At 71.7% G+C, this 56,011-nt stretch carries 50 protein-coding genes (2 of these 50 cut by a window edge); 21 read left to right on the plus strand and 29 right to left on the minus strand.

Annotated elements, in window-relative coordinates; genetic code table 11:
- The 7 genes from DEO23_RS02205 to DEO23_RS02235 all read right to left on the minus strand — a co-directional run.
- Nucleotides 1-519, minus strand: partial view of a carbohydrate ABC transporter permease gene (locus tag DEO23_RS02205; RefSeq protein WP_109274350.1) — the 5' portion only. Its footprint begins 384 nt before the window's first position; the window shows 519 of its 903 coding nt (coding positions 1-519); the start codon lies at nt 517-519; the stop codon falls past the left edge of the window.
- Nucleotide 520: 1 nt separating this feature from the next.
- On the minus strand, nt 521-1,450 hold the full coding sequence (locus tag DEO23_RS02210; protein WP_240613169.1) for a carbohydrate ABC transporter permease: 930 nt from the start codon (nt 1,448-1,450) through the stop codon (nt 521-523).
- A complete protein-coding gene (locus tag DEO23_RS02215; RefSeq protein WP_165831698.1) occupies nt 1,447-2,805 on the minus strand; it encodes an ABC transporter substrate-binding protein in 1,359 nt (452 codons plus the stop codon). The genes DEO23_RS02210 and DEO23_RS02215 overlap by 4 nt, the downstream gene beginning before the upstream one ends.
- Nucleotides 2,806-3,121: 316 nt before the next feature.
- The gene (locus tag DEO23_RS02220) at nt 3,122-4,306 is read right to left on the minus strand and encodes a DUF4185 domain-containing protein (protein ID WP_109274352.1); all 1,185 of its coding nucleotides are present in this window, start codon (nt 4,304-4,306) and stop codon (nt 3,122-3,124) included.
- 89 nt (nt 4,307-4,395) lie between these two features.
- Nucleotides 4,396-5,301 (minus strand): carbohydrate ABC transporter permease, encoded by a 906-nt coding sequence (locus DEO23_RS02225; RefSeq protein ID WP_109274353.1) that lies wholly within the window; start codon nt 5,299-5,301, stop codon nt 4,396-4,398.
- On the minus strand, nt 5,291-6,187 hold the full coding sequence (locus tag DEO23_RS02230; RefSeq protein ID WP_109274354.1) for a carbohydrate ABC transporter permease: 897 nt from the start codon (nt 6,185-6,187) through the stop codon (nt 5,291-5,293). Before DEO23_RS02230 ends, DEO23_RS02225 begins: the two co-directional genes overlap by 11 nt.
- A complete protein-coding gene (locus DEO23_RS02235; protein ID WP_165831699.1) occupies nt 6,184-7,551 on the minus strand; it encodes an ABC transporter substrate-binding protein in 1,368 nt (455 codons plus the stop codon). The genes DEO23_RS02230 and DEO23_RS02235 overlap by 4 nt, the downstream gene beginning before the upstream one ends.
- Nucleotides 7,552-7,945: 394 nt before the next feature.
- On the opposite strand from DEO23_RS02235, the gene DEO23_RS02240 reads away from it, so the two are divergent.
- From DEO23_RS02240 to DEO23_RS02250, 3 genes are all read left to right on the plus strand, one after another.
- Entirely contained in the window at nt 7,946-9,115 is a 1,170-nt protein-coding gene (locus tag DEO23_RS02240) for a glycoside hydrolase family 172 protein (RefSeq protein WP_109274356.1), read from the plus strand.
- 84 nt (nt 9,116-9,199) lie between these two features.
- Nucleotides 9,200-10,873 carry a fucose isomerase gene (locus DEO23_RS02245; protein ID WP_109274357.1) on the plus strand — a complete coding sequence of 558 codons (1,674 nt, stop codon included), beginning with the start codon at nt 9,200-9,202 and terminating at the stop codon, nt 10,871-10,873.
- Between the two features lie 100 nt (nt 10,874-10,973).
- On the plus strand, nt 10,974-11,981 hold the full coding sequence (locus DEO23_RS02250; protein ID WP_109274358.1) for a LacI family DNA-binding transcriptional regulator: 1,008 nt from the start codon (nt 10,974-10,976) through the stop codon (nt 11,979-11,981).
- 12 nt (nt 11,982-11,993) lie between these two features.
- Here the strand turns inward: DEO23_RS02250 and DEO23_RS02255 are convergent, their stop codons facing one another.
- On the minus strand, nt 11,994-12,926 hold the full coding sequence (locus DEO23_RS02255; protein ID WP_109274359.1) for an SDR family oxidoreductase: 933 nt from the start codon (nt 12,924-12,926) through the stop codon (nt 11,994-11,996).
- 534 nt (nt 12,927-13,460) lie between these two features.
- Between DEO23_RS02255 and DEO23_RS02260 the strand changes: the two genes are divergently transcribed.
- Entirely contained in the window at nt 13,461-14,363 is a 903-nt protein-coding gene (locus DEO23_RS02260; protein WP_109274360.1) for an aldo/keto reductase, read from the plus strand.
- A gap of 33 nt (nt 14,364-14,396) precedes the next feature.
- Here DEO23_RS02260 and DEO23_RS02265 read toward each other — a convergent pair whose 3' ends face one another.
- The 8 genes from DEO23_RS02265 to DEO23_RS02300 all read right to left on the minus strand — a co-directional run bounded on the left by DEO23_RS02265 (nt 14,397) and on the right by DEO23_RS02300 (nt 26,476).
- Nucleotides 14,397-15,065: a nucleoside/nucleotide kinase family protein gene (locus tag DEO23_RS02265; RefSeq protein WP_109274361.1), complete on the minus strand. Its 669-nt coding sequence runs from the start codon at nt 15,063-15,065 to the stop codon at nt 14,397-14,399.
- Complete coding sequence (locus DEO23_RS02270; protein WP_109274362.1) at nt 15,058-18,381, minus strand: UvrD-helicase domain-containing protein; 3,324 nt, start codon at nt 18,379-18,381, stop codon at nt 15,058-15,060. The genes DEO23_RS02265 and DEO23_RS02270 overlap by 8 nt, the downstream gene beginning before the upstream one ends.
- Nucleotides 18,381-21,278 (minus strand): PD-(D/E)XK nuclease family protein, encoded by a 2,898-nt coding sequence (locus DEO23_RS02275; RefSeq protein WP_109274363.1) that lies wholly within the window; start codon nt 21,276-21,278, stop codon nt 18,381-18,383. The genes DEO23_RS02270 and DEO23_RS02275 overlap by 1 nt, the downstream gene beginning before the upstream one ends.
- A 93-nt stretch (nt 21,279-21,371) precedes the next feature.
- Nucleotides 21,372-22,901 carry an arylsulfatase gene (locus tag DEO23_RS02280; RefSeq protein ID WP_109274364.1) on the minus strand — a complete coding sequence of 510 codons (1,530 nt, stop codon included), beginning with the start codon at nt 22,899-22,901 and terminating at the stop codon, nt 21,372-21,374.
- A gap of 101 nt (nt 22,902-23,002) precedes the next feature.
- Nucleotides 23,003-24,142 (minus strand): SPFH domain-containing protein, encoded by a 1,140-nt coding sequence (locus tag DEO23_RS02285; protein ID WP_109274365.1) that lies wholly within the window; start codon nt 24,140-24,142, stop codon nt 23,003-23,005.
- 68 nt (nt 24,143-24,210) lie between these two features.
- Nucleotides 24,211-24,747 carry a glutathione peroxidase gene (locus DEO23_RS02290; RefSeq protein WP_109274366.1) on the minus strand — a complete coding sequence of 179 codons (537 nt, stop codon included), beginning with the start codon at nt 24,745-24,747 and terminating at the stop codon, nt 24,211-24,213.
- Nucleotides 24,748-24,947: 200 nt separating this feature from the next.
- Nucleotides 24,948-25,859 (minus strand): PfkB family carbohydrate kinase, encoded by a 912-nt coding sequence (locus tag DEO23_RS02295; protein ID WP_109274367.1) that lies wholly within the window; start codon nt 25,857-25,859, stop codon nt 24,948-24,950.
- A gap of 47 nt (nt 25,860-25,906) precedes the next feature.
- Entirely contained in the window at nt 25,907-26,476 is a 570-nt protein-coding gene (locus tag DEO23_RS02300; RefSeq protein ID WP_109274368.1) for a hypothetical protein, read from the minus strand.
- 89 nt (nt 26,477-26,565) lie between these two features.
- Between DEO23_RS02300 and DEO23_RS02305 the strand changes: the two genes are divergently transcribed.
- Nucleotides 26,566-28,536 (plus strand): penicillin-binding transpeptidase domain-containing protein, encoded by a 1,971-nt coding sequence (locus DEO23_RS02305; RefSeq protein WP_109274369.1) that lies wholly within the window; start codon nt 26,566-26,568, stop codon nt 28,534-28,536.
- Here DEO23_RS02305 and DEO23_RS02310 read toward each other — a convergent pair.
- The 5 genes from DEO23_RS02310 to DEO23_RS02330 all read right to left on the minus strand — a co-directional run bounded on the left by DEO23_RS02310 (nt 28,470) and on the right by DEO23_RS02330 (nt 33,751).
- Nucleotides 28,470-29,492, minus strand: a complete 1,023-nt coding sequence (locus tag DEO23_RS02310; RefSeq protein ID WP_109274370.1) for a PP2C family protein-serine/threonine phosphatase — start codon at nt 29,490-29,492, stop codon at nt 28,470-28,472. The genes DEO23_RS02305 and DEO23_RS02310 overlap by 67 nt on opposite strands.
- On the minus strand, nt 29,470-29,718 hold the full coding sequence (locus DEO23_RS02315) for a MerR family transcriptional regulator (protein ID WP_109274371.1): 249 nt from the start codon (nt 29,716-29,718) through the stop codon (nt 29,470-29,472). Before DEO23_RS02315 ends, DEO23_RS02310 begins: the two co-directional genes overlap by 23 nt.
- Before the next feature lie 112 nt (nt 29,719-29,830).
- Nucleotides 29,831-30,637, minus strand: coding sequence for an SDR family NAD(P)-dependent oxidoreductase (locus tag DEO23_RS02320; RefSeq protein ID WP_109274372.1), 807 nt, complete (start codon nt 30,635-30,637; stop codon nt 29,831-29,833).
- Between the two features lie 51 nt (nt 30,638-30,688).
- Nucleotides 30,689-31,510: an HAD hydrolase family protein gene (locus DEO23_RS02325; protein ID WP_109274373.1), complete on the minus strand. Its 822-nt coding sequence runs from the start codon at nt 31,508-31,510 to the stop codon at nt 30,689-30,691.
- Between the two features lie 87 nt (nt 31,511-31,597).
- On the minus strand, nt 31,598-33,751 hold the full coding sequence (locus DEO23_RS02330) for an NADPH-dependent 2,4-dienoyl-CoA reductase (RefSeq protein ID WP_109274374.1): 2,154 nt from the start codon (nt 33,749-33,751) through the stop codon (nt 31,598-31,600).
- A gap of 140 nt (nt 33,752-33,891) precedes the next feature.
- Here DEO23_RS02330 and DEO23_RS02335 point away from each other — a divergent pair, with 140 nt between their 5' ends.
- Complete coding sequence (locus DEO23_RS02335; RefSeq protein WP_109274375.1) at nt 33,892-34,932, plus strand: GNAT family N-acetyltransferase; 1,041 nt, start codon at nt 33,892-33,894, stop codon at nt 34,930-34,932.
- Nucleotides 34,933-34,958: 26 nt separating this feature from the next.
- The gene (locus DEO23_RS02340; RefSeq protein WP_165831700.1) at nt 34,959-35,618 is read left to right on the plus strand and encodes a YdcF family protein; all 660 of its coding nucleotides are present in this window, start codon (nt 34,959-34,961) and stop codon (nt 35,616-35,618) included.
- Nucleotides 35,619-35,628: 10 nt separating this feature from the next.
- On the opposite strand, the gene DEO23_RS02345 is transcribed toward DEO23_RS02340, so the two are convergent.
- The gene (locus DEO23_RS02345) at nt 35,629-36,459 is read right to left on the minus strand and encodes a phosphotransferase (RefSeq protein WP_109274377.1); all 831 of its coding nucleotides are present in this window, start codon (nt 36,457-36,459) and stop codon (nt 35,629-35,631) included.
- A 141-nt stretch (nt 36,460-36,600) separates the two neighbouring features.
- Between DEO23_RS02345 and DEO23_RS02350 the strand changes: the two genes are divergently transcribed.
- Nucleotides 36,601-37,089, plus strand: a complete 489-nt coding sequence (locus DEO23_RS02350) for a DnaJ family domain-containing protein (RefSeq protein ID WP_109274378.1) — start codon at nt 36,601-36,603, stop codon at nt 37,087-37,089.
- Nucleotides 37,090-37,128: 39 nt separating this feature from the next.
- Entirely contained in the window at nt 37,129-37,941 is an 813-nt protein-coding gene (locus tag DEO23_RS02355) for an HAD family hydrolase (protein ID WP_109274379.1), read from the plus strand.
- A 25-nt stretch (nt 37,942-37,966) separates the two neighbouring features.
- Here the strand turns inward: DEO23_RS02355 and DEO23_RS02360 are convergent, their stop codons facing one another.
- Both DEO23_RS02360 and DEO23_RS02365 read right to left on the minus strand, forming a co-directional pair.
- Nucleotides 37,967-38,839 (minus strand): maleylpyruvate isomerase N-terminal domain-containing protein, encoded by an 873-nt coding sequence (locus tag DEO23_RS02360; RefSeq protein ID WP_109274380.1) that lies wholly within the window; start codon nt 38,837-38,839, stop codon nt 37,967-37,969.
- 72 nt (nt 38,840-38,911) lie between these two features.
- Nucleotides 38,912-40,273, minus strand: coding sequence for a glycoside hydrolase family 15 protein (locus tag DEO23_RS02365; RefSeq protein ID WP_109274381.1), 1,362 nt, complete (start codon nt 40,271-40,273; stop codon nt 38,912-38,914).
- 94 nt (nt 40,274-40,367) lie between these two features.
- Between DEO23_RS02365 and DEO23_RS02370 the strand changes: the two genes are divergently transcribed.
- Both DEO23_RS02370 and DEO23_RS02375 read left to right on the plus strand, forming a co-directional pair.
- Complete coding sequence (locus DEO23_RS02370) at nt 40,368-41,075, plus strand: class I SAM-dependent methyltransferase (protein ID WP_205678818.1); 708 nt, start codon at nt 40,368-40,370, stop codon at nt 41,073-41,075.
- A gap of 10 nt (nt 41,076-41,085) precedes the next feature.
- A complete protein-coding gene (locus tag DEO23_RS02375) occupies nt 41,086-41,511 on the plus strand; it encodes a DoxX family protein (RefSeq protein WP_420808007.1) in 426 nt (141 codons plus the stop codon).
- A 4-nt stretch (nt 41,512-41,515) separates the two neighbouring features.
- Here DEO23_RS02375 and DEO23_RS02380 read toward each other — a convergent pair whose 3' ends face one another.
- Entirely contained in the window at nt 41,516-43,042 is a 1,527-nt protein-coding gene (locus DEO23_RS02380; RefSeq protein WP_109274382.1) for an MFS transporter, read from the minus strand.
- A gap of 126 nt (nt 43,043-43,168) precedes the next feature.
- Between DEO23_RS02380 and DEO23_RS02385 the strand changes: the two genes are divergently transcribed.
- Genes DEO23_RS02385 through DEO23_RS02395 form a run of 3 tightly spaced genes read left to right on the plus strand, consistent with a single transcriptional unit; the run spans nt 43,169 to nt 44,664 of the window.
- Nucleotides 43,169-43,714 carry a TetR/AcrR family transcriptional regulator gene (locus DEO23_RS02385; RefSeq protein WP_109274383.1) on the plus strand — a complete coding sequence of 182 codons (546 nt, stop codon included), beginning with the start codon at nt 43,169-43,171 and terminating at the stop codon, nt 43,712-43,714.
- On the plus strand, nt 43,711-44,244 hold the full coding sequence (locus DEO23_RS02390; protein ID WP_133249823.1) for a hypothetical protein: 534 nt from the start codon (nt 43,711-43,713) through the stop codon (nt 44,242-44,244). The genes DEO23_RS02385 and DEO23_RS02390 overlap by 4 nt, the downstream gene beginning before the upstream one ends.
- Before the next feature lie 12 nt (nt 44,245-44,256).
- Nucleotides 44,257-44,664, plus strand: coding sequence for a hypothetical protein (locus DEO23_RS02395; RefSeq protein WP_109274385.1), 408 nt, complete (start codon nt 44,257-44,259; stop codon nt 44,662-44,664).
- A gap of 37 nt (nt 44,665-44,701) precedes the next feature.
- Here the strand turns inward: DEO23_RS02395 and DEO23_RS02400 are convergent, their stop codons facing one another.
- Nucleotides 44,702-45,565: a PHP domain-containing protein gene (locus tag DEO23_RS02400; RefSeq protein ID WP_109274386.1), complete on the minus strand. Its 864-nt coding sequence runs from the start codon at nt 45,563-45,565 to the stop codon at nt 44,702-44,704.
- Between the two features lie 95 nt (nt 45,566-45,660).
- Nucleotides 45,661-46,605: a serine protein kinase RIO gene (locus tag DEO23_RS02405; protein WP_165831701.1), complete on the minus strand. Its 945-nt coding sequence runs from the start codon at nt 46,603-46,605 to the stop codon at nt 45,661-45,663.
- Between the two features lie 348 nt (nt 46,606-46,953).
- Here DEO23_RS02405 and DEO23_RS02410 point away from each other — a divergent pair, with 348 nt between their 5' ends.
- The 5 genes from DEO23_RS02410 to DEO23_RS02430 all read left to right on the plus strand — a co-directional run bounded on the left by DEO23_RS02410 (nt 46,954) and on the right by DEO23_RS02430 (nt 53,189).
- Entirely contained in the window at nt 46,954-48,243 is a 1,290-nt protein-coding gene (locus DEO23_RS02410) for an ABC transporter substrate-binding protein (RefSeq protein WP_109274387.1), read from the plus strand.
- Nucleotides 48,233-49,153 carry a carbohydrate ABC transporter permease gene (locus DEO23_RS02415; protein WP_109274388.1) on the plus strand — a complete coding sequence of 307 codons (921 nt, stop codon included), beginning with the start codon at nt 48,233-48,235 and terminating at the stop codon, nt 49,151-49,153. The genes DEO23_RS02410 and DEO23_RS02415 overlap by 11 nt, the downstream gene beginning before the upstream one ends.
- Nucleotides 49,146-50,006 (plus strand): carbohydrate ABC transporter permease, encoded by an 861-nt coding sequence (locus DEO23_RS02420; protein WP_109274389.1) that lies wholly within the window; start codon nt 49,146-49,148, stop codon nt 50,004-50,006. Before DEO23_RS02415 ends, DEO23_RS02420 begins: the two co-directional genes overlap by 8 nt.
- A 104-nt stretch (nt 50,007-50,110) precedes the next feature.
- Nucleotides 50,111-52,174, plus strand: a complete 2,064-nt coding sequence (locus DEO23_RS02425; protein WP_109274390.1) for a GxGYxYP domain-containing protein — start codon at nt 50,111-50,113, stop codon at nt 52,172-52,174.
- Nucleotides 52,175-52,223: 49 nt separating this feature from the next.
- Nucleotides 52,224-53,189: an amidohydrolase family protein gene (locus DEO23_RS02430; protein ID WP_109274391.1), complete on the plus strand. Its 966-nt coding sequence runs from the start codon at nt 52,224-52,226 to the stop codon at nt 53,187-53,189.
- Nucleotides 53,190-53,217: 28 nt separating this feature from the next.
- Here the strand turns inward: DEO23_RS02430 and DEO23_RS02435 are convergent, their stop codons facing one another.
- Entirely contained in the window at nt 53,218-53,811 is a 594-nt protein-coding gene (locus DEO23_RS02435; RefSeq protein ID WP_109274392.1) for a cysteine hydrolase family protein, read from the minus strand.
- A gap of 55 nt (nt 53,812-53,866) precedes the next feature.
- Here DEO23_RS02435 and DEO23_RS02440 point away from each other — a divergent pair, with 55 nt between their 5' ends.
- A complete protein-coding gene (locus DEO23_RS02440) occupies nt 53,867-54,334 on the plus strand; it encodes a MarR family winged helix-turn-helix transcriptional regulator (RefSeq protein ID WP_109274393.1) in 468 nt (155 codons plus the stop codon).
- Complete coding sequence (locus DEO23_RS02445) at nt 54,331-55,725, plus strand: MFS transporter (protein WP_205678820.1); 1,395 nt, start codon at nt 54,331-54,333, stop codon at nt 55,723-55,725. The genes DEO23_RS02440 and DEO23_RS02445 overlap by 4 nt, the downstream gene beginning before the upstream one ends.
- Nucleotides 55,726-55,730: 5 nt before the next feature.
- On the opposite strand, the gene DEO23_RS02450 is transcribed toward DEO23_RS02445, so the two are convergent.
- A protein-coding gene (locus tag DEO23_RS02450) for a hypothetical protein (protein ID WP_109274395.1) crosses the window boundary here: on the minus strand, nt 55,731-56,011 show its 3' portion. The gene runs 187 nt beyond the window's last position; 281 of the gene's 468 nt are visible here — the last part of the coding sequence; its start codon lies off the right edge, out of view; the stop codon is at nt 55,731-55,733.

The raw sequence follows: 56,011 nt of genomic DNA on the forward strand, positions 1-56,011 counted from the left end.
CATGCCCGGCAGGATCAGCACCGCGAGGGTGTCCAGCATGTAGAGCTTCGTGACCACGATGAAGCTGGTCAGCAGGATCGTCATGCCCGGGATGAACATTGTCATCAGCACCAGCGGCCACACGATCCGCTTGCCCACGAACTCCAGCCTCGCGAAGGCGTACGCCGCCATCGAGTTGATGACGATCGAGCCGGTGGTGAAGATGACCGCCCCGAAGCCGGTGAGCGCGAGGGTGCGCACGAAGGACGGGTCGCTGAGGATCTGGACGTAGTTCTGGACCTCCCACACGTCGGGGAAGAACTGGAACGGGGTGCGGATCACCTCGGTGCGCAGCTTGAACCCGGAGATCACCATCCACGCCAGCGGGAACAGCGCGAGCAGCACGATGACGGCGCCGGCGAGCGTCTTCAGCGCGAGCAGCGCCAGGCGCGAGGGCGTCAGCTTCTTGCGCCGACGAGCGGGCAGGGCGGTCTCGGTGGTCGTCGGCGCGAGGACGGGAGCGGCCTGGGTGATCGCCATGTCAGTCCACCAGCTTCTCGGAGTTGACGATCCGGAAGATCACCGAGGAGATCGAGCCCAGCACCGCGAACAGCAGCATCGCCGCCGCGATCGAGTAGCCGACGTAGGTGTCCTTCCGGAAGTGGTTGAAGATGAAGAGGTTGGGCAGCTCGGTCGCGTGCTGGGGTCCGCCCGCCGTCATCACCAGCGGCAGCTCGTACTGCTGGATCGAGGCGACGAAACCGGTGACCAGCAGGAACAGCAGCACGTTCTTGATCTGGGGGACGGTGATGTACCGCGTGCGCTGCCACCACGAGGCGCCCTCGAGCTCGGCCGCCTCGTAGAAGCTCTGCGGGACGTCCAGCAGCGCCGCGATCATGATCAGCGTCGAGATCCCGAGCCCCAGCCAGACGGCCGGCAGCGCGATCGCCCCGAGCGCCCAGCGCGGGTCCCCGAGCCAGGCCTGATTGGGCAGGCCGACCACGTTGATCAGCGCGTTGAGGATCCCGCCGGAGTAGTCGTAGATCATCACGAAGGTGATCGAGGCGATCACCCCGGAGATCACCGAGGGGATGTAGATGCTGATCTTCAGCAGCGTCGAGACGCGCCGGGAGACGGAGACGGCGAGCGAGGCGATCAGGAACGAGAGCACGAGCGAGACCGGGACCGTCATCACCACGAAGACGAGCCCGCGGCCGATCGCCTGCCAGAACCTGTCGTCCCCGAGCACGTCGGCGTAGTTCTTCACGCCCACGAACTGCGAGGGCGTGTAGAAGCTCCAGTCGAAGAAGCTCAGGTAGATCGCCTGGATCGCCGGCCAGACGACGAACGTCCCCAGCAGCACGAGCACGGGCGCCAGCATGATGTAGGCCATCAGGGAGTCCCGCCGCCGCGCCGACGAGCGCACGGGACGCGCGTCCGGCGCGGCCGCCGCCTCCCGGAGCGCGCTCACTTGCTCTCCATCTCCTTGTGCGCCTTCGCGAGATCCTCGCGATCGATGACCTTCTGGATCTCGGTGTTCGCCTTCTTCAGGGCGTCCTTCGGGCTCGCCTCACCGGTCATCCCCGACTGGATCGCATCACCCAGCGCCGCGTTGATGTCGAAGGGGTACTGGGACTCGGGGACGCAGAACGGCACGATGTCCTCGAAGACCACCGAGGACCAGGGGGCGTCCTTCGACTTCGGGTCCTTGTTCACCACGTCGGTGACCTTCTGGCGAGCGGGAGCCTTGGTGAACTGGGTGTCCACGAAGAAGGGCTTCAGGACCTCGGGATCACCGCCCAGGGCCCAGGTGAAGAACGTCGCGGTGGCCTCGGGCTCCTTCGACTTCGCGTCGATCAGCCACTTCATGTTGCCGATCGTCGAGATCGACGTCTCGAGGTCGCCGTCGTTCTGGACCCACGGCGCCATGCCGGTGGTCTTGACCTTGTCGGGGTAGTCGGCGGCGATCTCCGACATCGCCCAGGACCCCTGGGAGAGCATCGCGACCTTGCCCTCGCCCAGGGGCTGCGCCGAGTTGCCGGCGCCGAGCGGCTGACGCGGCATCCACTTGTTCTCCTGCAGGGTCTTGTAGAAGCCGATGAGGTCCTCGTACTTGGGGTCCATCGCATCGGCCTTCGACCAGTCGTCGGAGACCGGGAGGTGGCCGGCGACGTGCTGCTGCGCGGCCACGGTCGTCCAGCCGAAGGTGTCCGGGTCGCCGGCGGTGCCCACGCAGAACTGGCCGTTCTTCAACAGCGGGGCGATCTTCTCGCAGGCCTGGAACATCTCGTGCCAGGTGGTCGGCGGCTTCTCCGGGTCCAGGCCCGCCTTCTCGAACAGGTCCTTGTCCCACAGCAGGGTGACCTGGGGCTCGAGCAGGAGGGGGAAGCCGAACCACTTCCCCTGGTACTGCGAGACCTCCTTGGCCTGGTCGGTGATCTCGTCGAAGACCTTCGCTTCGATCAGGTCGTCGAGCGGTTTGAGGAGCCCGGTGCGGGCGTCGGTGTCCAGACGTCCCGACTTGATGTACATGTCGGGGGCGTTGCCCGCGGCCTGTGCGGCCTTGAGCTTCTGGTCCCAGGCGTCCGCCGGGACCACGGTGTAGTTGACGAACACGTCCTCCTGGGCGTCGTTGAAGTCCTCGACGACCTTCTTGTACCAGGCGTTCTCCGGGGTGGTGAACACCGATCCCCAGAACTCGACGTTGGTGCGGCTCTTGGCCCGTGAGTCCTCGGCCTTCTGTCCGGGCGTGCCGCTGCCGCACGCCGCGAGGGATGCGGCCGTGAGCCCGGCGGCCGCGGTGGTGAGGAGAGTCCTTCTGCGCATCGGATGCTTCTTCCTCGGTGCGTCGCTGCACCGTGTCCCCGACCCCGCCATGTCCGCTGTGTCGGAGTCCCCACGCTGGGATCCGGCGGCACCTGCGGCGTTCTCCCGGATGGGAGAAATCGTTTACGCAGAGTGTAGGAAGGGGGTGCGGGGTCGTCAACACCGTGCGCGACGGGTCGGATGCCCCGTGCGGGAGTCCGGTCCCGGGTATGACGCCGGGGATCAGCGCAGACGCGACCCAGGCGGCGGTCGGAAGCGGCCGACCGCCGCCGGTAATCGTTTCCTCATCGTGACCTGCCGACGTCGGCGCCGAGGGTCAGAACGCCCCGTCGGCACGCACCAGCATCGAGCGATAAGGGTGCTGCGTCGCGGTGTTCCACTGGCTGACCACGAGGTGCATGCTCTGCGGGGTGGAACCGGGCACCTGGTACGCGCCGTAGAGCTGGGCGATCCGGTCGGGTCCCTCGTTCCCCCAGTCGGCACCGTGCACGAGCGTCGTGCGGGGAGCGTCGTGCAGATTCGCCGTCGGCCCGTCGGCGAGCAGCGCCTCGATCGTGTAATGGCCGGCGTCGAACCAGGTCAGCAGCCAGGAGCCGTCCTCCATCACCCGCCAGCACATCTCGCCGAAGGCGCCGTCGAGAACCGGTGTCAGGGTGTCGCCCCAGGCCCATTCATCAGCGGGGATGCCCCAATACTCGTAGGCATCGGGATCGAGGATCTTCTCCACCGGGACCCGCAGCAGATAGACGGGCTTGTTGCGCTGGAAGCCGGTGGCGAGTGCGTAGACGTGTCCGTCCTCGGGATGCAAGGCCCAGGTGGCGAGCTGGACGTTGCCTTCTTTGTGGTTACCGGCGAACAGTGGCGTGGCCTCCCAGGTGGCCCCGGAATCGTGCGAGGTCCAGATCTCGGTGCCCGAGACGTCGCCGAGCGACTCGTTGCGCATCACCCACAGGTGCATGGTGTCGCCGAGGGTGATCACGTCCGCCGGCAGCACGGTGTACTTGCCGCCGACGTGGTCGTAGGGAGCGAGCTGCTCCGCCCGCTCACCGCCCACGGCACCGGTCCACTCGATGGTCTCCGTGGGCTGCACGTCTTCCGCGTAGAGACCCGTGGGGGAGCGCCAGTCGTTCTCGGGGGCGTTGACGCCGTCCTCGTCGATGTAGGAGTCGCCGAACACGTAGAGGACCCGGCCGTCCGGGGTGCGCGCCGGGATCCCGAGGTCGGTGCGCTCCATCTGGAACCGCGTCGTGATCCCGCGCCCGGTGATCGGGCCGAGGTTCTCGACCGAGGGCTCCGCGGCCGGCGCCGGGGAGGTCGGTGTGGGGGTGGCCGGCGCGGGGGTGGTCGGTGCTGGCGAGGCAGGGGGCGCGGCCTCGGCCCCCGGGGCCCCTGTTGCGGAGAGGCCTGCCGCGGTGAGTCCCGCTCCGGCGGCGGCTCCCCAGCGCAGGAAGCCCGAGCGGCTGAGGTTCTCGGTGCTGTGTCCGGCATCGTCGTCGATCATCGGAATGCTCCTCGGGGTGTTCGTCGTGCTGCTCATCGGATGGACAGGAACACGCGGAGCGGCCGGCGACCGCGCCGAGCGGGACGGACCTACTTCAGGCCGGACGTCTTGATCGAGGCGACGATCTGCTTCTGGAAGACGAAGAAGATACCTAGGGTCGGGAGGGCGGCGACCGTCGCGGCGGCCAGGATGTAGTTCCAGTCGGCGGCGTACTGCTGCTGGAAGGACTGGATGCCGAGCTGGACCACGCGCAGGTTCGGATCGGAGGTCACGGTCATCGGCCACACGAAGGAGTTCCAGTTGGCCAGGAAGAAGAACACCGCGAGGGCGGAGAGGATCGGCCGCGACAGCGGCAGCACGATCGACCAGTAGATCTTCCAGTAGCTCGCGCCGTCCACGAGCGCCGCCTCCTCGAGCTCGTCGGGCAGGGAGACGTAGAACTGGCGCAGCAGGAAGATGCCGAAGGCGTTGAAGATCGCCGGCACGATCAGGCCCGCGTAGCTGTCCACCATGCCCAGTGTGCGCACGATGATGAAGGTCGGGATGATCGTCACCGGGGCGCTGACCAGCATCGTCGCGAAGATCGCGAGGAAGATCTTCTCGCGCCCCGGGAAGCGGAGCCGGGCGAGGGCGTAGGCGGCCATGGAGTGGAACCACAGCGCGAGCACGGTCACGGCGGCGGAGACGAAGAAGCTGTTGAACAGGTAGCGCGCGAAGGGCACCTGGGAGAACACGTAGACGTAGTTCTCCAGGGTGAAGGTCTTCGGGATCAGCTGCGGGGAGTTGACCTCCTCCGGCGTCTTGAAGGAGCCCAGCACCATCCACAGCAGCGGGAAGACCGTGGCCAGCGCCAGGACGAGGCCGACGGCGAACAGCAGCCAGGCGGTGCGGGAGCGCCGCTTGCGGGGACGGACCGGCGAGGTGCGGGAGCGCGGGGAGGAAGGATCCGCGGGCGCCCTGCCCGGGGCGGACGTGGTGGTGGCATCAGTCGTCATTCGAGAACCGACCTCCTCGGGTGGCCAGGAACATCGCAGCGGAGAAGATCAGCAGGAAGAGGACGAGCACGGAGCCGACGGCCGCCGCGTAGCCCAGGTCGCCGAACAGGAAGGCCTGCTGGTAGATGTAGAAGATCAGCAGCGAGGTCGAGTTCGCGGGACCGCCGCTGGTCAGCACGAAGATCATGTCGAGGCCGCCGGTGACCACCGCGACCATCGAGGTCAGCAGCACGAAGAAGTTCGTCGGCGCGAGCAGGGGCATGGTGATGCGGCGGAACCGCTGCCGGGCGCTCGCCCCGTCGATCCGGGCGGCCTCGTAGTACTCGGTGGGGATGTCCTGCAGGCCGGCCAGGAAGATGATCATGTAGTAGCCCATCTGCAGCCAGATGGTCACGGCGATCACGGTGCCGAGGGCGAGCTTCGGGTCGCCCAGGAACGAGAGCCCGTCGATCCCGATCTTCGAGAGCAGCGTCGCGATCACGCCCGTGCGGTCGGTCAGCATGAACTGCCAGACCATCGAGACCACGACGATGCTGATCACGTAGGGCAGGAACAGGGCCGAGCGGATCACGCCCACCGCCGGGAACTTCTGCTGCACCAGCAGGGCGAGCCCGAGGCCCACCACGAAGATCAGCGGCACCAGGACCACCAGGTAGATCAGCGTGACCTTCGCGCTGCTCCAGAACTGCGGGTCCTTGACCATGCGCACGTAGTTGTCCAGGCCGATGAAGTCGAAGTTGCCGAAGCCGTCGATCCAGAAGAAGCCCAGCACGACCGAGAGCAGCATCGGGATCGCGACGAACACGGTCAGGCCGATCGCGTCGGGTGCGAGGAAGAACAGGGCGGCGCGCCGCTCCCGTCGCTCCCGTGAGGTGATGGCACTCATACCAGGGAGCCTCCTTCGTAGGTCTCGAGATAGCTCTCGATGGTCTGCTGGGCGCGGGACGCCTCCGCAGCGGGGTCGCCGCCGGCGAGCTCGACGGATTGCAGCGCGTCGGAGACCGCCTTGTAGACCACCGGGGGGAACCGCGGTTCGCCACGACCGGTCGGCAGGATCTCCTCGTGGAAGATCTTCTGGTGCTCCTCGTCGTAGGAGCCCTCGGCCTGCATCTTCTGGTCCACGGACTTCCGGGCGGGCATGTTGCCCTTGGCCGGCCCGTTCCACACCGCGCAGTGGTCGATGCACTCGCGGTCCATCGACCCCAGCGACTGCACGACGAAGCGGGCCGCCGCCTCGGGGTCCTTCCCGCGCGCGTTCACGCACCAGGCCCAGCCGCCCAGGATCGTGCTGGATTCCTTGCCCTTCGGCGCCGGCAGCGGCATCACCCCAAACTTCTTGTCGGGCGCGTTGTCCGTCAGGCTCATGACGTCCCAGACGCCGGTCTCCCAGAAGGCGGCGTACCCCGAGCTGAAGGCGGAGACGATGTCGCCGTTGGCCGGTCTCGTGCGGGGCGTGGCGCCGCTCGCGACCGCCCTGCCCCACAGGTCCAGCGCGGCGCGCGGGCCGTCGGCGTCGAAGACGGGCTTCTGGGTCTTGGGGTCGATGACGTCGCCGCCGGTCTGCCACACCCATGGGTAGAAGGTGAAGTTCTGGTAGTACCCGGGGTCGACGTCGAGCACCAGACCGGTGGTGGTCCCGGAGCTCAGCGAGGCGGCCATCTCGAGCAGATCGTCCCAGTCCTTCGGGAGGTCGCCCTCGGCGATGCCCTTCTTCTCGAGCAGGTCGGGGTCGTAGAACAGGGCCAGAGGCTCCTGCTCCATGGGCAGGCCGAAGATCTTGTCGCCGTCGCGCCGGGTGGTCAGCGCATCGGGGTAGAAGTCGTCGATCGCGTCCTGCTCCATGTAGGGCGAGAGGTCCAGGAGCACGCCGCCGTTGGCGTAGCGCAGGTAGTCCCCGGGGGAGATCAGGAAGATGTCGGGGCCGTCGCCCGAGGCGAAGGCGACCGGCATGCGCTGGTTCATCTGGTCGCTGGTCATGTAGACCGACGAGACCTCGTGCTCGCCGGCGCCGTTCCAACGGTCGATCGCCTTCTGGAACCAGTCCGACTGGGCGACCAGGTTCGGATCCTGCTGCGGGGCCGGGTGGTAGAAGTTCCAGAACGTCAGCGGGCCGTCCTTCGCGCCGCTGCCGCACGAGGACAGCAGCGGCACCGAGGCGGCCGCCGCCGCGGCCCCGGCGAGCAGGGTGCGGCGCGTGGGCGACGGGGATGTTCCCCGGGGTCGACGGGACGGATGGGGGCGTGGGGGCACTGGTTCCTCCTCGAACCGTGATGCAGTGCAGGCCGCGATGCGTGCCGTGCGGCGTTCGGCGCCGTTCGGCGCGGGTCTCCCGGGGCCGGCGCTGGGCCCGGCGTCGGGCCGTCGGCCAGGAAACGATTACTGGCAACCGTAGAGAGGGGGATCGAGCGTGTCAATCGGATCGGACGGCACCCGGTCGCCTTTCTCCGGAACGGGCGGGAGGACCTGCGGCGACCGATTCCGCGCGCTCGGTTGACCGTCCGTGTCACGCTCCGTAGAGTCCGAGTAAACGTTTTTCGCCCGGTCATCGTCGACGGCATCCGTGGACGGTCGTCCGTGCGCAGGGACCACCACCCCGGCCCGGGTCGAGACCGGCAGCCGGACCGTTCACGAAGGAGTGACCATCGTGCCCCAGACCCTCTCGTCCTCGTCGGCGGCGTCGGCCCCGCAGGCGGCCCCGGGAGCCGCCGGGCTCGCCCGCCTGCGCCCCGTGCTCACCCGCTCCATCAGCCCCGAGAACTTCGACGGCTCGGCGGGCGGCGGCGCCCGGGCGAGCGAGGGGACCGGTGCCGCGAGCGCCCGCGACCTCGGGGTGGGCTGGAAGGTCTCCCCGAGCGTGGACGTGAAGGCAGGGGAGACCTTCGACCTCGCCGACATCGACGGAGCCGGCGTGATCACGCACATCTGGATCACCACCCACACCGACAACTGGCGCACCCTCGTGCTGCGCGCCTACTGGGACGGCAGCGACGAACCCGCTGTCGAGGTCCCCTACGGCGACTTCTTCTGCAGCGGCTGGAGCACTTTCAGCCAGGTCGACTCCCAGATGATCGCGGCGAACCCGCACGGCGGCTTCAACTCCTACTGGCCGATGCCGTTCCGGGACGGCGCCCGGCTGACCATCGAGAACACCTCGGGTGTGGACGCCCGCGTCTACTACCAGGTGACCTACGAGGTGGGCGGCGACCACAGCGAGGACGGCTACTTCCACGCCCAGTGGCGGCGCTCTAACCCGCTGGCGGACCGCACCCCGCACGTGCTGCTCGAGGGCATCGAGGGCCAGGGCCAGTACGTGGGCACCTACATCGCCTGGGGCGTGAACTCCAACGGCTGGTGGGGCGAGGGCGAGATCAAGTTCTACATGGACGACGACACCGAGCACCCCACCATCTGCGGCACCGGCACCGAGGACTACTTCGGCGGCGCCTGGAACTTCGACATCCCCGGCCAGGGGTACACCGCGTTCTCGACGCCCTACCTGGGCATGCCGCAGGTGATCCGGCCCGACGGCCTCTACTCCGCCCAGCAGCGCTTCGGCATGTACCGCTGGCACGTGGCCGACCCAATCCACTTCGCGAAGGCCCTCCCCAAGGTCGACGTCCAGGCCCTGGGTTGGCGCTCGGGATGGCGCTACCTGCCGCTGCGCGACGACATCGCCTCGACCGCGCTGTTCTACCTGGACCGGCCGACGACGAACCGTCCGCCCGCCCCGGACTTCGATGCCATGGAGGTGCACCTGGCCTCCGGCCCCGTGCCCGACATCGGCGCCACCCCGCCGCGCGACCCGCAGGACTGAGCGGCCCGCCGGTCCGTCGCCCGAGCCGGGCTTCCGGCTCGCACCACCCCATTCGCCCCCGTCACCGTCGAAGGAGACACCCTCATGACCACCACCGCGGACGCCACCGAGAGCCGCAGCTACGCCCTGCCCGAGCCTGCCCGTCGACCGTCGGCCGCGAAGGACGAGGTCTGGCTGATCCCCAGCGGGGACCTGCGCGAGAGCGCGAACACCGAGAGCTGGCCCGCCCAGCAGGAGCTCGAGCGGCAGGTCACCGAGGCGTTCCGGGCCGCCGGTGTCACCGTGCGCCGCGCCTTCGACGCCGACCCCGCCTACGGTCACGGCTTCATCCGCTCCCAGCGCATGGGTCTCGAGGTCTTCCGGGAGATCCCGCCGGAGGCGCCGCTCGTGGTCGCGACCGCCAACTGGCAGTACAGCCACCACGTGCTGGCCGGTCTGCGCACCCACCGCGGACCGATCCTCACCGTCGCGAACTTCGCGCCCGAGTGGCCGGGGCTGGTGGGCCTGCTGAACCTCAACGGCGGCCTGACCAAGATGGGTCGCGAGTACTCGAGCATCTGGACCGTCGACGGCACCGACGACTGGTTCCGCGAGGGCATCGCCACCTGGACCAGGACCGGCACTCTCGAGCACGACACCTCGCACGTGAGCGACCTGCCCTCCCTCGCCGACACCCCCGAGAAGCAGCTGGGCACCGCACTCGCCGAGCGCCTGCTCGCCGACAAGGCCATCATCGGAATCTTCGACGAGGGCTGCATGGGGATGTACAACGCGATCATCGACGACGAGCTGCTGAACGCCCTCGGCATCTACAAGGAGCGGCTCAGCCAGTCGGCCCTGTGGGCGGAGATGCAGACCGTGCCCGACGAGGAGGCCGACGCCGTGGGGCGCTGGCTCACCGATGCCGGCATGACCTTCCGCCTGGGCACCGACGAGGCCACCGAGCTCACCGAGACGCAGCTGCGCTGGCAGTACAAGATGTACATCGCGGCGATGCGCATCAGCGACGACTTCGGGCTGGACGCCGTGGGCATCCAGTACCAGCAGGGGCTGAAGGACGTGTGCCCCGCCTCCGACCTCGTCGAGGGCATCCTGAACAACGTCGAGCGCCCCGAGGTCACCAGCCGCGACGGCGAGCGCGTGCTCTGGGAGGGCGAGGCCCTGCCGAACTTCAACGAGGTCGACGAGGGCGTCGCGGTGGACGCCCTGATCACCAACCGGGTCTGGACCGCGATGGGCATGGACCCCGCGACCACCCTGCACGACGTGCGCTGGGGCGAGGAGTTCGACGGCCAGTACGTGTGGGTCTACGAGATCTCCGGCTCCGTCCCGCCCAGCCACCTGCCCGGCGGCTACGCGGGCGCCGAGGGCTGGCGTCAGGGCCCCACCTTCTTCCCCGCCGGCGGCTCGACCATCAACGGCGTCTCGCGGCCCGGTGAGATCGTGTGGTCGCGCGTGTACATCCAGGACGGCGCCCTGCACGCCGACATCGGCCGTGGTCGCGTCGTCGAGCTGCCCGAGGAGGAGGTGCGTCGCCGCAAGGAGTCCACCAACCCCGAGTGGCCGATCGCGAGCGTGGTCCTGGACGGTGTCAGCCGCGACCAGTTCATGGCCCGCCACAAGGCCAATCATGCGCAGCTGGTCTACGCTGACAGCGCCGCCGCGGCGGATCGCGCCCTGACCGCCAAGGCCGCCATGTTCGATCACCTGGGCGTGCAGGTGCACCTGTGCGGTGACGCCGGCGCGGTCCAGGACTGATGGCAGCCGTCGGCCGGGTGGCACCGGCGCGGGCGAGCGTCCTCTCCCGCGGCGTGCGCCGCTGACCGAACAGACCCGAGAGAGCCGAGTGAGACCCGCGATGAACGTGCGCCGCCCCACCATCCTGGACGTCGCGAGCACGGCCGGGGTCTCGACGGCGACGGTCTCGCGCGTCATCAACGGCGCGCAGAACGTCGACAAGGAGCTCAGCCGACGGGTGCGAGCGGCCGTGCGGTCCACGGGGTACGTCCCCAACGCCGCCGGTCGCTCGCTGCGCAGCGGGGCCTCCGCGCAGGTCGCCGTGGTCACGCCCGACGCCGAGAACCCGTACTTCACCCGGGTGATCAGCGAGGTCGAGCGGATGGCCCGGGGCCAGGGGTACTCGGTGATGGTCGCCCACACCGAGGACGACGTCGAGCGCGAGAGGGAGGTCTTCCCGCAGCTGGTGAGCCGTCAGATCGCGGGCGTGATCCTGACCGTGGTCGACGAGAGCCTCTCCGACGTGCGACCCCTCCTGGACGCCCGCGTGCCCCTGGTGCTGGTGGACCGGCGCATCCAGGGCGTCGAGGTCGACCTGGTGGTGACCGACAATCTCGAGGCCGGCAGGCGTGGGGCCCAGCACCTGGTCGAGCAGGGGTTCCGCCGGCCGGTGGTGCTGGCCGGCCCGGAGGGGCTGACCTCGACCGAGGACCGTGTGCGGGGCTTCCTCGCCGAGTGGTCCCGCGCCTCCCGGGAGACCGAGGGGCTCGAGGACGCCCTGGTGATCCGGGGTGACCTGCACCTGGCCTCGGGTCGCGAGGCCACGGAACGGCTGCTCGCCGAGGGCTGGGCCGACGCCGTCTACGCGACGAACAACCGCATGTCCGCGGGTGCCTTCGAGGCCATGCGCGGTCTGGACGGAGCCCCCGGGCTGCTCGCGACCGACGACGACCTGTGGACCCGGCTCGTCAGCCCCTCGGTCTCGGTGGTCCAGCAGCCCATCCGGGCCACCGGCCGCGCCGCTGCCCGCATGCTCGGCCAGCGCATGCAGGAGCCCGGTGAGGATCCTTCGACGATCCTGCTGGCCCCGCGGATCCTGGAGCGGGAGTCCACGCGGCGCCGGGACTGAACCGGCGCGATGTCAGGCGGCCGGCCGTCGACCGAGCTGCTCCTCGGAGACCTTCCAGACCCGGCGGGCCTCGTGCATGTCCCGGAAGGGCTCCCAGAGATGCTGGAGGCGCACGGGCCGCCCTCCGACCGTGCGCCGGGGCCCGAAGAACTGATCGCCCTGTGCGGCCGGATCCGTCGCTGCCATCAGGGCGGGCAGGGCCGCGGACTCCACGGTGTTCACGACGCCTGCGCGGGAGAGCAGACCGATCACGCGGCGGCCCGACGTCGCACGCTGCCTCCCCATGCCGGGCTGCGCGGCGAGCAGGTTGGTGGGGGAGACGCCGGGGTGGGCGAGGTTGCTGCTGATGCCCCAGCCCTCGGCGCGGCTGCGCGCATCGAGCTCCCGTGCGAACAGGCCGAGGGCGATCTTGGAGCCGGTGTAGGCCGCCATCGCGTCGTAGTGGCTGTCGCCGTCGAGGTCGTCCCAGGCGATCCGTCCGCGGCGGGCCGCGATGCTGGTCTGGTGGGTGACCCTCGCCCGTCCCTCGCGCAGCAGCGGCAGGAGCCCGAGGGTGAGGGCGACATGGCCGAGATGGTTGGTGCCCCACTGCAGCTCGAAGCCGTCCTCGGTGGTCTGCCGGCGGGGCGGCTGCATGACACCCGCATTGTTGACCAGGAGGCCGATCGGTCGTCCGTCGTCGATCAGGGAGTCCACGACGGCGGAGATCGATGCCAGGGAGGACAGGTCGAGGGGGCGGGTGGACACGCGCGCTCTGGGCACGGCCTCGCGGATCCGCTCGGCGGCGGCCTGCCCCTTGCTCGGTGTGCGGACGGGCAGGACGACCTCGGCTCCCGCGCGAGCGAGGTGGCGGGCGATCACCAGTCCGATCCCGTCGCTCGCGCCGGTGACAACGGCGAGCGTGCCGTCCTGGTGGGGGATGGTGATGCTCGCGCTGTAGTCCATGGTCGGTGCCTCTCGCGGTGCGGCGGCAGCCGGGCCGGGTGACCGGGGAGCGCCGAGGTGGATGTGCTCGCACCAGTGTCGTCCCGCGGTCGGCAGGGAACCAGGGCCTGCCGATCCCTCCCTCCGGGGAGCGCGCGGGCCTCGTCCGGGGGAACCGATCTCATGGCAGGACCCCCGGACGACGAAACGCGCCGCCGATCGGGACTTGTTCGCCCCATGTTCCGATCGGCGGCGCGTGAAAGTCGCGACTGCTGGCGGGTTTCCACCGCGTCAGCGACATCCGTGGCACCTGGGGAGCGACTGCGACACGCTCCGTTCGGTGCGAGCACCACGTTAGCCGGGTGGAAACGTGTTTCGCAAGTCCTGCGTTGCGAAAAGATTTTTCCGTGCCTGCATGAGCGCCCGACGCGGTCCGCCGAGCGCCGTCGGGTGGGTCCGGGTAGGGCTCCGCCCGTCGACGCGCGGTGCGGTGCGGTCGCGGTCGCTGCGTGGTCGCCCCTTCACCCCGCGCTGCCGGATCATTAGCCTTCGGTCATGACTGCCATCACACGGAACATCGGCTCCCTGTCCGTCTCCGCGATCGGGTTCGGAGCGATGCCGCTCTCCTTCGGCCGCAACGAGATCCCCGACCACGAGCAGGCGCTCGCCACGGTGCACGCGGCGCTGGACGCCGGCATCACCCTCATCGACACCGCCGACATGTACGCCCCCAGCTGGGACACCATGGGGCACAACGAGAAGATCGTGGCCGAGGGTCTGCGCACCTGGTCCGGTGACCGCTCCCGCGTGGTGGTCGCCTCCAAGGGCGGGATCGTGCGCGGGCCGGGCAAGGACGGCGAGAAGGAGTCCTCGGGCCGTGACGGATCCGCCGCCTACCTGCGCTCGGCCCTCGAGAAGACACTGGCGAACCTGGGGACCGACACCGTCGACCTCTACTACTGGCACCGCCCCGACCGGTCGATCCGCTACGCCGAGGCCGTCGAGGCGCTCGCGACGTTCCAGCAGGAGGGCCTGATCCGCGAGGTCGGCATCTCCAACGCCAACGTCGAGGAGATCGACGTCGCGGTGGAGGTCCTCGGGCAGGGCGGCCTCGCCGCCGTGCAGAACCAGTTCAACCCCACCTACTTCCACACCAGCCGCGGCGAGCTCACCCACTGCGCCGAGGTCGGCGCCGCCTTCGTGCCCTGGGGGCCGCTCGGCGGCACCGGCGGCGGCGCGGCCGCGGTCGGCGAGAGGGTCCCTCCGGTCGCCGAGGTCGCGGCCGCGCACGACGTCAGCCCGCAGCAGGTGGTGCTGGCCTGGGAGATCTCTCTGGGGGACCACGTGATCCCGATCCCGGGCGCCTCCCGACCCGCCTCGGTCACCGACTCCGCCGCCGCCATGGAGCTCCAGCTCAGCGACGAGGAGCTCGCGACGCTGAACCGCATCATCGAGTGACGCCGGGCGCGGGACGTCCGGAGATCGGGTGGATCAGGTTCCGCGGAGCACGAGGTCGGCACGCCGGCGGGTGGAGGCGACCAGGCGCGCGTTCGTCTCGTCGGGCCCGAGCGCCCACGAGCGGGCGGCCTCGGGCGCCTTCCCGAACCGCTCATGGCGGGCGATCAGGCGCTCCTGGCGCACGGCGTCGGGGACCTCGATGAACCAGCAGGCGTCCAGCAGCGGCCGCACCATCGCGAAGGGGCCGTCCTCGGCCAGCAGGTAGTTGCCCTCGGTGATGACGAGGGGGATGTCCCCGGCGACCTCGATCGCCCCCGCCAGGGGCTGCTCGAGGTCGCGCTCGAACATCGGCGCCCACACGGGTGGGTCCTCGGGGCGCGCGACGCGCAGGCGCTGCAGCAGGGCCGCGAACCCGGCGGCGTCGAAGGTGTCCGGTGCGCCCTTGCGGTCGAGCCTGCCCAGCCGTTCGAGGGCGACGTCGGCCAGGTGGAAGCCGTCCATCGGCACCACGGCGCACGACCCGGCGGGCAGCTGCTCGGCGAGGTGGGCGGTCAGTGTGCTCTTGCCGGCCCCCGGAGCGCCGGTGATGCCGAGCAGGCGACGCATGCCGGTGCGGCGGGCGTCGTCCACGAGCACGCGGGCTCGCTCCAGTGCCTCGTCCGCGGGCGTCGCGGCGCTCGGGATCGGACGGCTCTCACGCATCGAGCGCCTGCTCCGCCGCGTCGGGGGCCTGCTCCGCCGCGTGCACCGTCACCTCGAGCACCTCGCCGCGCAGGGGCAGGTGGATCAGGACGCGGGAGGGCGCCCGGCCGCGGGAGGCGCCGAGGGCCGAGGAGTAGGTCGCCAGCTGGCCCAGGTAGTTCTCGCGCACGTGCCCCACCGGGTCGCTGCCCGGGTAGGTCTTGTGATCCACGAGCACGAGCTCGCCGTCGGGCAGGCGCAGCAGGGCATCGATCCAGCCCTCCATGACCTGCTCCTCCTCGTTCCACCAGGCGATGGGCTGCTCGGTGAGCACCTCCGCGCCTGGGAACTCGGCGGCCAGGAACTGCTGCCAGGCGTCCCCGGCGGCCAGCAGCGTGCGGGCGCCGACGGCGCGGGAGACGGCCCAGCGGCCGACGAGCCGCAGCGCGGCCTGCTCCTGCAGGGCGGGCGTGAGCTGGTCCAGGGGCAGCGCGAGGAAGGCGTGGACGGCCTCGCCCACGCGGTTCCAGTCCTGGCCGCCGCCGCTGACCAGCGCGGGCCCGATGCGACGGGGAGGATGCACGGTGCCCAGGGTGTCGTCGGAGGCGACGGCGGAGGCCTGGAAGCGGGCCGCCGGGCCCGCCCCGCGAGAGCCGGCAGCAGGACGGCCACACTCGGGCAGGTCGGTCGCGGCGAGCGGACTGCGCAGGACCCGGCCGGCCCGGCCGTCCACGGCCGCGGTCCCGGCCACACGGGTGGTGCGCACGCGCGCAGGGAGATCGCCGTGCCCGGCGACGTGGATGGTGTCGGTGCCGGCCTCCCAGCGCAGCAGCGGCTCGTCGGCCTCGAGCAGGGCGTCGAGGGTGGATCCGGTGCCGTCGCCGCTGAGCACGGTGACATCGCCCGCCCGGGTGAGGGCGACGTACTGCAGGCGCCCGGTCTCCTCGCGCTCGGAGCGGGCCACCCGCTGCGGGTGCTCGGCCTCGGTGAGCAGCTCCTGCAAGGGCGTGAAGGAATCCAGCACGCGCGGCCAGTAGCGCAGCGAGCGGCCGTCGAGCGGGCGCAGCACGTCCAGCCGGGCGGCGGGCACCACGAACACCCCGCCGGTGTGGGCCCGCTCGGTCGCCTTCGCGCCGAGCATCACGACCACCCGTGACCACTCCAGGCCCTTGGCCCCGTGGATGGTGCCGACCCAGACGGTGTCGGGGATGCCGCTGAGATCGGGACCGGCCTCGGACTCGTCGAGCACGGAGCGCAGGCCGGTCAAGGTGATCGGGATCGAGGCGGAACGGGCCTGGTCGGCGTACTCGGCGGCGAGACGCCGCAGGGCGTCCAAGGTGCGCAGACGCTGCTCGGGGAAGGGCCAGGAGCGCAGCCGCTCGGGCAGGTCCAGGGCATCGATCACCGCCGTGATCATCTCCACCGGACTGAGCGCGATGCACTCCTCGCGCAGGGCGCGCAGCCCGGACAGGACGTCGGCCTCCCACCAGGACTGCAGCACTTCGCGGCGGCCGTCGGCGTCGGTCGGGGCGGTGAGATCGCCGAACCAGGACTCGTGGGCCGGATGATCGGGCAGCAGGTCCACGAGCTCGGTGAGGGCGAGGGTGTCCGCGGTATCGAGGGTGACAGCGAGCGCGGCGCGCACCAGGCGGCCCTCACGGGTGGAGAGGATGGGGCCGCCCTGGCCCGAGGCGGGCACGCCGCGTTCCTGCAGGGCCGCGACCACCTGGGCCGCCTGGGCGTTGCTGCGCACGAGCACGGCGAGATCGCCGGGGCTCGCCTCGTCCTCCGCGAGCATCCGCACCACGCCGTCGGCGATCCCTGCGGCGTGCTCGCCGACCTTCTTGTAGCGGTCGCTGAACTCGGGGATCCAGGCCTCGATGCGGCCGTCGGTGCGTCCGGCCGCTGCGCGTTGCGCTGCCGCCTCGGGGGCGGGGGTGAGGACCACGCGCTCGCGCGGCAGATCGCGGAAGACCTGCGGGAAGACGGCACTGACCAGTTCGAGGACCTGCTCCTGCGAACGCCAGGAATGGTCGAGATCGCGGATCCTGCCCTCGCCCAGGGCGGTGGTGCCGGCGCTGACCTCCTCGAGCACGCCCAGCATGAGGGCGGGGTCGGCGTCGCGGAAGCCGTAGATGGCCTGCTTGGGATCGCCCACCCAGATCAGGTCCTCGATCTGTCGGCCCAGCTCGAGGAACAGGGCGAGCTGGATGGGGGAGGTGTCCTGGAACTCGTCGACCGCGAGCAGGCGGAAGCGGGAGCCGATCGCGTAGCGGGCGCGCTCGCTCGTGCGCAGCAGGTGCAGGGCGAGCACCTCCTGGTCGATGAAGTCCATCAGCGCGAGCTCGTTCTTGTACTGCGCGTAGGCCTCGAGGGAGTCCGCGGCGGTGGTGACGACCAGCTCGATGAGGGAGCGGACGTCCCGCTGCAGCACGGGGTTGGCGGGCAGCTCCTCGGCGATCTCGAGGGCGAGGCCGACGAGCGCCGCGTCGACGTCCTTGCTGTAGACGTACTTGCCGCTGCCCTCGGGGTCACCGGCCTTGCCCTCGGCGACGCGGGCCAGCTTCGCCCACGCCGACCACGGGGTGCGGGCTCCCTGTCCGAGGGTGCGGCGCAGCTGGCGCAGGGTCTCGAGCTTCTTGGTGACGGCGCCCGCGCTGCGGGCGTTCAGGGAGGATCCGGGCTGGTCCGCGGCATCGACGTCGGCCTGCAGGCCCTCCAGCGCCAGGTCGAATCGTGAGAGCCAGGTGCGACGGCGGTCCTCCGTGCCGGGCTCGGGCAGGCCGGCACGACGGAAGTCCTCCCAGGAGTCCTCGACGCTCGCGCGCAGCTGGTCGGCCCCGACGTCGTTGGTGCGTGCGCGGCCGGCGAGCTCCTGGACGTGGTCGCGCCAGAAGGAGGAGACGGCGAAGGGGTTCGCGGCGTTCTTCTCGCCGTCGTGCTCGGTGCGGGCCAGCAGGTCGCTGGCGCGGTCGCCCGCCCGGGCCACGGCCTCGTCGATCGCGGCGTCGAAGGCCGCGCTCGCCCGGTCCTGGTCGAGGACCTGCACGTCGGGGGAGATCCCGGCATCCAGCGCGAACTCGCGCACGAGATCCCCGGCCACGGCATTGACGGTGCCGATCAGGGCGCTGTCGATCCCGCGGGCGGCCTCGGTCTGTCCGCGCTCGAGCAGCGTGCGCCGCACCCGGTCGGAGAGCTCGGCGGCGGCCTTGACGGTGAACGTGGTCGCGATCAGCTGCGAGGGCTCGAGGCCCGCGCTCATCCGGTCGGCGATCTCCTGGGTGAGCGTGTGCGTCTTCCCGGAGCCGGCCGAGGCGTTGATCAGGGTGAAGCTCATCAGTTCCCTCCCGTGTGCCGGCACAGCTGGGCGTAGTCCCCACGCGCGCAGTGGTCCTCCACGCGGATCCCGCCCTCGGCCCGGGCGAGCTCCCGCTGGGTGGCGACGGCCTTCTGCCGCGCCTTGTAGGGGGCGTCGGCGTCGAGGCCTGTGGCTTCGACGAGCTGCTGACAGCCCAGGGTGACGGTGCCAGCCGCGACCGCGTCCAGTCGTTCCTGCACGCCTGCGACGAGCCGACGCCAGGCGTCGGCCACGTCCATCGGGGTGCGGCGGTGGGTGTCCAGGGCCTTGTTCGCGCTGACGAACTCACCGCTGCGCAGCAGGAAGTAGCCGACGTCGGCCGGATGCTCGGCATCCACGGGGGAGTCGGGATCCTGCGCGAGCGCCCAGGCGTAGGAGGCCAGCTGGATCGCCTCGCCGGTGTCGAAGAGGTCGCCGTAGCGGGTGCGGGAGAAGGACCACTTGAGGTCGATGACGGTGGGGCGTCCGGCCTCGTCCTGGGCATCGAGGTCGCGACTGCCGACGAAGGAGACCACCCGCGGACCGCCGGTGAGCTGCAGGGTGAGGGGCTGCTCGAAGCGCGATTCGGTGCCGGTCACGCGCAGTCCGGCGTCGGCGAGGCCGGCGAAGAGCTCGCGCAGGCTGCGCACGGCGCGTTCGCGCACCTCGGTGCGTTCGAAGGCGCGGCCCGGCAGGTCGAGCTCGGAGGCGAGCTGGGGCACCAGGGCGTCGAACACCTCGCCGATGTGCTCGGGGGCGGGCGGTTCGAGCGGGGCGCCGCCGAGGCCGCCGTCCACGCGCTCGGCCACGAGGGTCTCCACGACCGCGTGCACGAGGGTGCCGATCATCCGGGGGCCGGTGGGAAGGGAGGCGACCTGTGCGGGCCGGATCCCCAGTCCGTACTCGAGCACCCAGTGGTGGGGGCACTCCAGCAGCGTCTGGGCCTGGGTGAAGGACAGCCGGTCGGGCAGCAGATGGTCGAGCCGGTGCCCCGCAGCGCTGATGGTCGGTGCCGGGACGGCGAGGTCCTGCAGGTCGGGAACGTGCAGGCTCAGCGAACGGCCGGCGAGAGACCAGCTCGTGCCCTCGACCAGCAGGCCGGGCGTGAGGCGGTCCGAAGCGGAGCGTCCGGCGGCGGACTCGAGGTGGGTGAGCAGGCCGCTCGGGGACGGCTCGGTCTCCAGACGCCTGCCGGGCAGCACCGCGATGATCCGGCGGGCACCGCGCAGGGCACGCAGGGCGGCCCCGACGTGCAGAGCGGACTCCTGCGCGGGCGGCAGCAGGCGGGCCCCGAACTCCTCGAGGGTGTGGACCTCGTCGGGATCCCACAGCATCGGGGAGGGCAGGGCGTCCTCGGCAGGGCCCCACCACAGCACGGTGCCGCCGGCGGCGTGCAGCTGCGCGGGCCTCGTCGCGACCGCCCACGGGGCGACCTCCGGGCGGGCGAGCGGGGAGCGGCCCGCCCCGCCGCAGGCATCGATGATCTGCTGCAGCGTGCGCCGGCTGAGTGGCACGCTCGGCTCGAGCATCCCGAGCACCTCGCGCAGCGCGGTCACCTGGGACAGGCTCGCCAGCAGGTCACCCGCGCCGCGGGCGACGGCCCGCAGACGCTCGGTGAGGAGGTCCAGTCGCTCGCGGAGCGCGGTGGGGTAGAGGGCGTCGGCCGGCAGGGGGTCGGTGACCAGACGGTCGATGCCGCGGGCGGCCTCGAGAGCCCGGCGGGCGCGATCGCGCTGCTCCTCAGGGGCCGAGGCCGCCGCCTGCTCGAGACGCACGAGGGCCGCGCGCCACGCGGGCCCGATCCCGGGCTCACGGGTGAGGGCGCGCAGCAGCTCGCGACGCGCCGGGGCGGGTACCAGCCCGATCGGCTCGTCGTCGCGGCGCATCCCGGGCAGCACCCGCAGGTCCAGCAGCGAGGCCAGCTGATGGACGTCGACGGGGGCGGTCGCGACGTCCAGGAACAGCCCCAGCACCTGGTGGTGGGCGCGATCGGTCGAGGGATCGACGGCGCCGAGGGCGGGTAGGTCGCGACGGTGCAGGGCCTGGTCGAGAACGGTGGTGTCGGAGGTCGCGAGCACCGTCAGCGGATCCTCGGAGTCCCCGGCACCCGGCGATGCGTGCGCGGTCGCGGCACCGCTCGGGGTGGAGAGGAACCGGGCGGCGACGTCGGCCGCGCTCCATTCGTCCAGGCACTGGACGACCTCGAGCTCCGGCGCCGTCGCGCGGCCGGGGCCCGCATGGGCCAGGCGGACGCCCGCCGCATCGAGAAGCTCGAACAGTCGTGGCCAGAGGCCGGGGAGGGCGGTCGGATACTCGTGCAGGGTGATCGCGTCGATCCCGAGCGGCCAGGCGGCGCCCAGGTCCCCGAGCTCGGCGAGCGTGTCCACGACCTCGCGCAGGTCGTCGGCGGGGCCGGGGGAGAGCGTCGCGGGACGGTCCCGGGCGTCGCTGGTGCCGGGGATGCCGATCACGGCGCGGGCCTCGAGGTCCCGCACGGCGGCGAGACGCTCGGGCAGGCGATGGACGGGATCCGGCGCCCGCCAGCCCGCCTCGATGCTCGCGTCCCGCAATTGCAGCAGGTGGGAGGCGGTGCTCCAGGGGTCGACGCGGAACGATCGCTCCGGCCAGAACGGCTCCCCGCTGCCCGTCCCCCCGGCTCGCTCGGCGATGATCTCGCCGATCATCCGCATGCTCTGGGCGACCCGCACCGCCCTCTCGACCGGCGGATGGGTGAGGGCGAGGCGCCCCTGCAGAAGGGCGACCAGCCCGCGCGGGCCCAGTCGCGCATCCGGAGCGGCACCAGTACCGTCACCGTCACCGTCACCGGAGCGTGCGCGGCGCGCGGACGCGCTCGCCCAGTCGGCGCCGTCGGCCGTCCATCCGAACTCGATCTCCATGTCGCCCCCTTCCGGGTCACACAGTAGGGGAGCGGTGGGACATGGCGGGGCGGGTGTGCACAGAGGGAGAAATGCGTCGCGCCGTCCCCGCGCTCACAGCCGCGCGAACTCCCGCACCCAGCTCGCCTCGGACTGCGGTGTGCGGCCCGTGACCAGGTCACCGCCGCGCACATATCCCTCCTCGCGGCCCTCGAGCGCCGCGATCAGCAGGGCGCGATGTCGCGCGAGCTGCTCGGCGTGCGCGGGATCCTGGGCGAGGTCGGCGAGCTCGTGCGGGTCGTCCTCGAGGTCGAAGAGCTGCTCGTGTCCGTCGCCCGAGAACCAGAGGTACTTGTGGCGCTCCGTGCGGATCCACTGCATCGAGTGCCGGCCGAGGGCGCTGATCACGTGCTCGCCGTGCAGGTGGTCGCGCACCTGCTGCTCGCCGCGCATCGCCGGCAGCAGGCTGGCGCCGTCCACGCCCTCGGGCACCGGGATGCCCACGAGGTCCAGGAGGGTGGGCATCAGGTCGCGCAGCTCGACCACGTCCCCCACCTCGCGCGGGTCCCCGACCTTCTCGCGCAGGGCGGGCGGCAGGTGCAGCAGGAAGGGGATGTGCGCCGATCCCTCGTAACCCACGGACTTGCGGTACATGTCGTGGTCGCCCAGCATCTCGCCGTGGTCGGAGACGAACGCGATCGCGGTGCTCTCGAGCAGGCCGTGGTCGCTGAGCGCCTCCCGCAGACGGTTCATCTGCAGGTCGATGAACTCGATCGACCCGTAGTAGCCGGCCCGCACCTCGTGGTGCACGGAGTCCTTGCGCGCCCCGAACTCGGCCTCGACCTGGTGGTCGCGCCGGTGCTCGTCGAAGCGCGAGACCCAGGAGCCCATCGGCCGACGCACGTGCGGCTGCGCACGGTACTTCTCGAACAGGTAGCCGGGCGGGTCGAAGGGCGCGTGCGGCCGATGGAAGCCCATGTACAGGAAGAACGGCCTGGTGGGATCGCGTCGCTGCAGGAAGCGGAAGGACTCGTCGGCCACCCAGCGGGTGGGGTGCAGCCGCTCCTCGCGCTCCCAGGGCCGCGCGGTCATCGCATTGCAGCCGATCCCGGTCTCCTGGTAGTCGGCACGGGGGTCACCGGTCTCGCGGCGCAGCCAGTCCACGTAGTCGTCGTTCGCGCCCGAGGGGCCTGCCGACTGCCGACGGGACACGTGCAGGAAGCCGTCGTGCAGCAGCACGTCCTCGAAGCCGCAGCGGGCTCGGTCGGGGAAGACGTGCATCTTGCCCACCCCGTACGTCTGGTACCCCGCGTCCCGCAGGGTCGAAGGGAGCGTGGTCGGGTAGGCGGCTGCGAAGTCGATCCCTTCGCGGTAGCCGTAGCGCCCGTGCGCCTCCTGGCTCTTCCCGGTCAGCAGCGCGACCCGCGCCGGCACGCACGTGGGCGTCGCCGAGTAGGCGCGGGTGAAGCGGAAGCCCTCGCGGGCGAGCTGGTCGAGGTACGGGGTGTCGATGTGCTCGTTGCCCGCGATCCCCATCGCGTCGGCACGCATCTGGTCCACGCACACGACGATGAGGTTCGGGCGGGTGGAGGAAGAGGAAGGGGAGGCGGAGGAACCCGTGGGCGCGGGAGACGTCGGCGTCATGCGCCCATTGTGTCGCGCGGGGAGACGGCACGTGGCCGGTGCGGACACACGAACGCCCGGCCGACGAGGGGCGTCGGCCGGGCGTCCGGAGCGGGGGAGTGTCAGCCCTGCTGGCCGGGGTGCGCCCACGGCGGCTGCTGGCCGCCCTGGCCACCCTGACCCTGCGCCTGGTTGCGGGCGCGCTGGGCGCCGCGCTCGGCGTCCGCCTCCGCCTCCTGCGCCCGCTGGGCGGCGGCGCGACGGGCGGCCTCGGCCTGCTGGCGACGGCTCTGTTCGGCCTCGGCGTTGACGGCGACGTCGCCGGAGTCGGCGGACTCCTGCGCTGCCTGCGCCTCGAGCATCGCGGTGCGGATCTCCTCGCCCATCGAGCCGACGGTGCCGGGGTTCGAGGGCAGGAACAGCACGTTGGACTTCCCGTTGCGGGCGACGTCCTGCATGGTGTCGAAGTACTGCGTCATCAGCAGCAGCTGCTCGGCGCTGGACTCGATGCCCACCTTGCGCAGCATCTCGTACTGCTCGGCGATGCCCATCGCGATCGCCTTGCGCTGGGCGGCGACGCCCTCACCCTGCAGGCGCTTGGACTCGGCCTCCGCCTCGGCCTGGGTGACGCGCTTGATCTTGTCGGCCTCGGCCAGCGACTGCGCGGCCACGCGGTCGCGCTGGGCGGCGTTGATCGAGTTCATCGAGTCGCGCACCCGCTGGTCCGGCGAGATGTCCTGGACCAGGGTGTTGACGATGTTGAAGCCGAACTCGCGCATGCGCTCGCTCAGCGTGTTCTCCACGCTGCGGGCGATGTCGTCCTTGGACTCGAAGGCCTGGTCCAGGTTCAGACCCGACAGGGCCGAGCGGACCGTGTCGAAGACGTACGAGCGGATCTGGTTCTCAGGGTTCGACAGCCGGTAGTAGGCGTCGACGACCTGGTCCTCCTTGATCACGTACTGCACGGCGACCGGGACGGTCACGAACACGTTGTCCTTGGTCTTGGACTCGATGTTGACCTCGAGCTGCTGGATGCGCAGCGAGATCGGACGCGTGGTGCTGTCCACGAACGGTGCCTTGACGTTCAGACCGGGCGTGGCGACCCGCTTGAACTTGCCGAAGCGTTCGACGATGACGTTCTCCTGCGTGTGCACCGTGAACATGATGCTCGTGCGCAGGCCCCCGAACAGCAGCGCAGCCAGGACGGCCAGGACGACCACCAGGACGACGATCACGATCAGGACGGCGACGACCCCCTCCATTGGGATCCCCTCTCGATAGTGTGCGTGCACCCCGCGCGGACGCACGGGGTGGGACGTCGATCACGCTATCAGCGGGACCGGTCCTCCCGCCCTGCGAGCTCCTGCTCGATGCGGCGCGCGATGCGTGTGGGCGGCACCGGCGGCGCGTAGCGGCGCAGCACCTGTCCCGACGGGGAGACCAGGAACTTGGTGAAGTTCCAGCTGATGCGCCCGCCGATGAGTCCGCCCTTCTGCGTCTGCAGCCAGGACCACAGCGGGTCCGCCTCGGCCCCGTTCACCATCACCTTGGAGAACAGGGGGAAGGAGGCCTCGAAGCGGTCGGTGCACAGCTCCTCGATCTGCTCGTCCTCCTCGGGCTCCTGGTGGAACTGGTCCGAGGGGAAGCCCAGCACGCTGAAGCCGCGGTGGTGGAAGCGGCGGTGGAGCTGCTCGAGGTCCTTCAGCTGCGGGGTGAACAGGCAGCGCGAGGCGGTGTTGACCACGAGCAGCAGCTGGCCGTCGTACGCGGCGAGGGACTGCTGCTCGCCGCCGATGGTGGTCGCGGTGAAGTCGTGCAGGGAGGTGGCCCTCGGTGCGGAGGCGCGCAGGTCGTGGTCGGTGGCCATGGGTCCTCCTTCGTCGAGGGGCGCGAATGTGCGCGCGGCGCGGGCGTGGCGGCGCGGACGGCAGATGATGGGGTGCGGAGAGCTACGCCATCGTAACGTGAGCTGCTCCACAGAACCTGGATGTCGACGATCGCCGGCGCCGGGAGCCTCGCCGGTCCGGTCCGCCGGACGGTGTCGAGTCCGTCGCCCCCTGCGGACCCTCAGGCCAGGAAGGCGTCGACCTCGGCACGGGTGGGCGCGGTGGCGGGGCCCCGCCGGGTCACGGCGATCGCGGCGGCGGCGCTCGCCCGGGTCGCGGCGGTCTCCCAGTCCGCGTCGAGCGCGCGCTCCGCGAGCAGCACCCCGGTGTGGGTGTCGCCGGCGCCGTTGGTGTCCACCGGGGTCTGTGCGAAACCGGGGATCGCGGTCGCGCGGCCGTGGTGGAAGACGGTGCAGCCGCGCTCGCCGTCGCGCACGACCACCACACCGCCCGGACGGATCCGGCGGTGGATCGCCTCGGGGGTGTCCTCGAGGGCGTCGCGGTCGGCGAGCGCGAGCGCCTCGGCCGCGTTCGAGGTCCACACCGTGACGTGGGCGAGCACCCGCTCGCGCAGGTCCTGGGGGAAGGTCGCGAAGGGATCGCCCGGATCCAGGACCACCTCCACGCCGTCCGGCAGGCGGTCCAGGAACTCCAGCAGCGGGTCACGGGTCGGCTCGAAGAAGCTGTATCCGGAGATGCACAGCAGGTCCCCGGGCTCGGGGGTCAGGCGCGCGAGGGAGTCGGCGGTGATCCGGCGCTCGGCGCCGTAGCCGGTGATGAAGGTGCGCTCTGCGCCGGGCTCGACCAGCACGATGCACTCGGCGGTGTCCTCGTCCTCTATCGGCCCGTTGGCGAGCTCGATCCCGTCGACCGCGAGGGCGCGGCGCACCAGGTCCCCGTTGGGGCCGGTGCCGTGGGCCCCTCCGTGCACTGCCCGGGCGCCCGCGCGGGCCGCCGCGACCAGGATGTTCACCGCACCGCCGGCGTACTGCCGGGCGCCCTCGGCGTTCACGTTCCCGCCCCGGGCGGGCAGCGTGGGCACGGCGACGACCAGGTCCACGAGGGCCTGGGCGGTGTGCAGCACGCGGGGCATGGGCGGCTCCTGGCAGGTGGGCGGCGTGCGGAGGATCTGGCGGCAGTCTAGGGGCGCAGGGGGTCCGGCCCCGCCGGCGCGAGGTCCCACGCGAACCCGATCATCAGCAGGCGCCCCATCAGCGGCATCAGGTAGGCCAGCGCCCCCAGTCCCAGCAGGGCCGCCTCGATCGCCTCGGTCCGCCCCGGCATCACCCCGGCCGGGACGAAGGACAGCACGCCCAGCACAGGGGTCGTGAGCACGCCGGTGGCGGCGGCGAGGGAGAGCAGCAGGGCGACGGCCCCGCGCACGCGCCGTCGGAGCAGTTCGCAGGTGCGCACCAGCATCAGGATGTCCAGCACCAGCGCGGCGATCGCGAGCACCGCGGCGATGGCGAGCGCCACCAGGTTCGAGCCGATGTAGCCCAGGACCACGCCGAGTCCGTCCAGCTCGTTGCCGGTGGACGGTCCGGCGAGATCCCCGCCCCAGGTCGCGAAGACGACGGTGGTGACGGCCGGGACGGCCAGGGTCAGGATCAGCGCGGTCCCCACCAGGGAGCTCGCGAGCGCGAGCGAGTGCGCGCCGCGGATCGATCGCTCGATCGCAGCGCGCACGACCTCCGGAGGAGCGCTGAGCATCCGGCCAACCTATCGAGAGCGCGCTGCGGTGTCGTGCCGCGCCGGTCACCTGTGGACGGATCCCAGCGATGTGCAGGACGATGTGGTCCATGTCGCCCACTGCTTCCTCCACCGGTGCCGCCACCTCCGATTCCCACCGTCGCCGCGGGCCCTGGATCGTCGGGATCGCCGCCGTCGTGGTGCTCGCACTCATCGCGGCGTTCTTCGTGTGGCGCGCCCGTGCCGATGACGGCTCCGACGAGGCGAAGGCGCTCGCCTCCGCGCTCGCGAGCGGGGACTTCGAGGGCGTCTCCCTCGACGGCACCACCGCGAAGAAGGCGGCGAAGCAGCGCGAGAAGGTGCTCGGCAATCTCTCCGACTCCTCCGCGAAGGACCCCTCGGTCGAGGTCGACAAGGTCGTCAAGGGCGAGAACGGCACCCGGCAGGCGACCTTCGACTGGAGCTGGGACCTCCCGCGCAAGGGAGGCAGCTGGGAGTACACCACCACCGCCACGCTGAAGCCGGGCGACGACGGCTGGTCCGCCGAGCTCGCTCCCGACGTCTTCGCCCCCGATCTCACGGCCGACGAGCACCTCGACGTGCGCGCGGTCGTCGGTCAGATGGGGTCGATCACCGACCGCGAGGGGAAGGACCTCTACGGCCCCCGTGACGTGCGCATCCTCGGCATCGACAAGACCCAGGTCGACGCCTCGGACCAGGAATCGGCCGCCCGGAAGCTCGCCGGCCTGCTCGGGACCGACGCCGACGCCTACGCCGCCAAGGTCAAGAGCGCGGGCGACAAGGACTTCGTGCAGGCGCTGACGATCCGCGAGACCGCGAAGGACGACTACCCGCTCTCCCAGGCCGCCGACGTGCCCGGCTTCCACGAGCAGAAGGACAGCCAGCCGCTCGCCCTCACCCGCGACTTCGCACCAGGGGTGCTCGGCTCACTGCGGGAGGCCACCGAGGAGGACGTCGAGAAGTCCGACGGCACGGTCGTCGCCGGGGACATGGTCGGGGACAGCGGCGTCGCCGCCGCCGAGCGCGACACCCTGGTCGGCACGCCGGGCATGCAGGTCGCCGCCGTGAACCAGAAGACCGGCAAGGACCGCACGCTCAAGAGCACGGATCCGAGCGACGGCACGGACGTCACCACCACGCTGGACACCGACCTGCAGGACGAGGCCACGAAGGTCATCGCCGACCAGGACTCGGCGAGCGCCGTCGTCGTCATGAAGCCCTCGACCGGCGACGTGCTCGCCTCCGCGCTCGGCCCCAGCGGCCAGTCCTACCCCGTCGGCATGGTGGGGCAGTACGCACCCGGTTCGACCTTCAAGGCCGTCACCGCGCTCTCGCTGCTGCGTGCGGGCGACACCCCGGACACCACGCTCGAGTGCCCCGGGACGGCGAACGTCGAGGGGCGCAGCTTCAAGAACGCCGACTCGATGGACAAGAGCCTGTTCGGGACGATGAGCTTCTCCGACGCGATCGCCCATTCCTGCAACACGGCGATGCTCCTGCAGTACGACAAGGTCTCCCAGGGAGAGCTCGCCGACGCCGCCACCACGCTCGGCGTCGGCCAGGACGCCCCGAAGGGCCTGGAGGGCGCGTTCATGGGGTCGGTCGACCCGAAGGACTCCGGCGTCGAGCACGCGAGCGACATGATGGGCCAGGGCCGGGTGCTCGCCTCCCCGCTGAGCATGGCGACCGTGCTCTCGAGCATCCAGAACGGCTCCACGGTCGCCCCGCGCGTCATCGCCGACGAGAAGGCGAAGGCCCCCGAGGTCGAGCATCCGCTGACGAAGGACGAGGCCACGCAGATGCAGGGCCTCCTGCACGGCACCGTCACCCGCGGGACCCTCAAGAGCCAGTTCGGCGACGTCGGCGGCAAGCAGATCATCGGCAAGACCGGCACCGCCGAGTGGACGAACGAGGACGGCGATCCGTCGCTGCACTCGTGGGTCATCGTGGCCCAGGGCGACGTGGTCGTGGCCGCCTTCGTCGAGGACGGCGGCTACGGCGCCACCACGGCCGGACCGATCGCCAAGGAGGTCCTGAAGGCCGCGCAGAAGGAGGAGTGAGGCGCCGCCTCGCATCCACCCTCCTGCACGGCTCCAGCTCCCGGGCCTCGCACCTCAGCCGAGGTCGGCGACCACCGCCGCGAGGTTGTCGGGCGCGCCGGCCTGCCGAGTGCTCTCGGCCAGAGCCGCGACCAGATCCTCGGGATCTCCGCCGGCGAGCACCAGACCAGCTCGCCGAGGCGTTCCTGGTCGAGCACCGCATGGACGCCGTCGGTCAGCAGCACCAGACGGTCGCCGGGGGCAAGCGCACGGACGAGCAGGTCCGGCTCCGTGGGCACCCCCTCGGCGAGCGCACGGTTCAGCACGGCGCGCCGAGGATCGGCCGCCGCCTCCTCGGGCGTCAGCCGCCCCGCGGCGACCAGGGAGGACACGTGCGTGTGGTCGCGGGTCAGGGGGTCGATCCGCCCCTCGCGCACCAGCAGCACGCGGCCGTCGCCCACGTGGCCGGTCACCAGGCGGTCCCCGTCGAGGACCGCAGCGGTCAGGGCGGCGCCGGAGGCTCCGTCGGGCGGTAGCAGAGCGGGCAGGGCGGCCCAGGCCGACCCGAGCGCGGACAGCACGTCCTCACCGGGATCGGCGAGGGCCGTGGCGAGGGACTCCGCGAGAGCACCGAGGAGGCGGGAAGCGAGATCGTCGTCGCTGCCGAAGCCGTCGGCGATCCCGAGCAGCAGACGCCCCTCGGGGAGGTCGACGATCCGCACGGCATCCTGCTGGGAGGGGCGCACGAGCCCGGTCTCCAGGATGCTCGCGACATGAGCGTGGTCGGTCCGGGTGGTGGTCGTGGGGATGGTGGTGGGCATGGGGCTCTCCTTCGCCGTCTGCTCGTGGAGGTCCGCCAGCAGCGCGGCCACGTCGGCGCCGCGGGTGCGGGCGTCGGCCTGCTCCTGCAGCCACCAGGAGCGCAGCTCCTGGGCGGCGGCCTCGGACGGCAGGTCACACGGCGCGGACCTGTGCAAGGCCCATGCCGATGCCGCGGAGACGGGCGATCAGCCGAGCCCTGTGCACCTGGTCCGCCGCATACCGCCGGTACCCGGTGAAGGGGTCGACCGATCTCGCAGGGAGCAGATCGGAGGCGTCGTAGAGGCGCAGCGCCTTCGCGCTCAGCCCGCTGCGGCGGGCGAGCTCGCCGATGGTGAGGTCATCGTGGCCCTGCTCGTCCGTCGCCCTGTCCTGGCGTCCCATCCCGGCTCCTTCGTCGCCACGGGTGACCGGCTGCTGCCGGATCTCCGGTGCGGGGATCTCCCGCTGCCCGGAAGCCTGGAGCCTGCCCTGAGGGGAGGGTCAACAGGCCTGCTCAGGCGCCCCCGCCGCGACGCATCATCGCGCCGACGGCCCCCGCGACCACCCGGGTGGGCAGCAGGCGCTTGGTCGTCTGCGCCATCGCGGTGTTGGCCACGCCGGGCACCACGTAGGGCGGGGGAGTGCGCCGCGCGAGGGCCTTCATCGCGGCCTCGACGACGTCGGAGGGCTCCATGCGCGGCAGGCCGGCTCCCGCGCTCTCCCCGGCGACCTCGAAGAACTCCGTCTTCGCGGGCCCCGGGCACAGCGCGAGCACCCGCAGACCGGCGGCGCGGTTCTCCTCCCACAGGGCCTGGCTGAGGTTCAGCACGTAGGCCTTGGTGGCTCCGTAGACGGCGAGGCCGGGGTTGGGCTGGAAGGCGGCGAGGCTGGCCACGTTCACCAGGATCCCGCGGCCGCTGGCCCGCAGCTGCGGCAGGAAGGTGGTGGTCAGGTCGGTGAGGGTGTCGACGTTCAGGCGCACCATCTCGGCGATGGTTTCCGCATCGACCTGGTGCAGGGCCCCGGAGTGTCCGAATCCCGCGTTGTTGATCAGGCCGGTCAGGGTGATGCCGCGCTCGTCGAGGTCGCGCTTGAGCTGGGCGCCCGGCTGCTCGCCGGTGAGGTCCATGCCGATCGTGGTGACGGTGACGCCGTGCGCGGCACCCACCTGGGCGGCGACCTCGGTGAGGCGGTCGGCGCGGCGGGCCACCAGCACGAGGTCGGCGCCGAGCGCGGCCAGACGGTGGGCGAACTCGACGCCGAGGCCGGAGCTCGCCCCGGTCACCAGCACGGTCGCGTCGGTCAGGTCGAGGGGTCGCATGAGGGTCCTTCCGGACGGGGATGACGAGAGGTCGAGGAGGAGATCGAGGGGTCAGTACAGATCGAGGCGGTCCAGGGCGAGGGCGAAGCCGTTCCCGCCCGGACCGGGGACGACGAGGTCGGCGTGCTCGAGCAGGGCCGGTGCGCCGCCCTCGATGGCGACGGCCGTGCCGGCGGCCTCGAGCATGCCCAGGTCGTTCATGCCATCGCCGATCGCGATCGTCTCGGCCACGTCGATGCCGAGGTGGGCGGCGGCCAGGCGCAGCCCGTCGGCCTTGTCGACGTCGCGCAGCTGCAGCTCTCCGGCATGGGTGTCGTCCGCCGCGATCGAATTGGGCAGCGGGCGCAGGGAAGGGTCGATCTGCTCGACGAGGGTCTCCATCGGGACCGGGCTGCCCCACACCGAGATCTTCGCGAAGGTGGGGCCGATCAGGCTCTCGGGGGTGCGCAGCGCGGAGAGGACCTCCGCGGCGTTCTGCGGCGCGCGGCCGTGGTCCGAGAGTCTCGCGCGCATCATCTCGGCGGTCTTCGGCGTCGTGTAGAGCGCGTCGCGGGCCTCGAGCGCGAAGCCGACGCCGTACCCGTCGAGCACCTCGACGCAGCGACGGGCGATGGCAGGAGGCATCGTGTGGTCGCACAGGCGCTCGCCGTCGATGTCCACGACCGCGCCGGCCCCGGAGATGACGCCGTCGAACAGGCCCTGCACCTCCCGGGTGAGCATGCACAGGGCACGGCCGGTGGACAGCATCACCACGTGCCCGGCGGCGCGGGCCTTCTCGATCGCCTCCCGGTGAGCCCGCGGCACGTCCCCGCGGTCGGCGAGGGTGCCGTCGAAGTCCGTCAGGACGATCCGTCGGGACACGGGCGTGGGCATGGGTGGGGTCCCCCAGGGGTCGAGGTGGAGCGGGTGGGCTGCTGTGAACCGTAGCAAGGCGCGTGCATGCGCCGGGACGCGGCGGCCTCAGAGTGCGGCGGCGGTCTCCACGGCCTGTCGGATGGCCCGTTCGGCGTCGAGCTCGGCGGCGACGTCGGCCCCGCCGATCACGTGCACACGGGGACCGTCCTCGAGCAGCGCCAGCTCGTCGACGAGGCCCCGCTCGGATTCCTGACCGGCGCAGACGACGACCGTGTCCGCGGCGACGACGGTCTCGGTCGGCGCGGCCCCCGGGTCCGTCCCGGGCTCGGTGACGTGCAGGCCGGCGGCGTCGATCGCGCGGTAGGCGACGCCGCGGTGCTCGATGATCCCGGCGTGGCGCAGCTCGGCACGGTGCACCCAGCCGGTGGTGCGGCCCAGGTCCTTGCCGATCTTCCCCGTCCGCCTCTGGAGGACGTGCACCTCGGTCGGGACGGCGGATCGTTCGAGCAGCGCGGTCGGCGCCTGTCCGGTCCGTTCGCGCACCGCCAGTCCGCCGCGGCGCTCGGCGGGGTCCACGACGCCCCAGCGCTCACGCCAGGCCGGCAGGTCCTCGGTGAAGGAGGGCAGGGGAGCGGTGAGGAACTCGGCGACGTCCACGCCGATCCCGCCGGCGCCGATGATCGCCACCCGCTCGCCGACCTCCGCGAGCGCGCGCTCGCGGGGCATCGAGAGCAGCTGGGCGTAGGAGAGGACGCGCGGGCCGGGGCCGCTCGCAGCGGCCGGGTCCGCGGGAGGGGCGAATCCCGGCAGGTCCAGCACGCGCGGGCGCACGCCGGTCGCGACGATCACGTCGTCGAAGCCCGCGAGCATCTCGGCGTCGGCCCGGGTGCTCAGGTGGACGCCCACGCCGGCCGCCACCAGGCGGGTCCGCCAGGAACGCAGCGCCTCGCCGTAGGACTCCTTGCCGGGGATGCGCGCGGCGAAGAGGAACTGGCCGCCCACTTCGTCGAGGGCCTCGAACAGGGTCACCGTGTGGCCGCGCTCGGCGGCGCTGATCGCGGCCTCGAGGCCCGCCGGTCCGCCGCCCACCACGGCGACCTTCCGCCGCCGCTGCACCGGGACCGGCAGCAGGCGCAGCTCGGTCTCGTGAGCGGCACGCGGGTTCACCAGGCAGCTCGCGCGCTCGCCGACGAACACCTTGTCCAGGCACGCCTGGTTGCAGGAGATGCAGGAGACGATCTGGTTCTCGCGCCCCGCCTCGAGCTTGCGGGGCAGCTGGGGGTCGGCCAGCAGCTGGCGGGCCATCGAGATCAGGTCGGCGGAGCCGTCGGCCAGGACGGACTCGGCGATGTGCGCGTCGTGCAGGCGGTTCGAGGCGACGACGGGCACCGAGACCTGCTCGCGCAGGTGCCGGGTGACGTCGACGAACGCTCCCGGCGGGACGGAGGTCGCGATCGTGGGCACGCGGGCTTCGTGCCAGCCGATCCCGGTGGAGAGCACGTCGACCCCGCGGGCCTCGAGCTCGCGGGCCAGGGCGAGGATCTCGTCCCAGTCCTGCCCGTTCTTCACGAGGTCCTGGAGGGAGATCCGGTACGTCAGCAACCCGCGCGGGCCGATCGCCTCGCGCACGGCGCCCGCGACGGCCAGCGGCACGGCCCGACGGTCCTCGGCCGTGCGCCCGTAGCGGTCCCGCCGACGGTTCGTGGCCGGGGCCAGGAACTGGTTCAGCAGGTAGCCCTCGGAGCCCATCACCTCGACGCCGTCGTAGCCGGCCTCGACGCCGGCGCGCGCGGCACGGGCGAAGGCGTCGATGGTGCGGCGCACCCCGATCCGGGTGAGGGGGCGCGAGCGGAACGGCGTGATGGGGGAGCGGCCGCCCGAGGGGGAGACCGCGAGCGGGTGGAAGGCGTAGCGGCCCGCGTGCAGCAGCTGCAGGACGATGCGGCCGTCGGCCTCGTGCACATCGCGGGTGACCAGGAGGTGGGCGTCCATGTGGCCCGGGCGGATCTGCGCCCCGTGCGGGGTGAGGCGTCCGCTGAGGTTCGGGGAGCAGCCGCCGGTGACGATCAGGCCGACGCCCCCGCGGGCCCGCTCGGCGAGATGCGCGGCGAGCTTCGGGGCGTCCTTCGCGTGGTCCTCGAGCCCCACGTGCATCGATCCCATGACCAGTCGGTTCTTCACCGTGAACGGCCCCAGGTCCAGAGGCGAGAGCAGGTGCGGGAAGGCACTCGAGGGAGAGCTCGTGGCGAGCTCGGGCATGGGGACCTCCCTTGGTCCGACGTGGGGCGACGTCAGCACAGGCTACCGGCGTCGAGGAGGCCGGCGGACGAACTCCTCGGGCGTGGAGCCCGCCCGTTATTCCGTGGACGCCCTCCCCGCCCCGTGGTCGACTGACGCCCATGGAGATCACCGTGCGCTCTCTCGACCTCGACGAGTCCGGCATCCTCGAGCAGCTGGACGCGCTCGAGGAGGCCATGGACATCGAGCTGTTCGGTGCCGTCTCGAAGCGCACCCCGCAGCAGCGCCGCGCACTGCTCGCCGACACCCCGTACATGCGGATGAACCGCTGGGTCGCCGAGGTCGAGCAGCTCGAGGGAGGCAGGAGCCTGGCCGGCGTGGCCGTCCTCTTCCTCCCGCAGACGGAGAACCTCGACTCGGTCGACGTCGGCCTGAGCGTCCATCCCGCTCTCCGCGGGCGCGGCGTCGCGACCGCTCTGATCGAGCAGGCGCTGCGGCCCGCGATCGCCGCCACGGGGCGCAGCCGCGTCTCCTTCTGGGGCGAGATCCCCCAGAGCGGCGACGCCGACGATCCGGAGTTGCCGACGAACCGCGTCGCGCGCCGGCTGGGCGTGGAGCGCCGGACGATGGGCGTGTGCCGCACGACCGCGCTGCCGACGCCCGACGGGCTGCTCGACGAGCTGGCCGCGGAGGCCGCGGAGAAGACCGACGGCTACCGGATCCTGGTCTGGGAGGACACCGTCCCGGACGAGCACATCGAGACGTTCGGGGTGCTCCTGCGGCAGCTGGACCTGGATGACCCCGACGAGGACTTCGAGTCCGAGGCCGGGGACTACGGGCCCGAGCGCATCCGCCATCGCGAGAAGCGGAACGCGGCGATGGGCACGCAGGTGCTGATCGCGGTGGCCCTCGCACCGGACGGCAGCTTCGCCGCCCACAGCGAGATCCACGTCCAGTCCGCGCCCGGGACGTCGCTCGCCTTCCAGGAGAACACCCTGGTGATGCCCGAGCATCGCGGGCACCGTCTGGGCCTGGCGCTCAAGGTGGCGAACCATCGGCGCCTCGCCGAGACCTTCCCGCACCTCACGCGCCTGGTCACCTGGAACTCGCACGTGAACCCCTGGATGATCAGCATCAACGAGAAGCTCGGGTACCAGGTCGCCTTCCGCGAGATCGGCTACCAGGGCGCCGTCGAGGCATGAGGTCACGGGGCCGTACCATCGGTCCCGTGACCCTTCGCCCCTTGGCCCTCGCGGCCTCCGCCCTCGGCGGGCTCGCCCTCGGTGTGCTCGCAGCAGGCGAGATCATCTCCACCGCCGTCGCCCATCACGAACGCGCCCTGATGAAGAAGTTCGCTGACTCGCGCCCGACGCGCCCGACGCGTCCGCAGCCGTCGGCCGGCGTCCGCGAGGCCGTCGTGGTCCTCGGCTACGGCAACCCCGGCCCCGTCGTGAACGCGATCAATCGCTGGCGGGTGGACGTGGGACTGCGCTCGATCGACCCCTCGGCCGACCGCTCGCTGCTGGTCCTGACCGGCGGCACCAAGCACAGCGAGATCTCCGAGGCCGAGCACATGGCCCGCTACGCCCGCACCGAGCGCGGTTACGACGGTCCGCTCGTCCTCGAGGACCGCAGCCGCACCACCTGGCAGAACGTCAAGTACTCGATCCCGCTGATCCAGGACGCGGACCGCATCGTGCTGGCCAGCGACCCGCTGCACACCCTGCGCGCCCAGCGCATGCTGCGCACCCTGCGCCCCGACCTCGCGGCCCGTCTGGCGCCGGCGCGGAACCAGCGCCTGGGCGAGCAGATCCTGCGCAAGCCCGTCTTCATCGTCGTCGGCCTCGAGGGACTGCGCCAGGCGCACCGCGATCACCTGATCCGCTGACGGGCGCCCCTCAGCGGAGCACGGGGTCCGCGAGGAGCCGCTCGAGGGTGCAGCGTCCGAGCTCCGCCATCGCCGGCACGGTCTGCTCGTAGTACCAGACCAGTCCCAGCGCCTGCTCGAGCGCCCAGGCGGCGCCGCGTGCCCACTGCAGGTCCGGTGCCCGCAGTCGGCGGCGCAGCGCCTCGCGGGCCGGCGCGTCGAACAGGTGCCACGCGACCACGAGGTCCAGGGCCGGATCGGCCGGGGCGAAGCCGCCGGTGTCGATCACCCCGCAGAGCACGGGACCACCGGAGCGTTCGTCCAGCAGCAGGTTCGGCGGGATCAGGTCGCCGTGGCACATCAGGTCGGCATCCTCGCGCGGGAGCACCCGCGCTCTCTCCCACAGCGTCGCCAGCTCCTGAACCGGCAGGAGCCCCTCGCTGCGCCGCAGGCACGTCGCCACCCAGGGGTCATGGTCGGGAAGGTGTCCGCCGCGCCCCGTGCCGGTGAACCCGGCGCCCTCGGTGTCGACCTCGACCCACGTCTGCAGCGACCACGGCAGCTGGTGACCCGCCGACGGGTCGTGGATCGCGAGCGGCTCAGGAGCCGGGATCTCGGCCGCCGCCGCGAAGCGCGCCATCGCCCGGTGCTCGGCCTCCAGGACGGAGCGGACCGCTGCGGGTTCCGCTCCCGTTCGCGGGAAGCGCGCGAGATGACGTTCGCCGATGCGGACCACGTGGCTGGTGGTCCCGGCGCCTGCGAGCACGCGCACGGACTCGCTCGCGAGGTCCGGGCAGGCGTCGGCGATGATCCGCGCGGCGCCGGCGGTGCTCAGCGGGATCTCGTCCTCGTGGATGCTCACGCTCGGAACGCTACGGGGCCGCCGCCGTCACGGTCCACGCCATTCGCCCTTCTCTGGCACCCCTCCGTCACCAGCGCGCCTGGACGTCCCCGCCGCCTCCGGCGAGGATGAGGGCCACCACGTGCGCGAGGGGGCGAGGCCATGGTCCGGGACAGCAGATGGGTGGACGGTGCGATCGAGGATGCCATCGCCCGCGGCGATTTCGACGACCTCCCCGGCAGCGGGAAGCCCCTTGAACTGGGCACCCATCACGACCCCGACTGGTGGATCAAGCAGCGTATCGCCGAGGGCGAGGTGGATCCGGCCGCTCTGCTGCCCACCGTGGTGCTGCTGCAGCGTGAGTTCGCCGCGCGCGACGAGACGCTGGTCGAGCTCCCCGACGAGGAGGCGGTGCGCGCGTACGCGGAGGACTTCACCGAGCGGGTCATGGACGACCGGCTCGCGAACCCCAACGCCCGCATGATCGCGCCCACCCTGGAGATCGAACCCGCCCTCGCTCGCTGGCGGGAGCTGCGGGCCGAGCGCGAGGCCGAGGAGCGTGCCCGGCTGGAAGAGCGCGCCGCGCTCCCGGGTTCCGCCCGGATGCCCTGGTGGCGGAGGGTGCTGGGCAGTGGCGGGACGAGCCGCTGAGTGCCTCCCCGCCGGGCCGTGCGACCGTAGACTCCTGACATGTCCCGTGTCCGCCTCGTCGCCTCCGACCTCGACGGCACCCTGCTCGACGCCGAGGGCGCGCTGACCGAGCGCACGGCCCGCAGCTGGCGGGCGCTGTGGGACCAGGGCATCGAGACCGTGCTGGTCACCGCCCGGCCACCACGCTGGGTCGACGCCCTGGCAGGCATCACCGGCGCCCACGGCGTCGTCCTCTGCCTGAACGGAGCCTTCGTCTACGACGCCGCGCACCGACGCGTCCGCAGCCACCACGCGATGGACCCCGCGACCGTGGCCGAGGTCGCCGGGCGCCTGCGAGGGATCCCCGGGATCTGCTTCAGTGCGGAGCTCGCCGACGGCGCGCACCGCGAGCCCTGCTACTCCGGTGGCCTGCCCGCAGGGGTCACGAGCAACGAGATGGTCAGCGTCGGCCCGATCGAGGAGGTGCCGGGGCCGGTCGGCAAGATCCTGGCCCGCAGCGACGCCCTGGGGCCGCGCGAGTTCCTCGCCCGGGTGCGCACGCTGCTGGGCGACACGGCGCTGCTGTCGACCTCCTGCGAGGGAGGCCTCGCGGAGATCGGCCCGTCCGGGATCACCAAGGCGAGCGCCCTGGAGACGTGGTGCGAGGGTCTCGGGATCGATGCGGCCGACGTCTGGGCCTTCGGGGACATGCCCAACGACATCCCGATGCTCGACTGGTCCGGCACCGGATGGGCCGTCGCCAACGCCCACCCCGACGTGCTCGCGGTCGCCGACCGGGTGTGCGCGGAGAACACCCGCGAGGGCGTCGCCGAGGCGATCGAGACCCTGCTGGAGCGCCCGGCAGCGCCGTGAGGTCCACGAGGTCCGTCCGGGAGCCTCAGTCCATGCCCTGGGCGACCCTCCCGCGCACGTGGCCGACGGCCTCCTCGTCGCCGCTCAGGTCGACCGTGAGGGCGCCGTCGGTCATCCGGTCCAGTGCGTGCTCGCGTCCCCACACCCACAGCAGGAGGGCGAGGGCACGACCGCGGGCGGTGGCATGCGGCAGCGAGGTGGTGTGCGATGAGCTCTCGACGTCCGCGTCGTCGTGTCCCTTCGCCGGCCGTGCGAGCAGCTGGGAGAACTCCTCGCCGTCCCGCGGGCGGGTGCCCCACCAGCGCTCGATCACGACCTCGAGGGGGTCGGCGTCCTCCGGAGCGAGCGTCAGGGTCGCGAGCTGCTCGGTCTGCGCCCAGTCGGGGACCCAGTCGTAGCTCCCGGCCCACATGACCGCGACCGCGTGGTCCAGCCCGTCGGCCGCGACCTCGGGGGAGATCGCGGTGACCGGCAGGTTCGCGGACAGCTCCGCGTCGACCCGGTGGATGCCCGCCTCGTGGACCTGCATCCGCCGGGTGAATCCGACGGTCTGGTCGGCGGAGAACCACGACCAGGCGTCCTCGGTGTCGCCACGTGCCGTGAGCTGGTCGATCAGCGCCGCTGTCGCCCGTTCGCGTCGCTCGAGCAGCTCGAGCCGAGCGCCGGAGCCCTCGGGGCGCGGCGCCTTCGCCGCCTCGACCGCCTCGACGTCGGCATCGGTGAGCGCGTGGTCCTTGAGGATCCCCGCCCAGAACTCGTGGACCTCGGTGAGGTGCCAGAGCAGGTCCTCGACGGTCCAGTCGGGGCAGGTGGGAACGGGGGCGGAGGGGTCGGGTCCGCGCAGGGCGTCGGCGAACCGGTCGGCTTCCTCGGCGATGAGGTCCGTGGCCGTGGTCATGGCGCCAGTCAAGCACCGTGGGCCGGACCCGGCAATGGGTCCGCCGAGGTCGCCCCGTCCGGAGTCCGTGCCTCAGCGACCCGCCAGGGCGTCGATCGTCAGCAGCACGTTCGCGGCGGTCCACGCGAGCGGCGCGACGGAGGCGGGGGAGCCGTCGGCCAGGACCTTCTCGGGGATCGACCCCGCCGACGTGCGATGGGCACCGATCCACTCGAGCACGTCCTTCGCCCCGGCGTCGTCGCCGCAGCGGGCGAGCGCGAGCCCCAGCAGCGAGGTCGAGGGGGTCCAACTGATCCCGTCGCGTCGCCAGCGGGCCCCCGGCGCGATCCCGCCCGCGGGCCGTGAGAGCTCCTCACGCAGGACGTGCAGGCGGTCGGGCCCGGCGATCCCGCTGCAGCCGGTCGCGTCCAGGAAGGCGAGCGCGGAGTCCGCACCGCCGCCGCTCTCCCGTCTCTGATAGCCGTGGGCGCCGAAGGTCGAGGTCAGGAGCTCCCGGAAGGCGTCCGCGGCATCACGGTCGCGGTACTGGTCGACACCGTGCGCGGCGCCGTCACTGCTCAGGTGCGCGCTCGCCTCCAGGCCCGCGAGGGTCGAGGCCATGATGCCGAGGGTCACGGTGCGCTCGTGCCGTTCCCAGTAGTCGGGGGAGACGGGCGGCATCCGGGTGCCGTCGTCGGTCGTGCGTCGCAGGGCCGTGCGACCGCTGAAGATCATCGGCGCCAGGCGCTCCCGGGCGGCGGCGCTCTCGTGGCCGTCGGCCGAGGCGACAGTGTCGATGACCTCCCTCGCGGCCCACAGCGCGAGCCCGGTGCCGTCGAACTGGCGGGGCCGGTCGTCGGGGGAGCGCTGCGTGCTGGGGGAGTAGCGGGCCTCGAACCAGCCGTCGCCGGACTGCATCTGCTGCAGGTGGGCGAGGGCGTCGAGGGCGGCGTCGCGGTGGCCGATGCGGGCGAGCGCGACGGCGCAGAAGGCCGTGTCGCGCGGCCAGATGTAGCGCCAGTTCCGGGACCAGCCCGCGACCGGTGCGGGCAGGGAGTCACCGAGCACCCACAGGTCCCAGATCGCGCCCCGTGCGAGGTCCTGCAGGGCGCCCGGAACGGTCTCCAGCCACGGTGCGGCAGCATCGAGGAAGGCCTTCGCGCGCTCGGCCGTCGCCGAGTCGGCGGGAGTGCCGGCGAGCAGCCGTGTGCCGGTGCGGAGCCGGGGCGAGGAGGCGGTGACGAGCGTGCGCTCGCCGGAGGCGTCGAGGGCGACCGTGCGCGAGAGCAGCGGGGCCTCCGAGGCGGATGCATCGGAGCCGAGCAGGCGGTGCACCCCGAGCGCCCCTCCGCCCAGGCCCGCCGCGACGGCGCCGGCCCCCAGCCCGGTGAGCAGCCGGCGACGCGAGGGTCGGCCCGCCGAGGAACGGTGGGGTGAAGCTGCGGCCTGCGACATCCGTCCCCCTTCCCCGTCCCGGGACCCGTGACAGTATGCCGGACCCACTCGGACCGGGACTGCGAGCGACCTCGCCCCCGTATCCTCGCTGCCCATGGGCATCCGGGACATCGTCGCCACCCGCTGGGGCCGGCCGGCCGCGCGCGCCATGCAGGCGCTGAACGCGCGGCACCCGTGGAACCACAACGACCACTTCCACAGCTGGATCCTGCACGAGCTGCCCCCGCGCCGACGTGCAGCCCTCGACGTGGGCTGCGGGCAGGGCGGGCTGCTGCTCGAGCTCGCGCCCTGGTTCGACGCGGTGACGGGCATCGACCGGGACCCCGGGATGCTCGCCGCGGCCGATCGCCGCACCGCCCACGTCGAGAACATCGAGGTCGGCGACGCCCCGCTCGAGGAGCTCGACGGCCCCTACGACCTGATCACGATGGTCGCCGTGCTCCACCACCTCGACCTCGAGGAGGCGCTCGCGCAGGTGCGCCGTCTGCTCGCACCTGGCGGGCGCTTCCTCAGCGTGGGCCTCGCCCCGCCGGTGACGACGCGGGACCACCTCTGGGACGTGGCCTCGATGGTCACCAATCCGCTGATCGGGAAGATCAAGCATCCCTGGCGGCCACCGCGCGAGATCGGGGAGGCCACGGGCGCCGCTGCGCAGATGCCGATCGCGGACCCGACGCTGCCGCTGGACGAGATGGTCGCCCGGGCGCAGGCCGTGATGCCGGGCCTGCGGGCTGAGCGTCACCTGGGCTTCCGTCACACCCTCGCGTGGACGAAGCCGGGTCCCGTGACCTCGAGGGCATAGCCTTTCGGGCATGACCGACGATGATCCTCGCGCCGCGGCGCTCAGCCTCCGCCCGTCCTCGTCCGCCCGGCGCGCCCGCCGCACGCGGCGCTTCCTGACCGGCCTGCTCGCCGGTATGGGCGTGCTCCACATGGTCGCCCCGAAGCCCTTCGACGGCATCGTCCCGCGCGCCCTCCCGGGCGAGGCCCGCAGCTACACCTACGCCTCCGGGGTCGCGGAGCTCGCCATCGCGGGCATGCTCGCCGCGCCGCCCACGCGGCGCCTGGGCGGCGTCGCGGCGGCAGCCCTGTTCGTCGCGGTGTTCCCCGCGAACGTGCAGATGGCCTGGGACGCGCGGAACGCCGACCGGGCACGACGGGCCATCGCGTTCGGGCGGCTCCCGCTGCAGGGTCAGCTGATCGCGCAGGCTCTCCGGGTCGCCCGCGGCGAGGACTGACCTCTCACGGCCGACGCTCGCGCATCGCGATGAGCACGATCGCCGCCGCGATCAGCATGAGCGCCACGCCCACGCCCGCGGTGTAGGCGACGCCGGAGTCGAACGCCTCCCGCGCCGAGTCCAGCAGCGCGGATCCCGTCGCGCCCGGCAGTCGGGCGGCGACCTCGGTGGCCCCGCCGAGCGTCTGCCCGGCCGCCTCGGCGGCCTGCGGCGAGAGGCCCGAGGGGACCTCGACATGGGCGCGGAAGGCGGCGTTCAGGATGCTGCCGAGCACGGCGGTCCCCAGCACCGCCCCGGCCTCGTAGGCGGTCTCGGAGATCGCCGAGGCCGCGCCGGCCTTGCGGGCGGGGACGGCGCCCAAGATCTCGTCGGCCGAGATGGTCTCGGCGAAACCGACCCCGGCGCCGACGACGGCGAAAGCGAGCACGAGGGCGCCGTCGGACCCGGAGGTGCCGGTGACCAGCACGATCCCGTACCCGAGGGCGTTCATCAGCAGCCCCGCGGCCATCGCGTGGGAGGGCCGCAGTCGCGGCACCAGGCGCACCACCACGAGTCCCGCCAGGATGGTGACGACGAGACCGGGCAGCAGCAGGAGACCGGACTGCAGGGGAGAGCGATCGCTGACCAGCTGCAGGTGCTGGGAGAGGAAGTACAGGAAGCCGACCAGCGAGAAGATGCTCAGCAGGTTCGCGCTGATGGACGCGCTGAAGGCGGGGACGCGGAACAGGCCGACGTCCAGCATCGGCTCCGAGCGCGAGAGCTGACGGCGCACGAAGGCGATCCCGGCGATGAGCGCGACGCCCACGGCGGCCAGGATCGGCAGGGTGATCCCGCCGTCGGCCGCGGTCTTGATGGCCCAGACGAACGGCACCATCGTGGCCATCACCAGCCCGATGCTGACCGGGTCCACGGGCCCGGGGCGCGGGTCGCGGGACTCGGGCACCAGCAGCGGCGCGAGCGCGAACAGCGGCACCAGCATCGGCAGGGCCAGCAGGAACACCGACCCCCACCACAGGTTCTCGAGCAGGAGGCCACCGACGATCGGTCCCAGCGCGGCGCCGCCGGAGAAGGCGGCGGCCCACAGCGCGATCGCTGTGCGGCGCTCGCGGGGGTCGGAGAAGATGTTGCGGATCAGCGAGAGCGTCGCGGGCATCAGCATCGCGCCGAAGACGCCCATACCGGCGCGCAGGGCGATCAGCGCCGAGGCGCTCGGCGCGAAGGAGGCGAGCGCGGAGACCGCCGCGAACCCTGCGGCGCCGATCAGCAGCAGACGGCGCCGGCCGACGCGGTCGCCCAGGCTGCCCATCGGCACCAGCAGGCCGGCCAGCAGCAGCGGGTAGACGTCCACGATCCACAGCAGCGCTGTGCCCGAGGGGTGCAGGGCCTCGGAGATCGCGGGCAGCGCGAAGGAGAGCACGGTGTTGTCCACGGAGACGAGCAGCACCGGGAGCATCAGCACCACCAGCGCCGCCCAGCGGCGGCGCGCGGAGGTCGGCACGTCGATCACCGGGATCGGTCGTGTGGTCGTCATGGTCGTCCTCCTTCGGGGTGCGGGTGCGGGTGCGGGTGCCGGTGTGGGTGCGGGCGTGTGCCTGCGACCGTCTCAGACTAAACCGTCCAGACGGTACAGTCGAGGGATGGGCCTAGGGTGTGAGCCATGTCCGCGCGTGAAGACGTCCTCGACGCCCTGGAGCAGATCCTGATCCGCGATGGGGAGCGCGCCGCGACCCTCGACGCCGTCGCCGCGCAGGCCGGCGTGTCCAAGGGCGGGCTGCTCTACCACTTCGGATCGAAGAAGGCGCTGGTGGAGGGTCTGGCGGACCGGATGCGCGAGCGCGCGGCCCTCGACGCGCAGCAGATGGCCGAGGCCCCCGACGGCCCCTCGATCTACTACGTGCGCACCTCGGTCTTCGAGGACACTCCCTTCGATCGCACGCTGGTCGCGGCCACGCGCCTCTCCGGCGGCGACGACGCCCCCGTCCACGCGGCCTTCGCCGACGTCCGCGAGGGCTGGCTGGCGCTGATCCGTGAGGAGGTCGGCGACGCAGCCACGGCCGAGGCGATCATGCTGATCGGCGACGGGCTCTACTACAACGCCGTGCTCGATCCCGCCTTCCCCTCGGGCGACGTCGGCCGCGAGAGCTCGATGGCGGGCCTGCTGGCCGTGGTCGAGCGACTGCGCGAGGAGGCCCGCGGGGCGTGAGGGTGGAGGCTGCGCACGGCGGCCGCGACGGGCGCGTCGGCGTCCTCGCTGCCTCCCTGGCCCTCGTGCTGCTGCTGGCCTCGACCTGGATCCTGGTCGCCCTGGCGCTGCAGGACGCCCCGGTCGCCCTGGTCTCCGCGGGACGCAGCGTCTTCGTGGTCGCGGGGCTCGGCGTGCTCTCGGCGTTCGCGGCCGGCGCCTCGAGGTCACCGGGTGCGGCCGACGAGGCGCGGGAGCGGACGGACCCCCTCTCGCCGCGCACCGTGATCGCTCTCGCCCTGACCGGCGTGAGCGGGTACACGATCGCCTCCACCGCGGCGATCGCCCTCGCCGGGCCGGACATGCCCGCGCTGATCCTGACCCTCGGGCCCGCTGTGGTGATGGCTCTGGAGGCTTCCACCGGTACGGTTCGTGCGCAGCGCAGCGAGGTGGTCGCGATACTTGTGGCCGTCGTCGCGACGGCGCTCTACGTGGCCCTCAGGCCTGCCGGAGGGGAGGGTGGTGGCCACCCTCTCGCGGGCGCCGCCTGATCGCTCGCGGCCATGCTGCTGATCTCCTGGTACGGGGTCGCCTTCGCTTGCGCGAACCGCGGTTTCCGCGGCTCGATGGCCCGTCGGATCCTGCCGATCCACGCCGTGGGCGTGTTGCCGCTGCTGGTCTGGGCAGGGGGCGCGACGCTGGCCGGCGAGCGAATGTCGTTGCGCGCGCTGCTCGTGCTCGTCGTCCTGGGCCTTGTCGTCTACGTGCCCGTCTACCTCCTGCAGCACCGGCTGATCGTGCGGGCCGGAGCGACGTACAACGCCCTGCTGGGCCTCGCGGTCCCGATCGTGGTCGGTGTCGTCTCGACGCTGCTGGGCATGGCGTCGCCACCCGGTGCGGCGCAGTGGTGCGCCGGGCTCCTCGCGCTCGCCGCGATGGGGGTCGTGGTGGTGAGTCGTAGCCGGCGGTAGCGTGACGGGCGTACCGCTATAGAGATGCTGGTGGCGCTCAGCGCGTCCAGAAGTCCCACGGTCGGGCTCCCGCTCGGAAGCCGAAGTGCTCCGCCATCTGCACCGCTTCCGGGAAGCCGGCCGCGAGCCCCTGTGTGTCGTGCGCATCGCTGCCGAAGGAGACGGCCCTGCCGTCTTCCTCTGCCCACCACTGCGGGATCCACGACCACAGGCGACGAGTATTCATCTCGAGCGCTCGTCCTGAGGTGGCCAACGACCGCAGTGCAGAACGGAAGAGGCCCTCGAATCGTCGCGGGTCGAACGGCCCTGCGGCCTCGCTCGGCCACGAGCGGACGGCGTAATCGATGTGTGTGAACGTCTCGAAGGTCCCTGAGCCGTCGACCATGCGCGGGATCTCCTCGAGGTAGCTCACCATCACGTCGTCAGGGGAGCGGTGGTGGTAGAGGGTCGTCGGCTCGGTCCTGGATTCCCCGTCGCCCGATTCGGGGAAGGGGAGCGTATGGAGGGATCCGTTGATCCGGTCGAATCCGCCCGCGCGAAGGATCGGTGCCGCGCGCTCGTCGTGCAGGTGCGGCTGCCCGTACTCGACGCCGGTGAGGATGTGCAGCTCGGGGAAAGCGTGCCGGCAGCGCTCGATGCTCTCGAGATATCCCTCGAGGTCGAAGGTCGGCAGGTGAACGGAGCCATCGCGGGAGCGGTACTTCTCGGCGTGATGACCGAGGTCTCCGGGGTCCGTTCGCCAGGTCGTCTCGAGGTCGAGATGCTCGGTGAAGATCAGCGCCGACAGGCCGATCCGGACCGCCCGGGCGCATGTCCGTTCCATGGTCCCGGCGGACTCGGGATCGGAGCCGGCGTCCCAGGACCATTCGGTGTGCACGTGCGCATCCGCGGGCAGGAGCATGATCCTCAGTCTGGCACCCCTTCGTCGCTGCGACCTTCCCCGGCAGGCCAAAACAGCATAACCAGTCACCTCGGCGCGGAGTCCGGCGCCGACCCTCACCGCCGCGCCATCGCCTCCGCGAACCACTCGTCGGCATCGGCCTCCCGACGGTCCGTCCCGTGCGACCGCAGCCAGGTGCACACGTTCACGCAGTCCCGTCGCAGGAACTCCGGGCCGTTGGGGTTCGCGATCAGGTCGATCACCTGCGGCACGTCGATCACCACCAGGCGCTCCCGCGGCGAGCGCGGGTCCACCAGCACGTTGTAGGCCGAGAGGTCTCCGTGGACGAGGCCCATCTCGGCGAGCGACACCACGAACTCCCGCAGCTCGCCCGCCCACTGCACGGCGCGGTCCGGATCCGGTCGCTTCTCGTGCAGACGCGGTCCCGCTACCGGGATGCCCGACGCCTCCGGCCGGTCGCCGGCCGCAGCGCCATGCGTGCCGATGAACTCCATGCACACCTCGGTCCCCTGGATCTGCACGGGGTAGGGGACCGCGAGACCGGCGGCGTGCAGACGGCAGAGGGTGTCGAACTCGGCGCGTGCCCATTGCCCCGCGGCGGCGCGCTTGCCGAAGGCGCTGCCGCGGGCGATCGCGCGGCCCTCGCGGGAATCGGTCACGCGTCTGCCCTCGGTGTAAAGGCCGGAGCGATGGAAGGAGGTGTGCTCATCGGTGCGGTAGCGCTTGGCGACCAGGAGGGTCGCCTCCCCGGCCTCTCCCCGGCGCTGGGCGGGTGGCAGGGCGCGCTCGAGGAGGAAGGCGTCGGCCTCCTTCCCGGTCTTCAGCACGCCGAGCTCGGTGTCGATCGCACCCTCGTGCTGGACGACCCAGGCCGGGAAGGGCTGCGGCCCGCGGTCCAGGGTGTGCGCGGTCTCGGGCCAGGTCGACCAGCGCTGGTCCGGGCCTGGTTCGTCGGGGTCGTAGGGGAGGTCGTCGTCGGTGACGCCGGCGGTGACCAGCGAGGTCGCGTAGAAGCTGTCCCAGTCGAAGGACGAGGTCATGGTGGGGTTCTCCCGAGGTGGAGACCTGCGGCGCGGGACGTCGGCGCGGAGCCGGCGGATTCTCTCAGCAGGTCGAGGTGGAGCGGAGGACGGCAGGGGTCAGCACGGTGACAACCATCGGGTCCTCCTCCCCTCGGGGTCGGCATCTGAGGCCGACGACTGCGCAGAGCGTACGGCGCGCAGGGCCACGGACGCGACGGAATATCTGCCGCGGACGAACGCTTCGAGCCACCGGGCTCGTCCCATCCCGGCGTGAACCGATTTGCAGGACCCCGTGCCCTGTGTCCTACCGTGGGCGGTCCCGGCGCACACATCGGTGCGCTGCGGCCCACGGACGAAGGAGTACCCGTGACCAGCAGACGCGCTCTGCTCGGCCTGGGCGGCCTGGCCGGGCTCTCGGGAGCCGCCGCGCTCGCCGGCTGTTCGAGCGATCCGCAGGTCGACCCCGCCCTGGGGGAGCCCGCGACCAAGGACACCCGGGCCGCGATCACCTACCAGATCTGGGACGAGGCCCAGGCGCCTGCGATGCAGCAGATCATCGACGCCTTCGGCGAGCAGTACCCGGGGATCGATGTGACGCTCACGGTGACCGCCTACAACAGCTACTTCGAGCGCCTGCGCATCCAGGCCACCGGCGACGACCTGCCGGACGTGTTCTGGATGAACGGCCCGAACTTCGAGCTCTACGCGTCCTACGGGAAGCTGCAGGACCTCACGGAGCTCGAGGGTTTCGACCCTGCGAACTACCCCGAGAACCTCGTGGACCTCTACACCTACGAGGGTGCGCGGTACGCGATCCCCAAGGACTTCGACACCATCGGGCTCTGGTACAACCGCGAACTGCTGCACCGGGCCGGCGTCGACGAGCCCGACGGCTCCTGGAGCTGGCAGCAGTACCGCGACGCCTCCGAGCAGGTCACGCGGAAACTCGCCGCCGACCGCATCTGGGGCAACCCCGGGGGAGTCGACACCCAGGCCTACGTCTACCCCCTCGCCCTGCAGGCGGGCGGGTTCATCATCTCGAAGGACGGGACGACCTCCGGATACGACGATCCCGGCACGATCGAGGCCTTCTCCTTCCTGCGGGGCATGATCGAGGACGGCATCGCGCCGGACGTCCGCTACACCACGGAGAACCGTCCGCAGGACCTGTTCGCCGACGGGCGGGCCGCGCTGCTGCCCTCGGGAACCTGGCAGGCCGCGATCCTGCAGGACTCGAGCGTGAAGAAGCAGCTCGACGTCGCCCCGCTGCTGCACGGCAAGCAGGAGGGCAACGTCATCCACGGCATCGGCAACGTGATGAGCGCCCGGAGCGCGCACAAGCCGGCCGCCTCCGCGTTCCTCGCCTTCCTCGGATCGAAGAAGGCGGGGCGGATCCAGGGCGCCGCCGGCGCCGCCAACCCCGCGTTCATCGGCGCGAACGGCGCCTTCCTCGATGCCCTGCCGGACTTCGACCTCAGCGTGTTCATCGACGCCGCGGAGACCGCGCAGCCCTACCCGGTCTCGCGCAACACCTCCGCCTGGAACCAGCTCGAGGAGCTGCTGTACCCCAAGGTGATCGGCGGGCCCGGCGCCGTCGAGGAGAACGCGAAGGACCTGGCCGATCGGATGAACGGAGTGCTCGCCGATGAGTCATGAGACCGCAGGGGCCGCTGTCGCCCCACCGCGACGCCGACGCCGCGCCGAGGGCTGGTGGCCGCTGGTCTTCCTCGGCCCGCTGATGATCGGCATCGTCGTCTTCTACTTCTGGCCGATCCTCGCCACGGTCATCAACTCCTTCTCGACCTTCGGGCCCTTCGGCGGGCGCAGCTTCAACGGGCTCGCGAACTACGCCGAGCTGCTGACGGACTCGTTCATCCCGCGGGCGATCCTGAACACCCTGATCTACACGCTGATCGTGCTGTGCGGGATCCCGCTCGCCGTCTGCTTCGCGTCCCTGCTGAACCAGAAGGGCCTGCGGTTCGCGCGCTTCTACCAGGTGCTGTTCTTCCTGCCCGCGGTCTCGATGCCCGTCGCCGTCGCGCTCGTGTGGCGGATGATCTTCAACAAGGAGTTCGGCCTGGTCAACTGGCTGCTCTCGGCGGTCGGGATCGAGGGGCCCTACTGGGTGACCGCTCCCTGGTGGTCGCTGCTCGCGGTCTCGATCGTCGGGCTGTGGGCGAGCCTCCCCCTCGCGATCATCATCCTGGGCGCCGGGCTGCGGGGCATCCCCGCTGAGCTCTACGAGGCCGCCCAGCTCGACGGCGCCGGGCCGGTGCGACAGTTCTTCTCGGTGACCGTGCCGCTGCTGACCCCGAGCATCTTCTTCCTCAGCATCATCACCGCGATCAACGGCTTCCAGCTGTTCGACCTGCTGTTCGCGATGATGGGGCAGGCGAACCCGGCGATGGCCGACACGCAGTCGCTGGTCTACCTCTTCTACTCCGAGGCATTCCGCCAGAACAACCAGGGGTACGCCTCCGTGATCGCGTTGCTCATCCTCGCGATCATCGGGCTCTTCACCCTGTTGCAGTTCCGCCTGCAGAGGAGGTGGGTCCACTATGAGTGAGCAGACGACCAGGCCGACGCCCCGGCCCGTGACCCCGCGTTCGCGCCCGCGCTGGGCCACCCACGTGGTGCTGCTGATCGGCGGCATCCTGATGGTCTTCCCGTTCCTGTGGCAGATCAACATGTCGCTGTCCACACAGGCGGAGGTCACCTCCGTCCCGCCCAGCTGGTTCCCCGCGAAGCCCCAGTGGAGCAATTACTCCGCGGTGTTCGAGCAGGTGCCGTTCTTCCGCCAGTTCCTGAACACGGCACTGGTGACGATCGCCCGGGTGATCGGCCAGCTGCTGCTGTGCGCGCTGGCCGGCTACGCCTTCGCCCGCATGCGCTTCCCGGGAAAGAACATCCTGTTCGCCCTGGTGCTCTCGATCCTGATGGTGCCCTACCAGATCTACCTCATCCCCCAGTACGGGGTGATCCAGAACCTGGGGCTGCTGAACACGATCGCGGGCATCGCCGCACCGGGTGTCTTCAGCGCCTTCGGGACGTTCCTCATGCGCCAGCACTTCCTGTCGATGCCGGCCTCGCTCGAGGAGGCTGCGCGCCTGGACGGGGCGAATCCCTGGCAGACGTTCTGGCGGATCATGTTCCCGCTCTCGGGGCCTGCCCTGAGCGCGGTCGCGATCCTCACGGCTCTCGCCTCGTGGAATGACCTGATGTGGCCGCTGATCGCTGCCACCTACGAGGAGAAGACCACCCTCGCGGTGGGGCTCACCTCGATGCAGGGGCAGTTCACGACCGACTACCCCGTGATGATGGCGGCGAGCTTCCTGGCGATGCTGCCGCTGATGATCCTGTTCATCGTGCTGCAGCGCCGCGTCGTCGAGGGTCTCGCGCATTCGGGCATGAAGGGCTGAGGCCCGGACGTTCCGCCCGAATGCCGCGCAGCGGACGAACTCCTCTTCCCACGTGGGCATCCCGCGGTTAGCCTGCAGGCCCCTCACCCCTCCAGGAGTCGACGATGACCGTGGAACAGCCCTGCCCTTCGCCCCTCACCCGCCGCGCGACGCTCGCCGGAGGTGTCGGTGCCACGGCTCTCGCCCTCGGCGGCGCCCCGGCTATCGCAGCGGGCCCTGCACCCGCCGGTGGGCATCACGGCGGCCCGCACGGCCCGTCGGCCCCGGCCGTGCACTGGGAGCGCGGCCACCTGTTCCCGACCTTCGACCGCCCGCAGGGCGCGGTTCGCGTGGCCGACATGCGCGACCTCGACGGCTTCGACCGCCTGCTGCTGGTGAGCCTGCAGGGACTGGTGAACCGGGTGCGCCCGGAGATCTACCTGATCGCCGACGACGTCGACGCGACCTGGCTCCCCGACCTGGGCGTGCGCACGAGGTGGGAGAAGGACCCGCTCTCCCTCCTCGAGCGCTTCCGCCGCCGCGTCGAGGGCGCCGTCGTCTACGACATGGACGCCCCGGACACCATCAACCTCGCCACCACGATCGCCGCCCGTCGCTCCCTGGTCGTCGCGACCGCCGAGCAGGCCCGCACCCATCACCTGAGGATCGTCGAGGACCTGCGCGGGCGCTTCGACGACGAGCCCTCCGCGATCTACGCCTGGGCCGTCGAGAACCTCTGGGAGAAGAGCACCCACCGTCTCCTCGTCGGTCTGCCGCCCACGCAGACCGTCGAGGTCGAGGGCACGCAATGGACCGAGCTGCTGCGGGAGAAGGACCGCGTCACCGACTCCTCCAACCTCGACACCTACACCGTCGAGCTCGCGGACCGGGTCGGGGAGGGTGAGGTCTTCGTGAAGCTCTCCGACGCCTTCACCGACGACGGCTGGGGACCCACCGTCCGCCACGCCACCCTCACCATCGACGGCGAGCAGACCGCGGACTTCACGCCCGGCGGTGACGAGGAGACCCCCTATCTCTTCGACGGCGGCGGGTCCGCGACCGGCGACGGCACACGGTTCGCCGACGGCGGCGCCTCCTTCATCTACCGCTTCGAGGTCCCTGACGGCGCGAGCGCCGTCAGCCTCGCCCTGCGGATGGAGAACGAGTACGTGGTCTCGGCGACGTCGACCGCTCCCACCCGCATCGAACCCTTCGCCTCTTTCCGTGACCTCGCCATCGCGACGAACGCGCTGGTGACCTGGCTGCCGCCCTCGGGGGAGAGCGGGAGCCGGTTCGAGGAGCTGCTGGAGGCCGTGGAGCCCGGCACCGTCTACGCGGGGTGGTTCTCCAACGACGTCGACGGCGAATGGTCCGGTGTCGAGCTGTGCAGCCGCCACGGCGTCATCGTCGTCGCGGCTGACTACTACATGAACGCGTCCGTGCTCTCGGGCATCCCCGCCCCCACCCGGGCGAGACCCTCGAAGCCCTCCCGGCGCCGCCCGGAGAACCGCACCTACCTCACGCTCACCTTCGGCGAGGGCGACAACATCCAGTTCTGCGAGCGCCACCTGCGCGAGCTATGGGACGACCCGGCGCGCGGCTCCGTGCCCATGAACTGGACCATCACGCCGCTGCTGGAGGACGTGGGCCCGGCGCTCCTGCACCACTTCCAGCGCACCGCGAGCGAGAACGACCTGCTGGTGTGCGGACCCTCGGGCGCCGGATACACCTACGGCGACTCCTGGCCGAAGGACCAGCTCGAGGTGTTCACGAAGGCCTCCGGCCGCTACCAGGAGCGCACGGGCCTGGACGTCGTCTACGCGTACTCGACCCCGGAACCGGGCAAGCCCTCCCCGACGCTGCCGGACCGGGTCCTCGAGTCCTACGCCCAGCACGTCGACCTGCGCGGCATCATCCAGACCGACGAGAAGGGCTCCATCAGCGACCCCGGTGCAGCCGTCCCGCTGATCGGCACCTTCTACCCCGCGGGCGGCGTCGAGACGTATCTCGAGGCGCTCACGGAGAAGATCGAGACGGAGGGTGGCGACGGCCCGCTGTTCATCGCCGGTCTCATCAACGCCTGGAACTGGACCCCGGCCGACGTGAAGACCCTCGTCGAGAGCCTTCCCGGCGACGTCGAGGTGCTCCTCGCCGACGAGTTCTTCGACCTCTTCGCGCGCAGCGCCTGACGCCGCCCGGCGGCGGGGACGCAGAGGGACCCGGAGTAGCGTCCCCGTCATGGCTTCCGCTGATGACCGCACGACCGACGTCCTGCTGACCGACGTCCACGCCCACTTCGTCACCGACGACTACGTCGCGGCCGCCCGGGCGGCCGGCATCGAGCACCCCGACGGGATGCCCGCCTGGCCCGACTGGGGTCTCGATGCGCAGCTCGCGGACATGGACCGGCGCCGGATCGGCCGGGCGATCCTCTCGATCTCCTCACCTGGCGTCCACTTCGGTGACGACGCGGCGGCCGCCGCGCTCGCCCGGGACGTCAACGATGCGGCCGCGGACCTGGTCGCCGCCCGTCCGGGGCGCCTGTCCTTCTTCGCCTCGCTGCCGCTGCCCGACGTCGAGGCGGCTCGCACCGAGGCGCGTCGGGCGCTCGCCCTGCCGGGCGCGCGCGGCGTGATCCTCGAGTCCCATGCGCAGGGGCAGTACCTGGGCGATCCCGCGCTCGAGCCGCTCTGGGCGGACCTGGAGGCGGCCGGAGCGATCGTGTTCGTCCACCCGACCTCGCCCGTCGGCGCCGAGGGCACCGACCTCGGCCGGCCCCGCCCGATGCTCGAGTTCATGGCCGACTCCACCCGCAGCATCGTCGACCTGGTCCTCGCCGGGGTGCTCGAGCGCCACCCGGCGCTGCAGGTGGTGGTCCCGCACTCGGGCGCGTCCCTCGCGCTGCTCAGCGACCGGGTCGCGCTCTTCCAGAGCGCCTTCGGCCTGGGCGGGATGCCCTTCGCCTCGGCGCTGCAGAGGCTCTGGTTCGACCTCGCGGGAACCCCGTTCCCGCACGCCGCGCCGCTCCTCGCCCGGGTCGCGGGCGAAGAGCACCTGCTCTACGGCAGCGACTCCTGCTGGACACCGGCGCCGGCCGTCGACGCCCTGCTGGAGAGCATCGAGCAGGCGGATCCGCCGGCGAGCGCCACGAGCTGGCGCGCCCTGACCGCCCGCAACGCCGACAGGCTGCTGGGGGAGGGATGAGGGGTGGCCCGGCCCTGCTGACCGCGGCTCAGGCGCCGAGCCCGTCCGCCCACTCCTGGACCGTCGTCACCTCGGCCTGACGCGGGAACACCTTCTGCGTGAGCACGCGGTGGACCTCCTCGTCGGAGTCCGCGCAGGCGTCGGCGAGGACGGTGAGGGTGAAGTCGAGGTCCGCGGCCTGGCGGAGGGTCGAGAGGACGACGCCGCTGGTGGAGATCCCGGCGAGCACGAGGGAGTCGGCCTGCAGACCGCGCAGCAGCACCTCGAGGTCGCTGCCGGTGAAGGCGCTGATGCGGCGCTTGACGACGACGGGCTCGTCCTCGCGCGGGGAGAACGACGCGTGGATCGCGGTGGCGGCGGACTGCTCGGTCATCGCATCGCCGGCGCCCGTCAGGCGGGCGAAGCCCGAGCTGGGGGAGACCTCCGGGTACCCCGGACGGAAGGCGACGCGCACCCACACCACAGGGATGTCCGCGGCCCGGGCGGCGTCGACGGCCTCGGCCGCACGATCGAGGACCTCGGTTCCGGCGAAGCGGTCGGCGATGCCGTGCTGGAAGTCCATCGCCAGCAGGACGCGGCGCGGGGCGGAGGCTGATGCGGGTGCAGATGCGGATGCGGACATGGGGGGGGGCTCCTCGGGTTTGCTCAATGAACGTTGATCAACGTACATTGACGACATGGATGGAGCAACTCCGCAGCCCCGCACCTCGTCCGACCGCCCGGAGTCGGCCGTCGAGGCCGCGCACGCCCTGCGCGGCGTGGTCGGGGGACTGCGGCGTCGGCTCCTCGCGGTCTCGGGCACCTCCGAGCTGACGCCGGCCCAGGCCTCGACGCTCACCCGCATCGTGCGCGGCGACGCCGACACCGGCTCCGCCCTCGCCCAGGTCGAGCGGATCTCCCCGCAGGCGGCGGCCGTGTCGATCTCCGCCCTGGCCGACGCCGGCTACATCGCCCGCACCACCGACCCCACCGACGGGCGCCGCCAGATCATCGCGCCCACGGATGCCGGGCGAGAGTACGTGCAGAGCGCACGGGACACTCGACAGGCCTGGCTCGAGGAGGGGTTCGTCGAGGACTTCACCGAGGCCGAGCGGCAGCAGGTCATCGCGGCGACGACGCTGCTGGAGAGGCTGCTGGAGCGATGACGGCACTCGCCCGCCGTCCTTCCCCGCCAGACCGCTTCGACCCGCGTCTACTGGCCCCGATGATGCTCGGGTCGATCCTGAACCCGATCAACTCCTCGATCATCGCCGTCGCGCTGGTCCCGATCGGCGTGGCCCTGGGGGCGCCCGCACGCGAGACCACGTGGCTGATCACCGGCCTCTACCTCGCCACCGCGATCGGTCAGCCGCTGATGGGACGGCTCGTCGACACCTACGGGGCGCGGCGGATGTTCCTGGTGGGCTCCGCGCTGACGCTGCTCGCGGGGCTGCTGGGAACCCTCTCGCCGAACATCTGGGTGCTGGTGGTCGCCCGGGTGGTGCTCGGCTTCGGCACCTGCGCGGGCTACCCCTCGGCGATGCGGCTGATCCGCGAGGAGGGCGAGCGGACGGGTGTCCACAGTCCCGCCCGGGTGCTCAGCGCCCTCAGCATCACCACCCAGACCATCTCGGTGATCGGCCCCGTGCTCGGCGGGGCGCTCATCGACATCGGCGGATGGCGCAGCACGCTCGCGATCAACGTGCTGCTCGGCGCCGCGGGACTCGTGCTCGGCCGCCTCTACCTCCCGGCGCCGCAGGCCCCGGGGCCGTCGGCCGAGCTCCCGTCGGCCGGACGCACCGCGCGAGCGCGCATCGACGTGCTCGGCATCGTCCTGTTCGCGATCGGCATGGTCAGCGTCCTGCTGCTGATCATGCAGCCGAGCGTCGCTCGGCTCTGGCTGCTCGTCCCGGGGGTCGCGGCCGGTGTCGCCTTCGTCGTCCAGGAGCTGCGCGTCGCCGCGCCCTTCATCGACCTGCGGATGCTGCGGTCCTCACCGGCGCTCGTGCGCAGCTATCTGCGCTCGGTCCTCACGGCCCTGGTCAGCTACGGCTACATGTACGGCTTCACGCAGTGGATGCAGGAGAGCCGCGACCTCTCGCCGTCGCTCTCCGGGCTCGTGCTCCTGCCCACCTTCCTGGTCGGCATCGGCGTGGTCGCCCTGACCGGGAGGCGCAGCGACCTGCGCAAGAAGCTGCTGGTGGGCTCGATCGCCCAGATCCTGGCCTGCGCCCTCGTGCTGGTGCTCCACGACGACTCGCCGATCGTGCTGCTGCTCGCGATCGCAGTGGTGCTCGGCATTCCGCAGGGACTGGTGAACCTCGCCAACCAGAACGCGGTCTACGTCCAGGCGCGCCCCGAGCAGGTGGGGTCGGCCGCGGGTCTGCTGCGTACGTTCATGTACTTCGGGGCGATCGGTTCGTCCTCGGCGAGCGGCCTGCTGTTCGGTGACCGGGCGAGCACCGGCGGCATGCACGACCTCGGTCTGGTCATGCTCGTCGCGGCGATCGGCCTGCTCGTGCTCTCGGCGACCGACCGCTCGCTGCGTCGACGCTGAACCCCTCAGTGCAGCTCGCGGTGCAGGTCGGCGAAGCAGTCGGCCCCCGAGGTCCACACCCGCCGGGCGCCGTCGCCGAACTCGCCGAGGCTCGCGATCTCCACGCCGTCGCGCGCGGAGGGTCGCGGGTGGACCCGCAGGGCGGCGTAAGGGAACTCCAGGCGCAGGCCCACGCCGTGCTGCTCGTAGGTGGTGGTGACGTCCTGCGCGATCAGCTCGCGCAGCGCACCCGCCCAGCGCTCGTCGTCGGGTGTCAGCACGATGCTCCCGCGGCTGACGGTCGGCA

This window comes from Brachybacterium endophyticum (assembly GCF_003130585.1).
Classification (GTDB): domain Bacteria; phylum Actinomycetota; class Actinomycetes; order Actinomycetales; family Dermabacteraceae; genus Brachybacterium; species Brachybacterium endophyticum.

What these genes read in the sequence shown, in the direction of transcription:
- DEO23_RS02430 (WP_109274391.1), top strand. Translation starts at nt 52,224, where the DNA reads ATGGCTTCCGCTGATGACCGCACGACCGACGTCCTGCTGACCGACGTC.
- DEO23_RS02215 (WP_165831698.1), bottom strand. Translation starts at nt 2,805, where the DNA reads ATGCGCAGAAGGACTCTCCTCACCACCGCGGCCGCCGGGCTCACGGCC.
- DEO23_RS02360 (WP_109274380.1), bottom strand. Translation starts at nt 38,839, where the DNA reads ATGACCACGGCCACGGACCTCATCGCCGAGGAAGCCGACCGGTTCGCC.
- DEO23_RS02280 (WP_109274364.1), bottom strand. Translation starts at nt 22,901, where the DNA reads ATGACGCCGACGTCTCCCGCGCCCACGGGTTCCTCCGCCTCCCCTTCC.
- DEO23_RS02325 (WP_109274373.1), bottom strand. Translation starts at nt 31,510, where the DNA reads ATGCCCACGCCCGTGTCCCGACGGATCGTCCTGACGGACTTCGACGGC.
- DEO23_RS02385 (WP_109274383.1), top strand. Translation starts at nt 43,169, where the DNA reads ATGTCCGCGCGTGAAGACGTCCTCGACGCCCTGGAGCAGATCCTGATC.
- DEO23_RS02320 (WP_109274372.1), bottom strand. Translation starts at nt 30,637, where the DNA reads ATGCGACCCCTCGACCTGACCGACGCGACCGTGCTGGTGACCGGGGCG.
- DEO23_RS02440 (WP_109274393.1), top strand. Translation starts at nt 53,867, where the DNA reads ATGGATGGAGCAACTCCGCAGCCCCGCACCTCGTCCGACCGCCCGGAG.
- DEO23_RS02425 (WP_109274390.1), top strand. Translation starts at nt 50,111, where the DNA reads ATGACCGTGGAACAGCCCTGCCCTTCGCCCCTCACCCGCCGCGCGACG.
- DEO23_RS02375 (WP_420808007.1), top strand. Translation starts at nt 41,086, where the DNA reads ATGACCGACGATGATCCTCGCGCCGCGGCGCTCAGCCTCCGCCCGTCC.
- DEO23_RS02355 (WP_109274379.1), top strand. Translation starts at nt 37,129, where the DNA reads ATGTCCCGTGTCCGCCTCGTCGCCTCCGACCTCGACGGCACCCTGCTC.
- DEO23_RS02300 (WP_109274368.1), bottom strand. Translation starts at nt 26,476, where the DNA reads ATGCTCAGCGCTCCTCCGGAGGTCGTGCGCGCTGCGATCGAGCGATCG.
- DEO23_RS02380 (WP_109274382.1), bottom strand. Translation starts at nt 43,042, where the DNA reads ATGACGACCACACGACCGATCCCGGTGATCGACGTGCCGACCTCCGCG.
- DEO23_RS02245 (WP_109274357.1), top strand. Translation starts at nt 9,200, where the DNA reads ATGACCACCACCGCGGACGCCACCGAGAGCCGCAGCTACGCCCTGCCC.
- DEO23_RS02305 (WP_109274369.1), top strand. Translation starts at nt 26,566, where the DNA reads ATGTCGCCCACTGCTTCCTCCACCGGTGCCGCCACCTCCGATTCCCAC.
- DEO23_RS02275 (WP_109274363.1), bottom strand. Translation starts at nt 21,278, where the DNA reads ATGGAGATCGAGTTCGGATGGACGGCCGACGGCGCCGACTGGGCGAGC.
- DEO23_RS02265 (WP_109274361.1), bottom strand. Translation starts at nt 15,065, where the DNA reads ATGCGTGAGAGCCGTCCGATCCCGAGCGCCGCGACGCCCGCGGACGAG.
- DEO23_RS02295 (WP_109274367.1), bottom strand. Translation starts at nt 25,859, where the DNA reads ATGCCCCGCGTGCTGCACACCGCCCAGGCCCTCGTGGACCTGGTCGTC.
- DEO23_RS02395 (WP_109274385.1), top strand. Translation starts at nt 44,257, where the DNA reads ATGCTGCTGATCTCCTGGTACGGGGTCGCCTTCGCTTGCGCGAACCGC.
- DEO23_RS02365 (WP_109274381.1), bottom strand. Translation starts at nt 40,273, where the DNA reads ATGTCGCAGGCCGCAGCTTCACCCCACCGTTCCTCGGCGGGCCGACCC.
- DEO23_RS02220 (WP_109274352.1), bottom strand. Translation starts at nt 4,306, where the DNA reads ATGATCGACGACGATGCCGGACACAGCACCGAGAACCTCAGCCGCTCG.
- DEO23_RS02370 (WP_205678818.1), top strand. Translation starts at nt 40,368, where the DNA reads ATGGGCATCCGGGACATCGTCGCCACCCGCTGGGGCCGGCCGGCCGCG.
- DEO23_RS02225 (WP_109274353.1), bottom strand. Translation starts at nt 5,301, where the DNA reads ATGACGACTGATGCCACCACCACGTCCGCCCCGGGCAGGGCGCCCGCG.
- DEO23_RS02400 (WP_109274386.1), bottom strand. Translation starts at nt 45,565, where the DNA reads ATGCTCCTGCCCGCGGATGCGCACGTGCACACCGAATGGTCCTGGGAC.
- DEO23_RS02350 (WP_109274378.1), top strand. Translation starts at nt 36,601, where the DNA reads ATGGTCCGGGACAGCAGATGGGTGGACGGTGCGATCGAGGATGCCATC.
- DEO23_RS02270 (WP_109274362.1), bottom strand. Translation starts at nt 18,381, where the DNA reads ATGAGCTTCACCCTGATCAACGCCTCGGCCGGCTCCGGGAAGACGCAC.
- DEO23_RS02415 (WP_109274388.1), top strand. Translation starts at nt 48,233, where the DNA reads ATGAGTCATGAGACCGCAGGGGCCGCTGTCGCCCCACCGCGACGCCGA.
- DEO23_RS02260 (WP_109274360.1), top strand. Translation starts at nt 13,461, where the DNA reads ATGACTGCCATCACACGGAACATCGGCTCCCTGTCCGTCTCCGCGATC.
- DEO23_RS02420 (WP_109274389.1), top strand. Translation starts at nt 49,146, where the DNA reads ATGAGTGAGCAGACGACCAGGCCGACGCCCCGGCCCGTGACCCCGCGT.
- DEO23_RS02315 (WP_109274371.1), bottom strand. Translation starts at nt 29,718, where the DNA reads ATGGGACGCCAGGACAGGGCGACGGACGAGCAGGGCCACGATGACCTC.
- DEO23_RS02285 (WP_109274365.1), bottom strand. Translation starts at nt 24,142, where the DNA reads ATGGAGGGGGTCGTCGCCGTCCTGATCGTGATCGTCGTCCTGGTGGTC.
- DEO23_RS02435 (WP_109274392.1), bottom strand. Translation starts at nt 53,811, where the DNA reads ATGTCCGCATCCGCATCTGCACCCGCATCAGCCTCCGCCCCGCGCCGC.
- DEO23_RS02330 (WP_109274374.1), bottom strand. Translation starts at nt 33,751, where the DNA reads ATGCCCGAGCTCGCCACGAGCTCTCCCTCGAGTGCCTTCCCGCACCTG.
- DEO23_RS02335 (WP_109274375.1), top strand. Translation starts at nt 33,892, where the DNA reads ATGGAGATCACCGTGCGCTCTCTCGACCTCGACGAGTCCGGCATCCTC.
- DEO23_RS02230 (WP_109274354.1), bottom strand. Translation starts at nt 6,187, where the DNA reads ATGAGTGCCATCACCTCACGGGAGCGACGGGAGCGGCGCGCCGCCCTG.
- DEO23_RS02255 (WP_109274359.1), bottom strand. Translation starts at nt 12,926, where the DNA reads ATGGACTACAGCGCGAGCATCACCATCCCCCACCAGGACGGCACGCTC.
- DEO23_RS02405 (WP_165831701.1), bottom strand. Translation starts at nt 46,605, where the DNA reads ATGACCTCGTCCTTCGACTGGGACAGCTTCTACGCGACCTCGCTGGTC.
- DEO23_RS02290 (WP_109274366.1), bottom strand. Translation starts at nt 24,747, where the DNA reads ATGGCCACCGACCACGACCTGCGCGCCTCCGCACCGAGGGCCACCTCC.
- DEO23_RS02445 (WP_205678820.1), top strand. Translation starts at nt 54,331, where the DNA reads ATGACGGCACTCGCCCGCCGTCCTTCCCCGCCAGACCGCTTCGACCCG.
- DEO23_RS02250 (WP_109274358.1), top strand. Translation starts at nt 10,974, where the DNA reads ATGAACGTGCGCCGCCCCACCATCCTGGACGTCGCGAGCACGGCCGGG.